This is a genomic window from Vibrio sp. 10N.261.46.A3 (assembly GCF_041472995.1).
In the GTDB taxonomy this organism is placed as follows: domain Bacteria; phylum Pseudomonadota; class Gammaproteobacteria; order Enterobacterales; family Vibrionaceae; genus Vibrio; species Vibrio coralliirubri.
Genome location: NZ_JBFRRH010000004.1, coordinates 57672 through 107564 on the forward strand (window position 1 = coordinate 57672; position 49893 = coordinate 107564).

General features: G+C 45.1%; 28 protein-coding genes and 1 pseudogene (1 of these 29 cut by a window edge). 7 read left to right on the forward strand and 22 right to left on the reverse strand.

Annotated features, from left to right (window positions below; translation table 11 throughout):
• From AB4484_RS01620 to AB4484_RS01650, 7 genes and pseudogenes are all read right to left on the reverse strand, one after another.
• A protein-coding gene (locus AB4484_RS01620; RefSeq protein ID WP_372076138.1) for an efflux RND transporter periplasmic adaptor subunit crosses the window boundary here: on the reverse strand, nt 1–1468 show its 5' portion. Its footprint begins 242 nt before the window's first position; the window shows 1468 of its 1710 coding nt (coding positions 1–1468); the start codon lies at nt 1466–1468; its stop codon lies beyond the left edge, outside the window.
• A gap of 10 nt (nt 1469–1478) precedes the next feature.
• The gene (locus AB4484_RS01625) at nt 1479–2906 is read right to left on the reverse strand and encodes a TolC family protein (RefSeq protein WP_372076178.1); all 1428 of its coding nucleotides are present in this window, start codon (nt 2904–2906) and stop codon (nt 1479–1481) included.
• 99 nt (nt 2907–3005) lie between these two features.
• Nucleotides 3006–3575, reverse strand: a complete 570-nt coding sequence (locus AB4484_RS01630) for a hypothetical protein (protein WP_050651738.1) — start codon at nt 3573–3575, stop codon at nt 3006–3008.
• Nucleotides 3576–3858: 283 nt separating this feature from the next.
• Complete coding sequence (gene fadA, locus AB4484_RS01635; protein ID WP_372076140.1) at nt 3859–5019, reverse strand: acetyl-CoA C-acyltransferase FadA; 1161 nt, start codon at nt 5017–5019, stop codon at nt 3859–3861.
• A gap of 15 nt (nt 5020–5034) precedes the next feature.
• Nucleotides 5035–6582, reverse strand: a complete 1548-nt coding sequence (locus AB4484_RS01640) for a 3-hydroxyacyl-CoA dehydrogenase NAD-binding domain-containing protein (RefSeq protein ID WP_372076180.1) — start codon at nt 6580–6582, stop codon at nt 5035–5037.
• Nucleotides 6583–6630: 48 nt separating this feature from the next.
• A pseudogene (locus AB4484_RS01645) lies at nt 6631–7162 on the reverse strand (enoyl-CoA hydratase-related protein); the annotation flags it as partial.
• A 9-nt stretch (nt 7163–7171) separates the two neighbouring features.
• Entirely contained in the window at nt 7172–8479 is a 1308-nt protein-coding gene (locus tag AB4484_RS01650; RefSeq protein ID WP_050634292.1) for an acetyl-CoA hydrolase/transferase family protein, read from the reverse strand.
• 237 nt (nt 8480–8716) lie between these two features.
• Between AB4484_RS01650 and AB4484_RS01655 the strand changes: the two genes are divergently transcribed.
• From AB4484_RS01655 to AB4484_RS01665, 3 genes are all read left to right on the forward strand, one after another.
• Complete coding sequence (locus AB4484_RS01655; protein ID WP_372076142.1) at nt 8717–9745, forward strand: helix-turn-helix domain-containing protein; 1029 nt, start codon at nt 8717–8719, stop codon at nt 9743–9745.
• Nucleotides 9746–9898: 153 nt separating this feature from the next.
• On the forward strand, nt 9899–11920 hold the full coding sequence (locus AB4484_RS01660) for an FAD-dependent oxidoreductase (RefSeq protein ID WP_372076144.1): 2022 nt from the start codon (nt 9899–9901) through the stop codon (nt 11918–11920).
• A 280-nt stretch (nt 11921–12200) separates the two neighbouring features.
• Entirely contained in the window at nt 12201–22724 is a 10524-nt protein-coding gene (locus tag AB4484_RS01665; protein ID WP_372076146.1) for a VCBS domain-containing protein, read from the forward strand.
• 96 nt (nt 22725–22820) lie between these two features.
• Here the strand turns inward: AB4484_RS01665 and AB4484_RS01670 are convergent, their stop codons facing one another.
• The 6 genes from AB4484_RS01670 to AB4484_RS01695 form a co-directional block, all read right to left on the reverse strand.
• Nucleotides 22821–24134, reverse strand: coding sequence for an HlyD family type I secretion periplasmic adaptor subunit (locus AB4484_RS01670; RefSeq protein WP_048615391.1), 1314 nt, complete (start codon nt 24132–24134; stop codon nt 22821–22823).
• Complete coding sequence (locus AB4484_RS01675; protein WP_372076148.1) at nt 24127–26292, reverse strand: peptidase domain-containing ABC transporter; 2166 nt, start codon at nt 26290–26292, stop codon at nt 24127–24129. Before AB4484_RS01675 ends, AB4484_RS01670 begins: the two co-directional genes overlap by 8 nt.
• Nucleotides 26289–27935 carry an ABC transporter transmembrane domain-containing protein gene (locus tag AB4484_RS01680; RefSeq protein ID WP_372076150.1) on the reverse strand — a complete coding sequence of 549 codons (1647 nt, stop codon included), beginning with the start codon at nt 27933–27935 and terminating at the stop codon, nt 26289–26291. The genes AB4484_RS01675 and AB4484_RS01680 overlap by 4 nt, the downstream gene beginning before the upstream one ends.
• A 152-nt stretch (nt 27936–28087) precedes the next feature.
• The gene (locus AB4484_RS01685; RefSeq protein ID WP_050633019.1) at nt 28088–28723 is read right to left on the reverse strand and encodes a CatB-related O-acetyltransferase; all 636 of its coding nucleotides are present in this window, start codon (nt 28721–28723) and stop codon (nt 28088–28090) included.
• A 420-nt stretch (nt 28724–29143) separates the two neighbouring features.
• The gene (locus AB4484_RS01690; protein ID WP_372076152.1) at nt 29144–30256 is read right to left on the reverse strand and encodes an NADH:flavin oxidoreductase; all 1113 of its coding nucleotides are present in this window, start codon (nt 30254–30256) and stop codon (nt 29144–29146) included.
• A gap of 276 nt (nt 30257–30532) precedes the next feature.
• Nucleotides 30533–31168: an SDR family oxidoreductase gene (locus AB4484_RS01695; protein WP_372076154.1), complete on the reverse strand. Its 636-nt coding sequence runs from the start codon at nt 31166–31168 to the stop codon at nt 30533–30535.
• Nucleotides 31169–31399: 231 nt separating this feature from the next.
• On the opposite strand from AB4484_RS01695, the gene AB4484_RS01700 reads away from it, so the two are divergent.
• Nucleotides 31400–33217: a winged helix-turn-helix domain-containing protein gene (locus AB4484_RS01700; RefSeq protein ID WP_372076156.1), complete on the forward strand. Its 1818-nt coding sequence runs from the start codon at nt 31400–31402 to the stop codon at nt 33215–33217.
• Nucleotides 33218–33319: 102 nt separating this feature from the next.
• Here the strand turns inward: AB4484_RS01700 and AB4484_RS01705 are convergent, their stop codons facing one another.
• From AB4484_RS01705 to AB4484_RS01720, 4 genes are all read right to left on the reverse strand, one after another.
• On the reverse strand, nt 33320–34441 hold the full coding sequence (locus AB4484_RS01705) for a phospholipase A (protein WP_372076158.1): 1122 nt from the start codon (nt 34439–34441) through the stop codon (nt 33320–33322).
• 4 nt (nt 34442–34445) lie between these two features.
• Nucleotides 34446–35126, reverse strand: a complete 681-nt coding sequence (locus AB4484_RS01710) for a hypothetical protein (protein WP_372076160.1) — start codon at nt 35124–35126, stop codon at nt 34446–34448.
• Nucleotides 35127–35252: 126 nt separating this feature from the next.
• A complete protein-coding gene (locus tag AB4484_RS01715; RefSeq protein ID WP_086774801.1) occupies nt 35253–38300 on the reverse strand; it encodes an efflux RND transporter permease subunit in 3048 nt (1015 codons plus the stop codon).
• A gap of 9 nt (nt 38301–38309) precedes the next feature.
• Nucleotides 38310–39533 (reverse strand): efflux RND transporter periplasmic adaptor subunit, encoded by a 1224-nt coding sequence (locus tag AB4484_RS01720; protein WP_372076162.1) that lies wholly within the window; start codon nt 39531–39533, stop codon nt 38310–38312.
• A gap of 172 nt (nt 39534–39705) precedes the next feature.
• On the opposite strand from AB4484_RS01720, the gene AB4484_RS01725 reads away from it, so the two are divergent.
• The 3 genes from AB4484_RS01725 (at nt 39706) to AB4484_RS01735 (ending at nt 43577) form a co-directional block, all read left to right on the forward strand.
• Complete coding sequence (locus tag AB4484_RS01725; RefSeq protein WP_050645612.1) at nt 39706–39966, forward strand: hypothetical protein; 261 nt, start codon at nt 39706–39708, stop codon at nt 39964–39966.
• A 145-nt stretch (nt 39967–40111) separates the two neighbouring features.
• On the forward strand, nt 40112–41830 hold the full coding sequence (gene aspT / locus AB4484_RS01730) for an aspartate-alanine antiporter (RefSeq protein WP_372076164.1): 1719 nt from the start codon (nt 40112–40114) through the stop codon (nt 41828–41830).
• Nucleotides 41831–41978: 148 nt separating this feature from the next.
• Entirely contained in the window at nt 41979–43577 is a 1599-nt protein-coding gene (locus AB4484_RS01735) for a bifunctional aspartate transaminase/aspartate 4-decarboxylase (RefSeq protein ID WP_050633009.1), read from the forward strand.
• A 113-nt stretch (nt 43578–43690) separates the two neighbouring features.
• Here the strand turns inward: AB4484_RS01735 and AB4484_RS01740 are convergent, their stop codons facing one another.
• From AB4484_RS01740 to AB4484_RS01760, 5 genes are all read right to left on the reverse strand, one after another.
• Nucleotides 43691–44380: a hypothetical protein gene (locus AB4484_RS01740; RefSeq protein ID WP_050633008.1), complete on the reverse strand. Its 690-nt coding sequence runs from the start codon at nt 44378–44380 to the stop codon at nt 43691–43693.
• Nucleotides 44380–45576, reverse strand: a complete 1197-nt coding sequence (locus tag AB4484_RS01745; protein WP_050633007.1) for an OmpP1/FadL family transporter — start codon at nt 45574–45576, stop codon at nt 44380–44382. Before AB4484_RS01745 ends, AB4484_RS01740 begins: the two co-directional genes overlap by 1 nt.
• Before the next feature lie 93 nt (nt 45577–45669).
• Nucleotides 45670–46482 carry a crotonase/enoyl-CoA hydratase family protein gene (locus AB4484_RS01750; RefSeq protein WP_050633006.1) on the reverse strand — a complete coding sequence of 271 codons (813 nt, stop codon included), beginning with the start codon at nt 46480–46482 and terminating at the stop codon, nt 45670–45672.
• 221 nt (nt 46483–46703) lie between these two features.
• Nucleotides 46704–48698, reverse strand: coding sequence for a Fe(3+)-hydroxamate ABC transporter permease FhuB (gene fhuB, locus AB4484_RS01755; protein ID WP_061040142.1), 1995 nt, complete (start codon nt 48696–48698; stop codon nt 46704–46706).
• Complete coding sequence (locus tag AB4484_RS01760) at nt 48698–49651, reverse strand: iron-siderophore ABC transporter substrate-binding protein (protein WP_372076167.1); 954 nt, start codon at nt 49649–49651, stop codon at nt 48698–48700. The genes fhuB and AB4484_RS01760 overlap by 1 nt, the downstream gene beginning before the upstream one ends.
• Nucleotides 49652–49893 lie beyond the last annotated feature (242 nt).

Consider the following 49893-nt stretch of genomic DNA (forward strand, 5'->3'; position numbering starts at 1 on the left):
TCTTGTGTTTGTTGACCTTGTAATCCACAACCTCGTACTGCCCTGACTCTGTCTTTCTCATCTCAAAGTCAATTGCCTTACCACGTTGCACATCACTCATGTCCAAGCCTTCCGCAAAGGTGAAATTCATCACCATGCCCGGCCAATCCCATTCTGGAACAGGCTGATGGTTAATCGTCACCATACGGCTGCCTTGCATAACATCGGAAATTTCACCGTTCGCCCATACGGTTTCAGCTTCTTCTTCAACACCATTAATGCGTGACAGATCAGCTGATTGGCTCGATTCAGAATCCAACATGAAGTGCGCAGAAGTGACAATGTTCTCACCTTGCTCTAGCCCTTGAAGCACCTCTATTTTTTCGCCAGCTTCACGACCAACCTCAATACGAGCAGAGCGATACTTGCCAGAACCTTCTGACATCACCACTCGAGTCATACCACCGGAGTGAATCACCGAAGATCTTGGGATAGTAAGAACGGCTTCATCACTGATTGGTTTCAATGCAATATTGGCGAACATATTTGGCTTAAGCTCGCCATTTGGATTGGAGAACTTCAAACGAACGCGCAAGGTTCGAGTTTTTGGCTCAAGGATTGGGTAAACATAATCGACATTACCCAACCACTCTTTACCGGGAATGGCATCTAGCGTCATCACCGCATTGCTGCCTGACGAGATCCAATGCGCTTGGCGCTCAAACACCTCTGCATCAACCCATACTTCGCCTAATGGGCCAGCACTGATCACCGCTTGTGCAGGTGAAAGATAACCACCTTCTCGGATATTCAAACTTGCGATGACACCATCGGCTGGCGCTTTGACTTCAATGGTTTGTGAGGCTTTGCCTTTGCGCGTAATAGCGCGGATTTGCGTCTTATCAACACCCAAGGTAATTAAGCGTTCAGTCGAGCCTTTGATCAAACCTTTACGACCCGTTTTATAAGCACTGATCAACTCTTCTTGTGCTTTAACAAGCTCTGGAGAATAGAGTGTGAAAAGCACATCACCTTTGTTTACCTTCTCACCCACTGCGTTGATGTAGAGCTTCTCAACCCAACCAGCTGCTCTTACGTTGGTTTGCCACAATGTACTTTCATCGAACGCCACATAACCCACGGTTTCAATCCGAGGAGATAGCGTTTCGAACTTAACTTTCGCTGTTTTGACACCCAGATTATTTTCTACCGACGAATCAATGAACACGGTACCGGGCTCATCTTTAACACCACTTGAGTCATCCGCGTAAACAGGGATTAAATCCATCCCCATAGGTGACTGACCCGGCTTGTCTCGCTGATAATTTGGGTCCATCGGAGCCACCCAATACAAAGGTTCATCGCTGGCTTCTGTACTCGTTGCCATTGCTGACATGTCGTGTGCTGGATTAATCAGAAAATGGTTCACACCAAAACCCAATGCACCACCGACCAATAAAGCGATTGTTGCTACTTTTACTGAACTCATTATCTATCCCTTACTGATTCTCTGTGGTTACAAGCTGTGGTTGATTTACTTGGTATTCAAAGCCACTGACTAACGCCGCCAGTTTGCTGTTAACGATGTTGAGATCGGTGATCAAACGTTGTTGCTCTAACTTAAGCGCCAGCTCATCGGTCGTTGCTAAAATGACATCGTTAAACTGGGCGGTATTGTTTTGATAGCCCCTCTCAACCGCGCTGATTCGGGCTGCGGTTTGAGGAAGCAAGGACGTTTGATAGCGACCTAATCGCTGGATCAGATTTGATCTGTCCACCAGCAATGCATTCACTTGCGCGTTCATTTGGGAAAGTAAGGTGTCTTTTTGAGATTTAGCCGCACCAACTTGATACTGAGCAGCCGATAAGTTTTTATCTTGTCGGTTCCCTGTAAACAGCGGGATGTCGACTGTCAGATAAGCACTCACCAGATCAGAAGCAGGTTCACCTGCCATGTTATTGGCTTGACGGTGTGCATACATCACTTCCACCCCAAACTGCGGGGTATAAGCTTGCTCGGCTAACTCAACCTGAGTTTGATTGGAGGAAATACTGACATCGGAGATCTTAACCAAAGGATGGTCAGTCAGCAGCTGGTAGTGCTTGGTTGAATCGATATTGGTCGCTAATTTGCTTTCCAACAACGACCAATCGATTTGGTTAGTTGCATTCAGTGTGCCCTGAGAATCAAGAACCTGAGAGCCTAGCCAATCAGAACCCAACCATTCAGAAAGCTGAGAGATTAAACGGCGCTGAACTTGCTGGTTTGCCTGAAGTTTCTCATCAAGCTTGCTCACTTGAAGCTGAGCATTAAGCAGATCTTGCGCTTCACTTTTACCAATCGAGTAATTGGTTTGTACATAGTTTTCAAGCTCAACCAACAAGCGACGATTTTGACGAATCACCGACTCAGCTTTTTGTTGATAACCTAACTCAAGCCAAAGCTGCGTCATGCTATTCGCAACCGTCAATTCTCTTGCTTGCACCTGCAAAGCTAAAGCATCTGCCTGTTGGCCTGCCTTTTTCTGTTGGAGGTTAAGCGTATCGCCACGCTCAAACTGCTGCATCAACCCTACCGATATATTGGTCATCGGGTCTTCGTCGAATTGAAAGCTATCGACAGGCAAACCGCCAAATCCAACTTTTAATTTAGGATCCATTAAGGTCGAGCTGGCAATGCCCGTTTCTCGCATCGCTTGAGACTGAGCAAAGTACTGCTTGCGATTTCCATCTTCGCTTAACGCGATCTCAATCAGTGTATTGAGTTGCTGCGTCGAGCTTGCTTGGTCATGTGCTGAAATGTGTTGAGCATTTGAAGCTGACGCCGTGGTAGCCGCGAGCGTAGCACTTGAAAACAAGGCCATAGGCAAGGCAGCAGCAACCACTAAGCTCGTGTTCATGACAAACACAGAGGTTGTTGGTTTCATATTCACAATGAATGTCCATATCTAGCGCTAATTAGCGCATAAAAAAGAATGGCTTATCAGAATTATCTAACTGATATAGCTGTATTTTTAGATATAGATTTATGCGGAAGGTGGGCGTAGCAAAGATTGAGCGCGAGTCACTTTTTGACCGATAGTCACAGAGTGATGAAGTGCGAATGAAGAGGAAATTTGGTAGTTGGCTTGAAGCGCCTGAATTGTGTGTGATGCGGTAGAACAAACAGAATAGCAACAGATATGAGCAGAATCCGAACCGCCACAACAGTTGTTGCCCATCACATGCTCTCCGTGAGCATCCATTGATTCTTGATGTGAAGCCATCTTGTCATCAGCAGACAGCTCAACATAAATAGCGTGGTCATCATGGGCAGAGTGAGCTCCATGAACAGACTGGTCGCCATTCGGCGTGCTTGCGTGAACATGATCGCTCATGTCTGGATCGCTAACGGTCACATGGCAACCGGCAGCAAATTGATTTGCGGCATCAGGATCGCTCGGCGAATCGTTGTGCTGGCAGATAGACTTATTCGACATCATCTGCGTTGCCATGATATTAGCCATCATGGCTGAAGAGCTTGAGGCATAGCTAGACATCAACATCGCAATGATGCTGAAAACAATAATCCAAGTTTTTCGGAATGTGTTTGTCATAGCTTACCTTTGAATTTACACCGCAACTATAAACGTTACCCTTAGGGTAAGGTCAATGCCATTGTGCCGATATTTGCCTGACCGTTGAAAAAACATTCATTCATAACCATGGTTTGTCGATTATTTGAACTTAAGGCATGTGTGTCCTTCAATGATAGTTCTGAATAAACAAAAAGTGCAATTCACTAAAAAGCCTTCAACACAGGTTGAAGGCTTGAATCGTTACCCTAATTTATTGTCTTGGTCACCTAGATGACGAGCTCATCTCGAACCATTAAGTGACTCACTCCACTCTTTCGATAATCGTTGCAATACCTTGCCCCATACCAATACACATGGTTGCGAGTCCATATCGACCACCACGCTGTTCCATAATATTGATAAGGCTACCGACGATGCGAGCACCCGAACATCCTAAAGGATGACCCAGTGAAATCGCTCCACCATGCAGGTTCACTTTATCTTCACGCTGCTCCCATAAGCCTAAATCTTTTAAACACGGGATAGCTTGCGCTGCAAAGGCTTCATTCACTTCAGCAAAATCGATATCTGCGATCGTTAGATCAGTCTTGGCTAACGCTTTTTGGGTTGCCGGTACGGGCCCATAACCCATAAGCGCCGCTGGCACTCCCGCAGAGGCAGAAGAGATAACTTTAGCTCTTGGTTTAATGCCGAGCTCGATGGCTTTATCTTCACTCATCACCAGCAAACAAGATGCGCCGTCAGACAAGGCCGAAGACGTACCTGCCGTTACGGTTCCTCGCGGGTCAAACGCAGGGCGAAGCTTAGACAAAGATTCAGCGGTGGTTTCAGGACGAATCACCTCATCATGCTTAACCAAGATTGGCGCACCGCTTTCGTCATGACCCATGGTTGGGACAATCTCGTTATCAAAGCGACCTTCAAGTGTCGCTTCGTGCGCGAGTCGGTGCGAACGAGCGCCCAGTTCATCTTGCTCTTCACGCGACACGTTATGCAGTTGCCCAAGTGCTTCCGCCGTTAACCCCATCATCGCAGAAGCTTGTGCCATATTACGGTTGTATGGGTTTAGGTTGATGCCTTTTGTCATCGGGATATGACCCATATGCTCAACACCACCAACGAGGACAACATCAGCATCACCCGCTTTGATCGAGCGCGTTGCCATGTGCAAAGCATCCATCGACGATCCACACAAACGGTTCACCGTTGTTGCTGGTACTTCTTCAGACAGCCCAGCTTGCAGTGCTGCGACCTTCGCAAGGTTAACGCCCTGCTCTTCTGTTTGCTGCACACAGCCCCAGATCACATCATCAATCAGAGTGGATTCAACCTTTGGCTGACGCTTTAGCATCGCACTCATTAAGTGAGACGAAAGATCATCGGCTCGAACATGTCGAAATACACCATTTTTTGAACGCCCCATTGGAGTTCGAATCGCATCTACAATCACTACGTTTTTCATATTTCTTGCTCCAAGTTACGCGTAAAAATTACGGTTCAGTTCAACACGGTCACGAAGACCTTGAGGGATAGCATATAAAGAACCTAAGTCTTCATATTGTTGGGCAATCTCTAGCAACTTATCTAGACCCATGCTATCCATGTAGTAGAAGATTCCGCCACGGAATGCCGGGAATCCAGTGCCGTAGATAAACGCAATATCACCCTCGGCAGCTGAAGAAATAATGCCGTCATCTAAACAGCGAATCGCTTCATACATCATCGGTAACATCATTCTCATTGTGATGTCTTGAGGCTCCATTGAGATTGGTGCATCACAAAGGCTTTCAATAAGCGCAGTGGTTTCCAAATGGTTTTCTGGCTGTAAGCGACCTTTGCGATCCGCTTTGTACAGATAGAAACCTTCTTTTGTTTTTTGTCCTAAACGTCCTTTCGCCACAGATTCCGCGATCAGATTCGCTTCAGGCTTAGCTAAACGCGTTGGGAAGGCTTCGCTCATCACATCAATGCAGTGATCCGCGGTATCGAGTCCAATCACATCAAGCAGATGCGCTGGCCCCATTGGCCAACCAAACCCTTTGCTCATCACTTTGTCGATTTGAGCAATATCACCGCCCGCAACCAACAGTTGGTTGAAAGCCAAGAAGTAAGGCGTTAGGCAGCGATTGACCAAGAAGCCAGCACAGTCGTTCACCACGATAGGCGTCTTGTCAAGTGCCAGAACGTAGTTGACTGCGGTTGCAATGGTTTCCGCTGATGTTTGCTCACCTTTAATCACTTCAACCAACGGCATGCGGTGCACCGGGTTAAAAAAGTGAATGCCACAGAAATTCTCTGGGTTCTTTAATGAGTGTGCTAAGCCACTGATCATCAAAGTAGATGTGTTTGATGCAATCATTGCATTTGGCGCAACCTGTTCAAGCTCAGCTAGCACCTTTTCTTTTACGATTGGATTCTCAACGACCGCTTCTATCACCAAATCACAGCTGTCTAACGCTGCATTGTGCAAAGTCGGCACGATACGATTGAGCACTTCACCCATCGCCTCTGGGCTCTTACGACCGCGAGTCACTTGCTTTGAAAGCAGTTGATTGGCTTCATTTAGCCCTAACGCTAAGCCCTGTTTGTTGATGTCTTTGAGTACCACATCCAGCTTTTTATCCGCGGTAACATAAGCGATACCACCGCCCATAATACCCGCGCCGACCACACCCACTTCTTCGGTTTTCTTGCCGCCTTTAGCGTGTTTCTTTGCGGTCGCTTTTACTGCCATGTCGCTCAGGAAAACATTCACCAAAGCGTCTGCTACACCACTTGCGACACATTTGATGATTCCCGCTTGCTCAAGCTTTAAGGCTTCATCGCGAGAACAACGAGCGCTTTTAGAAATCGTGTTCAGAATAATGCCCGGTGCCGGATAATGCGGGCCAGCTGCTTTCGCAACCATGCCTTTAGCCACATTAATCGACATCGCCAGTTCCGCGTCATTCAGAGTCAGGGGCGCTTGTTTTTCTGCATAACGTTGCTGCCAATCAAAGTCACCAGAGATGCACGACTCAAGCATGGTTAACGCGCTTTCGATTGGGTTTGTCTTACTCGCATCGATCACACCATCAACAACGTGATGGTCTAGCGCTTGCTGCGCCTTAAAGGTTTTACCCGTTGTTAGCCATTGCAGTGCCGTATCGACACCTGTGATGCGCGGTAATCGAGTCACCCCACCCCATGCTGGCATAATGCCAAGCTTAACTTCAGGCAAGCTCATTTTTAGATCGGTCGTTGCAAGACGATAATCCGCAAGCAGCGACACCATTAACGATCGCAACTTTAGGAAGGTTGAGATCTTCAATTCGGTTATAAATGGAGTGCGCCCATGATAAGTAATCGGTAATGGCCGCATCACCGTCACTAAACAGAGAGCGAAAGGCTTTTACATCCGCACCCGCGCTAAATAACGCTTTGCCTGAACGGATGATCAGACCGGCAGCATCACTGTTTTCAAGTTGTTCGACACAGCTTTCAAGTTCAATTAATGCCGACTTAGTGAGTGTGTTAACCGAATCAGATTCTGCGTTGAAAACCAATTCAACGATACGATTAGAATCTTCGATAAATGCGAGTTGAAAAAATTGTCCTGTAAACATAATTACCTCCTACTTCACTAAGCCATGTTGTTTTGCTTCAGCCAGTAACGACTCACGAAAATCTGGGTGCGCGATATTCGCTAACGCATGAACGCGTTCAGAGACCGTCATACCACGCAGGTTTACTGAGCCGTATTCCGTCGCCACGATATGTACATCGTTACGAGGTGTGGTAATCGGCGTGCCCACTGGCAATGACAAACGAATATTCGACTCTAAGCCGTCTTTGCCTTCACGCGTTGCTGCCAAGGCTAAGATGCTGACGCCGTTTTTCGCCATGTTCGCTGCTCGTACAAAATCTAACTGACCACCAGAGCCTGAAATCTGGCTAAAACCCGCCCCTTCAGATGCCACTTGACCCACAAGGTCGATCATCAAACACGTATTAATGGAGACAAAATTATTGTTCTTAGCGACTTCATACGGGTTAACGACTTCGCTCATTGAGCCCATCTCTATGTCTGGGTTGTTGTGCAGAAAGTCCATGACCTCTTGCGGGCCTGCCGCGAATGCCGCGACGATCTTGTTTGGCATGTGATTCTTTTTAGTACCAGACACCGCACCGGCTTTACACATCTCCATGAGAGATTCCGTAAACATCTCTGTATGAACACCTAGATCTTTACGGTCTCGAAGCGCCATACCCATCGCATTTGAGATGGTTCCAATACCAATTTGCACCGTCATTCCATCTTTAATGTATGGGCTAACATGTTTTGCAATTTCGGTCTCTAGCTCTGAAGGCTGGCCAGCTTTAGGTGACGCGATACTATGATGGCCTTCGACTAATGCGTCCGCACAATCGACATGAACGATGTTGTCTTCATTACCGATAAAAGGTTGCTGTTCATTAACAACAAAAATTACTTTAGAGGCATGTTTCAGTGCCACCTTCGTTGCTACGCCGCCACACGCGCCTAAGCTCACAAAACCGTCTGCATTCGGTGGTGTCACTTCAACGACAACTGTATTCGGCTGCAGTTTTTCAAAAATATTTTCGAAATTAGAGAAATGAAAGTTCGTCACTTCTACGTTGCCTGTGCTTTGCAGCTTTCTTTCAATTGGCCCCATGAAGAGACTGATATGCTTGAAGTTATCTCGATATTGAGGCTTCAAAAATTCGAAGGGAGTCGTCATCAAACCTGTGTAGATTTCACAATCACTGAATAGGTCGAGGTGTTTATCCAACTCCTTTAGAAAAACAACTGGAATGGACAGTAAGCCACCTGCCCAGATTTTGTCACCTGATGCGAGTTTGCCTACCGCAGACTCTAACGAGAGTAGTTTTTCGCTATGGATCTCTTGCCAATTATTCATTATGTAGTTCTCATTATACTTTGCATAACAGGCTAAATTTTGAATATTACTTTTCCATTAAAACCAAAACTTGTATGTTATGCATGAACGTAGGGTACAGGTAAATATCCTTTTCACGGCATTCAGAATACAATTTCCCTAGGCTTTAACTTTGCAATTCAGGACAAGAAATTCACTATTCTGGACAATTAATCACTTTGTGTTTTTGATCACATCTCCGATTTATAAGGTTATAAAATGGCATTGGAACAGCGCTTTCATAACTCCCTTTCGGTTCACGCTGGCTGGCAAGCCTTGCTCGCTTTAACAGCAAAAGAGCATCAAGTGGAGAGCCAATTTTTTCCGCCAAAGCGTAAGAATTCAGATGGCCGATTGCATTTCCACGACCTTCGTGAAGAGTTAGTAAAACTGTGTGAATATACCGATGATGAGCTGATCCCCGTAAGAGCCGCGAAGCACGTTACTCCCTTAACCTTTGGCAGTTACTCCCTAGCACTATGGACTGCTCCAAACCTCGAGGCGATGCTAAAAACTGCGGCTGAATTCTCGTTCATTATTGCGTCACCTATCCGGCTTCAGTATCGAGAAAATAAACAAGGTAGCGCCGAGTTGTGGGTACTCAACAGCGAACCTTTTAGCCAAGAAAGCCACGTCACCTACCTTGGCGTAACGATGCTCATCGCCACACTCATTTACATCATCAAGCATGTGATCCTCAGCGAAGACATCGAAGTGAGCGTCAAACTGATTGAGCACAAATTCTCTCCAGAGCGCACCGAACAACTCAAGCAGTTAACTGGAGCAAAAATTACCGCCGGACACCCAATAAGAAAGATCGCTATCAACAAAAAGCATTTGCATAAGCCTTTAGATAATTACGATGAAGGGATCTATTTTTCGGCACTGAATCTATTGAGAAAAGACGCGGAGTCCCTAAAGAAAGGCGACCTGATTCTCCAGATCTACAATGCGCTCAATCAAGCGAATAACTTGGAGAATGTTTCGGGTGAGAGCCTTGCTCAGTCGCTCAACATGAACATCCGAACGTTGAATAGAAGACTTGCTGAACTCAACACAAACTATCGAGGCGTCGTCGAAAAATACAAGCTAGAAAAAGCACTGCACTTGTTAGAAGACCAACACATCAACATGACCGAGATTGCCTACCAACTCGGCTTTGCTGATTTGAGCACTTTCTCACGTGCTTTTAAGAGGTGGACAGGGCTAAGTCCAATAAAATTAAGGCGAAGTCAGAATATCACCTAGGTAAAGACTGATCTAAATCAACGTTACTTTCGATGGCATATTCGGCAAAACTTTTGTCCTAAAATGCAAAGTTAGCACGTTCGTCCCTTGCTTTAATATCACCAGTACTTGCTTGGTTAACACCCAATGCATTCAATTATTGGAGATTAGATTATGTTAAAACAAGAGCATAACGTGCTTTTTGAACCGATGAAGATCGGCTCTCTAAAGCTAAAGAATCGTTACTCTATGGCCCCGATGGGCACCTTAGGTTGTGTCGATGGTGATGGCGCGTATAACAGCCGTGGCGTTGAGTATTACGTTGCTCGAGCACGTGGTGGTGTTGGCCTGATCATTACCGGTGTGCAAATGGTAGAAAATGAACTTGAACAGTTCCCTATGCCTTCCCTTCCATGCCCAACCAACCATCCAACCGCTTATATCCGCAGCGCAAAAGAGATGACCGAACGTGTTCATACCTACGGTACTAAAATATTCGCACAGCTTACTGCTGGTTGGGGACGCTCTTGCATTCCGGGCTTTACTCCTGAAGACAAATCCATTGCGCCTTCTGAAGCGCCGAACCGCTTCGACCCTTCAATCACACACCGTGAACTGACCACTGAAGAAGTAAAATACTTCATCTCTAAGTTTGTTGAGTCGGCTGCTATTGCTCAAAAATCAGGTTTTGATGGTGTAGAAATACACGCGGTTCATGAAGGCTACTTGCTTGACCAATTCACAATGGAATTTTTCAACCAACGTACAGACCAATACGGTGGCAGCTTCGAAAATCGTTATCGCTTTGCGGTAGAGATTGTTGAAGGTATCAAAGCTGTTTGTGGCAAAGACTTCCCAGTATCACTGCGCTACTCCGTTAAAGGCAACATGAAAGGTTTCGGCCAAGGTATCCTTCCGGGCGAGCGCGCTGAAGAAGTGGGTCGAGATATGGAAGAAGGCCTCAAAGCGGCTGAATACCTGCAAAGCGCAGGGTTCGATGCCTTGAACGTTGATGCCGGCACCTATGACTCATGGTACTGGAATCACCCGCCAAACTACTTCCAACCGGGCATGTACAAGCCATACTGCAAAGCCGTTTCAGAAGTGGTCGATATTCCCGTATTAATGGCTGGCCGTATGGAGAACCCAGATCTCGCTTCGCATGCTGTTCAAAATGGCATTTGTGATGGCGTGTCACTGGGTAGACCCCTGCTCGCCGATCCAGACACGGTCAATAAGATCCGCCGAGGTCGCTTTGAAGAAGTTCGTCCTTGCTTGTCTTGTCACCTTGGTTGTCTAGGTCGTATGGCTGAAGTGGGTAACCTATCTTGCGCGGTTAACCCAAGCTGTGGACGAGAAGAAGAGTTCAGATTACTACCAACGCACAAAACCAAAAAGGTCGTCGTTGTCGGTGGTGGTGTCGCGGGAATGGAAGCCGCTAGAATTGCTTCTGAGCGCGGACATGACGTTGTACTTTTCGAAAAAGGCGGCCAACTGGGTGGCAATGTCATCCCTGGTAGCCAACCTCCATTCAAGCATGATGATAAAGCCTTGATTGCGTGGTTCAGCGGTGAAATGACTCGACACAAGGTAGACATAAAACTCAACACAGCGGCAGACAAAGCATCGATTGAAAGCGAAAAGCCAGACAGTGTTATTTTCGCTACCGGCTCTCGTCCAACTCAACCTAACTGGTTGGAAGGAAAAGATAAGCCTCACGTTTTAGTCGCTGAAAATATGTTGATGAACCCTGAGCTCATTACAGGTGACAAAGTCTGCGTGATTGGTGCCGGTTTAGTGGGCGCAGAAGCCGCTCTATGGATGGCTCAACAAGGCAAAGCGGTCACATTAGTTGAGGCATCAGACGATATCATTGGCGGCCCTCACGGTACCTGTTTTGCTAATTACCAGATGTTGAAAGAGCTTCTAGCCAAAGAACAAGTGAACGTTCTTACTTCAACACGATTAGAGCGAATCACCGATACGGGCGTTTGTCTAAACATTGAAAACAGCAGTGTTGAAATGCTTTCCGACCACGTTGTGCTAGCGCTTGGCTATAAAGCTGAAGATCACTTGCATGAAGAACTGGCGAATCAACTGGACGTTGATGAAGTATTCAATATCGGTGACAGCCAAAAAGCGAGAACGATCATGGCCGCTATCTGGGATGGCTTTGAAGTGGGTCGTACACTTTAAGACAATCTTACGCTTTAAGTTAGCTGTACGCTTTTAGTTAGTTGTACTTGGTAATTTAGTCCCGTTCAGTTAAAACACCGAAACCAAACATGGACGTTTGGTTCCTGCCTCTCACTGTATCTTTCCTTAAGTGCCCTCCCCACTTTCGTCTCGTTACATCAAAACGAGATAATTCTTCGACTTTACAGTTTTTTCTTTAAAAATTATCCAATTAGCTAGCGAAACCTCTATCTGTGTATTTTACTTAAAATAGTTCAACCACGATTCACGGATGAGAAAAATGGCTAACAAAAAAAACGTCGAAGCAAACAAGAAAAATACAGAAATCAAAAATAAGAAAAGTAACGAGCTAGCACAAAAGAAACCAACAAAAAAAAAGAAGCTCAGACTGCATTCACACCTAAAAGTTAATATCCCGCTTTTTCAATCACTCATGATGATACTGCCATCATTGGCTAAACACGCGGCTGCCGAGGATATAGACAGCTCCGGTGATACCGCAGATCAACTAGCCGCAAATAGCGTGACAGAAAAAGATGTCAGCGACGACCATGGAAGAACGGACTCATCAGCTGTTACTCATCAAGAGGCTCAAACGAGCGACAGCGACGTAAACTCGACCTTAAGTGCAAGTCATGCCGCCCATGGTTCGAGCTCTCACTTGGTTCCTTCTCATCATTTATCGACGCTTTCTCACCCGCAAGTCCATTACATTCCTTCGGTATCGATGCCGACTATCTCCTCAGGAAGTAACGGTCAGCCAACTCATTCGAATGCGCCTACGACGCCCGCTTTACCCGTCACCTTTATGCCAGAAGTCATAAAAGGTACGTACGGAGAGCTTCATGTTGATGCAAATGGTCAATACACGTTTGTATTGAATCCAAATTCTCCTCAATACATACTGTTAAATCAGCACCAACCAGGTACTGACCATTTTGCGTTACATCTATCTAATGGCTCGAGCATCATTGTCCAGATACCAGTAACAGGTAAGCAAGACACGCCAAATATTTCTGGAGACCTAACAGGTGTCGTAACAGAAGATCACAATATTGATTCACAAGGCTTGTTACATGCGAACGGTAAAATTGATGTCATAGACCCTGATCAAAATGAAAGTTCGGTTACGCCGGAAGTTATCTCAGGTAAATATGGTTCATTAACCATCGACGCTGATGGACATTGGCAGTATCAAGTTGATAACTCGCTCTCTAATGTTCAAGCTTTAACCGCAGCCACTTCATTGCACGAAAGCTTCACTATTCACACCAAAGACGGCACACCGCAAACCATCGATATGACGATTGGTGGGAACGACGACAACGCCGTTATCACAGGAGTGGATGCTGGCACGTTAACTGAAGATTTAACGACACAAGTTCAAGGGCAGCTTTCGGTAACGGACTCTGATCTTGGAGAGGAGCACTTTCAAGCCTCACAAGTGACTAGTAATTTCGGTACGCTAAGCATCACCAAAGACGGTGCGTGGACATACAGTTTAGACAACAATAACCCAGTAGTTCAAAGGCTTGGCCAAGGTTCAACTGCGACAGACATCGTCACTGTTCACTCAGCTGATGGTACAGCGCATCAAGTTATGGTTACGATCAATGGCACCAACGACCATGCAGTAATCACGAGTAGTACAGCAAATTCACCAAGTTCGTTTTTCGCTATCGGGACAAGTAATGGCTCAAGCCAAGTTACTGAAGATAAAGAACTAACGGTTTCAGGCCAACTCAACATCACCGATATCGACTCAAAAGAGGCGCATTTTTCTAATTCCGACCTCAAGGGGACACTGGGTACTTTACACCTAAAAGACAATGGCGATTGGACCTACGATCTAGATAATAAAAATCCACAAGTTCAGGCTCTTGGTCAAGGCTCTACGACAACAGACATCATAACCATCCACTCCGCCGACGGCACTCTTCATCAAATTGCAATTACCGTTAACGGCACCAATGATAAAGCCGTGATAAGCGGAACCAGTGCCGGCGCGGTAACCGAAGAGTCCCAACTTCAGACCTCGGGCACACTTGCGGTAACGGATGTAGATACTGGCGAGGCACACTTCTCCAACACCGATATCGTAGGCTCGTTTGGTACGCTTCATCTGACTGATACTGGTTCTTGGACGTACGATCTTGATAATTCAAATCCTAACGTTCAAGCGTTGGGCAAAGGAGCAACCGCTACCGACACCATTACTATTCATTCTGCTGACGGTACACCGCACCAAGTGACTATCACAGTAAATGGCACTAATGATGCTGCTTTAATCGGTGGGACAAACTCAGGTGCGGTGACTGAAGAAACTCAATTACAAACATCCGGTACGTTGACTGTCACTGATATCGATACTGGCGAGGCACATTTCTCCAACACAGATATAGTAGGCAACTTGGGGACTCTACATCTGACCGACTCAGGTGCTTGGACTTACGACCTCGATAACACAAATCCTATCGTTCAAGCGTTAGGCGTGAATAAAACAGCCACTGATACTATTACTGTCCATTCTGCTGACGGCACGCCGCATCAAGTTACGATTACGGTAAATGGCACCAATGATACTGCTGTGATTGGTGGCACCAACTCAGGTGCGGTAACCGAAGAATCTCAATTGCAAACATCCGGTACGTTGACTGTCACTGATGTAGATACTGGCGAAGCACACTTCTCAAACACAGATGTTGCAGGCAGCTTAGGGACTCTACATCTGACCGATTCTGGTGCTTGGACTTACGACCTCGATAACACAAATCCTACAGTTCAAGCGTTAGGAAAAGGAGCAACCGCCACCGATACTATTACCGTTCATTCTGCTGATGGGACGTCACATCAAGTAACGATCACAGTGAATGGCACCAATGATACTGCGGTGATAATGGGGACATCGACAGGCGATGTCCATGAAGGACACACTTTTACCGCGCCAGACGGCAGTATGACTGGCGGTTATGTTGATGACCGTTCACCTGATCATCAGCACGGAAACATAGGGAAATTGTGGAACGATGAAATCCATACCGATGGCCACCTATCGGTAGTGGATGCTGATGCCGGTGAAAGCTATGCCCAAACAGGAACTTATTACGGCACTCATGGTCGTGTCATACTTCAAACTAACGGGGACTGGACCTACTATGCTTCCATCGGCCAAGATGCAACCGGCAGAGCTATTGATCATCTGGGTAAAGGTGAATCACTAACCGATACTGTCACCGTTAGATCTGCAGATGGCACCACACACGATATCGTTGTCACCATTCATGGCGATAACGACCGCCCATACTGTTCTTCAGAAGTGCAGCTCAACAGCGGAAAAGAAGATCTTGCCCAAACCCTCACTGCAACTGAGCTATTGGCAAACACCATAGATGTAGATACCAATGACCTAGGCAAACTGACGATTACGAATCTTCATGCCGATCATGGATCTATTCTAGATAATCAAGACGGTACCTTCACTTTCACACCAACCAAAGACTACAACGGCCAAGTGCACTTCACTTATGACGTGACAGATGCGCATGGTGGTATCACTGCAACAGGCGCGAATTTACACTTACAAGCAACTGGCGATGCTGCGACTATTACTGGAATTGATCAAGGGAATGTGACAGAAGATCGTGGTTATATTGATACACAATATAATCTTCATTTTGATGGAAAATTAGATATTGTTGACCCCGACCAAGGTGAAGCTCAGTTTGATATTCAAAGAGGCCACACCTATCACGGAATTGGCTATGATACAAAAATGGGTGGGTGGGTACTTTTACAACAAGATGGTACTTATACTTATACAATTGATAATCGTAAACCAGAAATTCAAAATCTTGGGTCAACAGAGACTCTTGTCGATAAGGTGACAATCCACAGTGTCGATGGAACAAGTCATGAAATTCAGATCACAATCCACGGTACAAATGATGACCCTAAGGTTTCTTCGGTAACAACTCTTCCTGCAGGAACTGAAGATACAGATGTCGTTCTACACGCTTCTGATTTACTCGCCAACGCTACAGACATCGACCACAATGATGCAGGGCAACTCTCAGTGGCCAACCTCACCGCCGACCATGGTAAAATCACCGATAATCATGACGGTACTTTTACCTTTCATCCTGCCCGAGATTATAATGGCAAAGTCTCTTTTACCTATGATGTAAAAGATGCACATGCTGGCAGTACAGCGACTTCAGCGAGTATGACGTTAGCACCAACCAGTGATGCGGCGGTTATTACAGGCTCAGGTTCTGGGGTTAAAGAGGATATCAATGTGGATATCTCAGGAGGGTATCTCCTTGGAGCTTCTGGTGTATTCCATGTTGTTGACCCTGATGGTCCTGCACAGTCGCAATTCCCAGATGTGCTCTATGGTGGTATTTATCAAGGGTCTCATGGGGGAGATCTTCAGGTGAATAGTAATGGTAACTATTACTACCATATAAGTAATTATTTAGTACAACATCTCTCAGAGGGTGAAACACTCAAAGAGGAGTATACCATTCACAGCGTTGATGGAACTCAACACAAAGTGGAGTTTACCGTTGAGGGGACCAATGATAAACCAGTCCTCTCTGCCCAATCACAATCGGTAACTGAAGGTGGAACTCTTTTATCTGGTCAGATGCATGCCACGGATGTGGATACAAAAGACACGCATACCTTCACTATCAATAAACCTGTAGATGGCTTAACCTTTAACAATGATGGTAGTTACACTTTTGACCCCTCCCATGCCAGTTATCAAAACTTGGGAGCAAACAATGACCAAGTTATACATGTTCAGGTAAAAGTGGATGACCATAATGGTGGTACGGATACGAAGACTCTAACGTTAGTTGTACACGGAACCAATGACGGTGCAACAATTGGCGGACAAGACACCTTTACTGTTCAAGAGGATCATAACCTTACCCTAATCTCCGGTAATACGATCATATACAACGGCCAATTGACCATTACTGACGCCGATGCTGGAGAAGATCATTTTGATGGGAATCTTCATCAAAACCAACAAACAGGCACATGGAATACCGGATATACGACACAGGAAGGTGGAAAACTCATTCTTCAATCCAATGGTTCATATCGCTATGAGATTGATAATAGCCTCGCAAAGATTCAATCTCTCGGTAGTAATGAAACGTTAATTGATACTGTTACTGTGCGTTCTGCTGATGGTACACCTCATCAAATTCAAGTCACTATCCAAGGTGACAATGATGCTCCCGTTGTTAGCTCCGCAATTACACTTGCGGCTGGTACTGAAGATACGGATGTTGTACTACACGCGTCTGATTTGTTAGCCAATGCGACAGATATTGATCATAATGATGCAGGGCAACTCTCTGTGGCCAATCTCACCGCCGACCATGGCAATATCACCGATAACCATGACGGAACCTTCAGCTTTCATCCTACACAAGATTACAACGGCAAAGTCTCCTTTACCTATGACGTGCAGGATACACATGGTGGAAGTGTCGCTACATCAGCCTCAATAACTCTCACTCCCACCCGTGATTCTGCTGTGATTTCTGGCAATGATGCAGGAACGATTATTGAAGATCATAATGTCGGGCACAGCTCAGCTCAAAAGATTGCAATATCAGGCTCTTTGTCTGTAACTGATCCTGACACAGGCGAAGATCACTTCCGGTTTAACCAATTTGGTGAGAAAGCGATACATGACCCCTTTGGTGGAGATCTAAGAATAACTCCAGCTGGAAGTTGGGGGTATGAGGTTTCAAACAGTCGCTTGCAATCATTAGCTGAAGGTGAAGTAGAAAAGGTTGTATATCGTGTTTATTCTGCAGACCACACTGCCCACGATATAACAATAACGGTGACAGGCACCAATGATCAGCCGACCATCATTGCGACAACACTTGCACATGGCACTGAAGACACGCACTACCAAATGCAAGCCAGCCAATTTGGATTCAATGATATCGACTCCGGCGATACGCTACATTCCATAGCAATCACAGATCTTCCGCCAGCAACACAAGGTAAGTTTTTACTTGATGGACACGATGTTACAGCGGGACAACAGATCCCTACAGCTGACATCAGTAAACTTCAGTTCGTCCCTGCGCAAGATTTCAATGGCGATGTTCAGTTTAAATATACTGTTAACGATGGGCATACCGACTCTCAAGAGGCTACTAACACACTTCATATTGATGCGGTGGGAGATAAAGCCGTTATATCAGGTGTGGATACTGGCGATGTTTATGAAAACAGAAACCCTGATATGTCGCCAGACTTTGCCCAGCCAGGTATGGCACATTTAACTAATAGTATGATTCATGTTGAGGGGCAACTAACAATCATCGATCCAGATACCGGCGAGAATAGTTTTGATTCTAAAGGTATTGGTTATACCTATCATGGAAAATATGGCCATTTGATTCTTAATACAGATGGTAAATGGTTTTATGGTGTTGCAACCGGCACTGCTGATGTAAATGGTGGATTAACAACAAATGTAGGATCGACGATTGATCAACTTGGTGCAAATGAGACACTCACTGATACGATAACGATACAAAGTAAAGACGGTACTACTCATGATATTGTTATCACCATTCATGGCGACAACGACCGTCCATACTGCTCTTCAGAAGTGCAGCTCAACAGCGGTAAAGAAGACCTCGCGCAAACCATCACGGCCACCGAACTCTTAGCAAACACTATAGACGTGGATAGCAACGACCTAGGCAAACTCACCGTTGCGAATCTGTTAGTCGATCACGGCTCTGTAGTCGATAACAAAGACGGCACCTACACTTTTACTCCAACCAAAGACTATAATGGCCGAGTTCATTTTAGCTATGACGTCACAGATGCGCATGGCGGAACGACTCATACAGGAGCAAACACGTCTCTTGCTGCTGTTAATGATGTCGCAACATTTACTGGTGATTCAGGCAGCATAAGAGAAGATACAAACATTCACCACAACTTGCATACCACCGGGTCAGCAACCATTCCAGATGCCCTTTTTTGTCATGGGCACCTGATTGTTTCTGACGCTGATGGTCATGGCGAAGCTGCATTAGATCTTAAGGGGCAACAGAAAATATCTCTTGATGGAACCTATGGTCATTTCGACATCACTAGCAGTGGGAGATGGGTTTATAAAGCAGACAACAATAGTGTGCCTATTCAAGACTTAGACAATGGACAAACACTCACAGATAGCATTGAAGTCACATCAAAAGACGGTACCAAGCATTCAATAACCGTCACGATTAATGGGACCACCGATGATCCTGTTCTTCACAGCCTCAGTGATTCTGGTGTTCAACATAATGGTCCAGTTGAAGGGAATCTACTTACTGGCTCTGGGACGGATCAAGGATTAAGTGGTGCAGCAACAGACACCGATTCCAACGCACATCTGGTGTTGCAAGATATTCAAATAAAAGATCCCGTGTCAGGTTATGTCGCGGTAAGGCCGGGGCAACCACATACTATGGCCGGTATCGGTACACTCGCGATCGAAGCGAATGGTCATTATACTTTCACCCCGGAAGTTGGCTTTACAGGTAAAGTGCCAAGTATGGTTTATCGTGTCGGCGATGATGGTGGTAACCCAATAGGAGACTCTTCTCAAAACTCTCTCTCTATTGAAGTCACCCCTCCTCTACAACATACGCCAACGGTGACAGGGCAAACTGTTTCTACAAATGAAGACATCACCAGAACCATTACGACTAGTGAATTTGGTTACAGTGATCAAGATGGCGATACGTTACAGTTCGTGACTATTAGCAGCATACCGAGTCATGGATTATTACTTCTAAACGGTAACGCCGTAACCGCCAACCAGCAAATCAGCAAGGCTGACTTAGACGCAGGCCATTTAACTTTCACGCCGATCAATAATGAAAACGGCGCCAACTATGCGCAATTTACATTTACTGCGAATGATGGCCATAAAAATTCGGCAAGCGCCACGATGGTAGTGGATGTCAATGCAGTTAATGATGCACCTATCGTTGGATCGAGTTTTATTAGTTCTTTAGAAGATAAGCCTCATGCGTTCACCACCGCAGACTTTAAATATTCTGATATTGATGGAGATGCGTTAAACCACATCACGATTACCAATGTCGCCCATGGCGTGTTATCGCTGAATGGCGCCACAGTGAATGTTGGTGATGACGTCAGCGCCTCCGACGTTTCATCACTCATCTTCACCCCAACTCACAACTACTTTAGTTCTGGTGTCAGCGGATTAGGAGGGGTGCAATTTACCGCAAACGATGGTCATCTTGATTCAAAAGAAGGGTCAATACTCATTAATATAGCGAGTGTCGCTGACCCTGCAACATTCAGTGGAGACTCCACAGGAGTGGCAAAAGAAGACATAACACTTCAAGCTTCAGGTACGTTGACGGCGAGTGATCCTGATGGAACAGCTGGGTTTACCGCGGTACAGGGTGGAGCTGGAATAGCCGGAAGCAAAGGCTATGGGCACGCTCATATCGATGTAAATGGTCACTGGACTTACGACCTTGACAACAACCATCCTATAGTTCAACAGCTTGGCGAAGGTCAGACAGACACTGAAACCATCACGGTCCAATCTGCAGATGGCACGCACCATGATATCGTGGTTACCATTACCGGAACCAATGACGCACCGATTCTCGGCGTTAACCAAACATCATCAACAACAGGTACATTAACAGAGACTGATGTAGATGTTACTGACTCTCATACCTTCTCTGTCGTTAGTTCTGCGGGTCAATTCGGTTCACTGTCCGTCGATCCAAATACTGGTGACTACGTCTACACACCAAATACGTCTATCACAGGAATGAGTTATAACTCTGCCACCAACTCCTATCATGGTGTCGATGTATTCGAAGTAAAAGTCAGTGACGGCCATACGGATGATTCGAAATTCATCACCTTTGATGCCTCGGGGCATGTCACCATGTCACCAACGGGTGGCCTAGTCATATCAACCACAGTGCCTCAACAACCTACGGTTACAACGACACTACCAACTGTGCAAATGGTCACCAACGTAGCGACAACAAACTCGGTGACATTGGATTTGGCATCAACGAGTGACTCGGGTTCGTCGAACACTGACAACCTTACCAACGACACTACGCCAACGATTACCGGACACACTGATATTCCATTCTCGAAAGTCACGATTTACGATGGTTCCACACCCGTTGGACACGTGGTATCTGATGCCTCTGGCCAATATAGTGTTTCAGTAAGCAGCTTGTCGAATGGCGATCATAATCTATCCGCCAAAGCATTGGCTCCTTCATCAGTGATGCCTGCAACTTCTTCGCTTCTGTCTGTCCATATAGATACGCAAGTACACGTCGGTATTCAATCAGACCCGATTACCGCCGACAATGTGATTAATGCTCAAGAATCCAACAGCTCCATTGACATCACCGGATCCGTTTCTGGCGATTTTAATACAGGCGACATTGTGACTTTAGATGTAAATGGGACACAGCATACTGGCGTGGTCGATGCAAAAGGACACTATTCAATTGCCGTACCTGGCAGTGAACTCATCGCTGATGCTGACCAAAAAATAGAGGCATCAGTAGCGGTAACAGATACCGCAGGTAATAGCGCTCATGCCACTGCAGATGTTACTTACCAAGTCGATACACAGGTTAGCGTTCCTACGATTACTTTTGAAAACGCAGGGGCAGACAACTTATACAGTAAAGCTGAAATCGCCCGAGGACAGGCAAACACGATCACAGCAACCGTTACGCCTCCCGGTGATGCAAAAATCGGTGAGCATCTTGTCGTTAACGGTCAGGATCATGTATTAGATGCTCATACTCTTCAGCATGGAATACAAATTGAAGTTCATCCCGGTTCTAATGTACAAGCAACAATGACTGACGAACACGGTAATACCGCAGGTAGCCAAGGTTTCGCTGCAAGCGCTATTCCTGAACCTATCATTGTCAGACCACCATCCGGAAGCCACCAAGTATCTGGCACGCTTGGGGTTCCACCACTATTACCTTCATTAACTCCGGTACCAACAGCACAAAGCGGTTGGCGAATCCATTTACCTAACGGACAGTACGTCACTAGCCATCATGGCCAATACGGTACATTAACCATTGACCCTCAGACTGGTCATTTACATTATCAAGAGCAAGCCCAAGTTCACACGGGCCCTCATGGCAGCGCTTCTGGTATAGGTCAACATGAAGATAAATTTGAAGTAGCATTGCAAGGGACAAATCAAGATGAAGTTGTCGCCCATGTGAATATCCAGATACTCAGTCATGGACCTGGACATAGTGGAAAGCTGACAGTTGGAACTGAAGTGGTTGATATGACAATCACACCTTTGGTCCATACATCACACCCAGCTCCCCCACCACCGCCTCCTGTACAACATGACGAGCCAGACATGGCTTCGCAAGCCGACTTTACGGTCACACTAAGCGATGATAGTAATCTAGATTTAACCCAGCAGATCCATCAAGAACCCGATCAGAAAACCAGTCACCATGGTGCAGCCGCTTATCTGGATGCATTGGGCATTAAACCCGATGCGACATCGACAACGGTTCATGATCAACCTGCGGATATGGATATCGTACTTGCACAAGTCGACCAACCAGATGCAGTAACACATGACCAAGCGCACTTGGATATGTCAGACGCGCTGGAACACCATGATGCAAACATCAACCATAACCAAGATGATGAGCACCATCATCACAACGACGTAGACGGGCTACCAGACATTGATCCAAATAGTTAACCGATAACGAGACTAAACAGAAGGGAGCACATAATGTGCTCCCTTTTTATTATTTGCTGTTGTTATTCGTTTACTCTCAGCGACTCTATATAACGATCACCTTTCACCAAATGCGACACTCACATTGGTGTAGATCGGTTTCCATAAATACTGGAACACAGATTTTTCACCGGTTGTGATGTCTACCTCACCCGTCATACCTGGCAAAATAGAAAAGCTCTCTGGGTTATCGCGGAAGTATGGCGTATCAACCGACACTACGACTTCATAATAGATCTCGCCACGCTCGCTTTGACTGGTGGTCGGTGAAATACTCTCAACCGCCCCTTTTAGTGCACCAAAGCGGCTGTAATCAAACGCATCAATCTTGATACGAGTCGGCTGCCCTACACTCACAAAACCAATATCTCTTGGCGACAAACGAGCTTTAAAGTCGGCTTTCCCGCCAACAGGAACGATTTCGACCACAGTGCCACCCGGCTGAATAACACCACCGTTTTGCGTGCTTGGCAGGCTTTGCACCAAGCCTTGTAGCGGTGACACTAACATAGTGTTCGTCAATTTAGCTTGGCTTGAACGAACTCTGGCATTCAGTGCTGATAAGTCAGATACGGCTTTAGAACGATCGTCACTGACCTTCGCCTTTGCCTCTGCTAAAAGCTGTTCAATTTTTTGCTCTGTGCTGTCTGCTTGCTTGATTAACACAGCTTTCTTACCACGAGCTTCTTCGATTTTCTGTTCGATACTGGCCAGTTTTTGTCGCATTTCAAGCACACGTAAACGTGAAATGTTACCCGCTTTATAACCCTTCTCCAGTATGTTCAACTCTTGCTTGGTCGCATTCAGCTCTTTCTCGTAGCTAGGCAATGACTTGTCTACACTGCGAAGCTGCTCTGCAATCTGCTCGCTCTCTTTCTCAAGTACCACACGCTTTTGAAAATAGAGGGCTTTTTGTGCGTTCAGCTGCGCTTTTTGTTGGCTAACGATCTCTGGGTAATCGACCTCGAACTCAGCAAGGTTTGGCTCACGCTGTTCTAGCAGCGCATTCATACGTTCAACACTAGCTAGAAGCGTCACTTGTTGAGATTTCAATTCTTCAAGAGCGGTACGTTGGAAGGTCGCATCAAACTCAACAAGTGGCTGACCTTTCTCGACAAGCTGTCCTTCTTTAACGAGAATTTGCTTTAACTTACCGCCAATCGCGCTTTGAAGTACCTGCTTCTCGCCTTCTGGAATAACTGCGCCTTTGGCTTTAGCAATTTCATCAACTTGGGTGACGACAGACCAAGTGGCAAAAGCGATAACACACAAAGCAACTGACCACGTCGCCAATGCCAATGTACGAGCCGTATTTTGTGATTCAACAAGTTCACCGTAGCGCTTGCCCTTCTCGATAGATTGTTTAGCCATTAGCGACTCCTTGCTTAGACTCTGATTTTTCTTGGGAAGCTTGAGGCTCTGAAGGCTGTTCCTGCTTCGAAGACTGCTCCGGCTCTAATGGACCGGCATAAACCACTGATCCTTCATTTAATACCACCACTTTATCGGCAAGCTTGATTAAATCCGGATCGTGGGACGTGTAGATCACCGTTGCTTTTCCTTTTTTCGACTGCACAAACTCACCAAATATACGTTTAGCATTTGGGTGAGCATCAGGCACAGGATTATCCATTAAGAACATTGGGTAGTCATAAACCAGCGCTTTTGCATCAATGAGGATCTGCGCGACGCTGCCAGACAACATGTCAAAAAGGCTGTCCGGCTGAATACTGCTGATGGAAGTATCGAGCCCACCTGATAATGTCTCGAACCAACGCTTTCCGCCGACCATTTCAATTGCAGAGATCATTTTCTGATCTTCGACTTTGTGACCGTCGTTTAGCCACTCTCGAATACTCAGCGTAAGCAAATCAGGATATGCGGCTCGAATGAAACACCAGTGGCGATAAAGCTGCGGATCGTATTGAACGAGGTTAACGCCTTCAAGCTCGACCATCCCGTTTTGGATAGGCTGCAAGCCAGACAGCACTTCAATTAATGTTGATTTACCGCTCCCAGAAGGGCCGGTAATCGCGACAATTTCACCGGCTTCAATATCAAAACTCACACCATTCAAGGCAGGGCGACTCTGTTTGGGATAGCGCAGTGTCACTTGGTCTAATTTCAAGTTAGGCGCTACCACAGGTAACGGGTGATGCTGGTAACTGAATTCACGCTCAGACGGCTGAGACAAAATACGGTTGACTTGCAGCTTGGATTGATTAAAGCTATTAAAACGCATCGCACTGTTTGCCAACACCTGAGCAGGACCCGTTACTTTAGATATCAACATCATTGAAGCAATCAAACCACCAGGGGTCATCACTTGTTCAAAAATAAGTCCTATTCCTAACCCCATCACGGCGAGTGTCGAACCCACACCAATGAAATAGTAAATCGAGGTGTAACGGCTCTGGAGAACCGATTGATTAAAGGTCACTGTTGAAGCAAGAAGATTGGCCTTTTTGAAACGTTGAATCCAGTGCTCTGAGAATCCAGCACTGCGAATAAAGGCAAGCTTGGATGACAGCTCATTAGTCATGTTTTGACGATTCGTACCTGCCACTGTCGATTGCATAGAGCGCTTGCTGCTAGAGCGTATCGAGCGTTTTGCTAGCAAGTAATAAAGGATTAAAGAGACGACTGGAACCAGTACCAACCATCCGCCTAAAACACCTATCGCAAGTACAAAAATAAGAATGAATGGTAAGTCAAATAACGCATTTCCTAATGGCCCCGATAGCACACCTGAAATACGCTCTGACAACATCACTTGGTTTTGCTGACTAGAAGAGGCTGTTTGCTGATTTTGAGCATAGCTATTTCGAAGCAGACGCTGCACGAGGGATTGAGAAATCTCACGACTGACTCGGTTGGAAACTGAAGCAAACACTCGGCTACGTAATGTTCTCAACCAACCCATCATTACAAACAACAACGCCGCGCCAATGGCGATACCTTGCAACTCATGCCCTGCATCACCACCAATCACATGGTCATAAATCGACATCGTGATGAAGGGAACAGCAAGCGCAAATAAGTTAGTGATAAAGCTGACCAATAACAATTTAGGAATGATGGGACGAAACGCATGTAACCTTTCGCCAACCCAATCAGGAGAGGCCTTCTCTAATGGTGGCCCTTCGATAACAATACAAAACTGAGGGATATCGGTGATGTCGTCATTGGCATTAAAGGCAACAAATTGCTTGGATTCTAAATGACCAGAGACCAGCTCATGTTCACCAAGTACCAGTAAGACCAATTTATGTTCACCAACTTCATCTAGGTTGGCAACCAAGCGATAAGGCAGTGCAAGCCTGTCGAACAAGGCAAACATATCGTCGATTGATTCAATGCCATTTTCATCGACCCATTGATGTGCGAACAACTGGATATTCGCATTCACTTCCAACTGTTTAAGGACAGAAAGGCTCTCGGTTTCTAAATGGTTCATCACCTCTTGTCGACCATTCGTATCTGTACGGTTGTTCGTATCTGAAGGGTTACCAGTATCTAAACGATTCATACGACGGCCTCCTGGTTGTTCTCGCTGTCGACAGCAATAGTTCGACTTTCCACTGTAATGATTCGATTAGCCAATTCGCGAAGTTTAGAATGGTAGCTCACCATCAGTATCGTGCGTCCTGCCGTCACTTCCTCTTCCAGAACCTTAGCTAGGTTTCCGAGGGCATCTAAATCAAGCGAGGAATCTGGCCTTTCTAACATGATAATGGGCTTATCACTTGCCAGTTGAGTTGCGATATTGAGCATTTTCACGTTGCCCATACTCAGCAGAGACGCACTCGTATGGCCAATTTGTGTTTCTAGTCCATCAGGTAATCGAGTGATTTCCTTGGTTAAACCCAAACGCTTAGCATAGTCACTGGCGCTATGTGTTCTCTCAGGATCAAACCCGCACAAGTTGTCGAGAATAGTACCCGACACCAACTGCCCTTTAACACCGCAGTAGGCCGCAATGTTGGTTACGGATGCGATTGAAACGGCAGCTCCGTTAATGAAGCACTCACCCGCTTTTAGATCATCAATACCTGCAATCGACGACAATAAATGACTGTTGGTGTGGCGATCCTCACTCTCTAACAATACCAACTCACCTTTATTCAGTGTGACATCTGCATGAGAGAGTTCACCGTATCTTTCAACGGTCGCTTGCTTGATTTCCAACGTCTCAAAGTCAGATAAGTGGTTCTCAGCTTGCTCAGAATCTGAAGAGTCCGATAGTGATAAGTCATTCAATTTTTCTATTGCCTGATTGGCACTGTGTATTGAATTAAGCTTGATTCTAACCCCAACCAGAGCACTCAAAGGCGCAACCGCTCTGCCCGATAAGATAGAACATGCCGCCAATCCACCTGTGGTTAACTGGCCATCCAACACCCATAAGCTGCCAGTAATCACGAGTAAAACTGACGTCGCTAATGCTGCAAGCTGAATACACTCTTGAGCGAAGGCATTCTGTTCCTCTTCTCTCGCTTTAGACTGAGAACGAACATTATTGAGGGATTTAAATTGATTGAAGATTCGAGACTCAACAGCCTGACGTTTGATTCCTTGAATGGTTTGGCTTAGCAAAATTAAAAACGCTTTTCGCTCCTGCTCATCTTGGGAAGCTTCTTCACTTAGGCTTTTAACGCGAATAGAAGATAACCAAACAATTCCGAGAGTAATCAGCCAAACTGCCAAAGGTATCGCCACCAGCTCACCGCCGATGTAAGCCACCAAGCCCAAGAAGATCAAGGCGAAAGGCAAATCAATAAAGCCTGCAATCACACCACCGGAATACCAATCTTTGACTTTGGATACAGAGCCGAGTCCTTCTTCTACACCGCCAACACCTAAATGACGAAGATGGCTTGATGAAGCATTAGTCACCCTTTCAACCATGGTTTGATAGGTCGCTTTCTCGGTATTACTGGCCGCAGCAGACAAAAGCCAAGTTCGCACAAACCGAATTAGCGCTTCCATAGCGACAGCCAACGTCGCACCCGCTAATAACAGAGTGGCAGTCCCATAACTCTGGTTAGGTAAGATACGATCGTAAATTTGTAAAACCGTTAGCGGAACGGCGAGAGAAAGAAGATTTATGAGCAAAGAAGGCAGTAGGACTTTCCCCACCACCCCTTTGTTTTTCATTGAACTTGCGGGCATACACAATCCTTATCCATGCTTATGAAATAAGATTGGTACACCATATTGGGTATTGCAAGGTAACGAACTGATTTAACGTGTTTTTCAAGATAAATATGACACAGGTCTTTTTAGACAAATCTGTGACGATATCTGTACCTTATAAACGCTCCTTACAAACAATTGTCGTAATCCGTTATTGCCTGCTTTAACTTTGAAAAGTCTGAGTTACACAAATATGGTTTCAGTGCTTCAAACTTCTCTTCTGGCCACTCGTATATTTTGAATGAAATGAGCTCATCAATAACGGACTCATCAAAGCGGTATTTGACGACTTTAGCTGGGGAACCACCGACAATGCTGTAGGGAGCGACGTCTTTAGTCACCACACTATTCGCTGCAACTACGGCGCCTTCGCCAATCGTCACGCCGGGCATCACCATCGCTCGCATGCCTAACCACACCCCATCTTCAATGTGAGTATCGCCTTTGCCGATGTAGGCGTCGTCGATGACATCCATAAATGGATACAGTGAAAACCAATCGACTCTGTGTGTATGGTTGCCGCCCATTAAAATCACAACCTCTGCGCCAATACAGACATAATCACCGATATAGAGTTCGTCAATTTCCCATCTAGGCTCCCACTGGCGGCTGACTTCGTCGCCGTGTAAATAGCGAACTACCGATTGTTCAAAGCCGTTATCCCAGCAATCGCTGTAATAACTGTGTTGACCTTTTACGTGAATATTGGGGTTGGTTACGACTTCATGCAGCAACTCGAATTTGGACCAATGCTTCTTTTGCATTTTTACCTCTGAATGATCTATTTAGTTTTATTCGTTTCAATATCAAAGTGTTCGACGATGCAAATCCAAGGTGCGCGAACTAACGCCCTATCAACACAGGGTTCACTGGGATGAATAGTGAGTATCACGCTTAAATCATAGCAAAGTCGCTAAAACTAAAGAGTCGTCAGTGGATTCGAGGTTGCTTAAGAAGAGGAAGTAATTTCACAGTTTGCTCAGTTTGTTATCGATAACTTGGTTGGATAATTTACAGGCATAGTGTATCTGTTTAATCGCGCCAATTTGACAGGAAGATGTGATTAATAAGGTTTCAAATTTCGTTTCATAGAATACGGAATGAATAGAGCCTGCGCGATTACACAGGCTCAAACTTAGACTCGGCTATAAACTTCGGCTCTCGCTTGAAGCTGGGTTCAGCGACTACATGCGAGCAAGCTGTACTTTTCTGTCTTTATTCACCACGCAGAAGTTACCGCGCTTAGTGCGACACTTAGAGCATCGTTCGCATTCAACAGGGCTTCTATCCCCTTCCTTCCAACGCTTAACTAAATGCGGTTCAGAAAGCAGCGGTCTTGAAAGCGCGAAGTATTCAATGCCAGTGTTGTTTGCAATCGCTTCGATAGCATCAAAATCTGTCAGGCCACCAACCGTGATCACAGGGATATTAACGTCTTGGCTGATCGCGTGACCATACTCATGGAAGTAGCCTTCAGCTTGAATGGTAAAACCATCGTGTGACTCGCCAATCATAGTGTCTGCTTTGCCATGAATATTACCTGACACTACAATTCCATCCACGCCCACTTGTTCAAGCTTTTTACACACAATACGTGTTTCGTCGAAGGTCACACCGCCTTCAAAAAACTCCGAAGCTGTAAGCTTAACTAAGATAGGGAAATCATCTCCAACCAACTTACGCGTCGCGATATAGATCTCTAACAAGAATCTCATGCGGTTTTCTAAGCTACCGCCGTACTCATCTTCACGTTGGTTGTAATAAGGGCTTAAGAACTGGTTAATCAGATAAGTGTGAGCGGCATGAATTTCAACGCCATCAAAACCTGACTTCTGAGCTCTCAAAGACGCTTGAGCAAACGCATCAACAATGTAGTCGATCTCGTCTTTGGTCATCGCTTTGCCTAGTGTTTGAGTTCCTTTTTCTGGAACCTCACTTGGTGCGTAGATCACTCGTTCGCCAAGATCATGCGTGGTTTTTGTGCCACCATAAGCCAATTGCATGACGATTTTAGAGTCGTTGTCATGAACAAGTTGAGTCAGCTTTTGATACTCTTCAATGAATGAGTCGTTATACATCCCCATCATGCCCGCATTCGGCTTTTCTTCTTCAACGATGTTCGCGTAACCCGTCACGATCAGGCCAACTTCACCTTGAGCCAACTCTTCATAGATAGCGTACAGTTTATCTGTCATATGCCCATCTTCGGTGGCCATATTTTCCCACGTTGCACTTCTCATGAAGCGGTTCTTTAGTGTCATCTTGCCAATGTGGGTTTCTGTAAACAAAGTGCTCAAGTGTCTTCCTCTCAAAATCGTATTACGCGAGTTACCCATTAAGCATGGGCACTGATTCAGGCGGATACTACAGAGAATAAGACAGGGAAAACTTAATCTAGATTAAGAGAGCGGCACTCTCATATGGAAAAAGGCAGAAAGAGACAGCAAAAGATGAGAAAAGAGAAATTAGAGGAAACAAAGGAAGTAAACAGAAGCCACTTAGTTTCACTAAACGGCTTCACAAATTTATAGGCTTATAGCTTGAAGACTTTATTAAAATCAGACTTAACAGCGTTATCCATATTTAACCGTAGGATCAACACACTGATAGATCTGCCCAATGCTCGCTTCATTGGTAAAGAAGGCTTCGATAAGGCGCGCCACTTCTTGTCTGTAAATCACACCATGAACTTCGACCTGTTGGGACAGCTCACCATTGCCAGTTACCTCGCCGTCTATCAAGCCACCCGGACGTAAGATGGTGTAATCCAGAGAGCTCGAGGCTAACCAAGCTTCAGCCAACGACTTTTCACGAACTGCTGCGCCAAACCCTTTTCTAGATCGCTCCGACAAATACTGCCAAGAGTCACCACAACCCAACGACGTTACCAGTATAAATCGAGCGATGCCATTGGCTTCAAGCGCATCTGTTAGATGTCTGTGTCCAATGTAATCAACAGGAATGTCAGCTCTGAAGCTGCCCATGCTAGAAACGACAAGTGCAGATTTAGGTAACTGAGCGACCACAGATTCAACTTGTTCTTTATCGGTAGCATCACAGCGTAGTGTGGTGATACCAAGTTCAGCTAAACGCGTGTTCTTCTCTGGGTTTCTCGCAACGGCTATCACTTGATAATCTTGTTTGTGAAAATGCTCAACGATTGCAGCGCCTAGCCCACTTCCTGCTCCCCATACAACGACCGTACTCATAAAAAACCTCATAATATTCATGTTGTAGTGATACTAACCAGACAATCTAAACCGTTCCTTTATCGAGATCAATAAATGAGAATAAGTCTCAATATTATTTTTAAGTTTTTGCTGGTTCTCACTAATCTACTCAAAAGCACGACCATGTATCATAATTAGACATTGGTTAATTGAATTGCCCCAACATGTCTACTAAAGTAATTTTAATACAATGACTTAGTCTCGGTGGTTATGAAAAAAGAACGCATTCAATATTCTTTCGACGTGTGGTTGTTTATTCCTGATGAAGACAAACTCATCATGAACGAAGAAGACGTGATTATCGACAATCGCTTGTCTAAGCTACTCAACTTTTTCTGCCAAAATCCTAAGATCGTATTCTCACGAGATGAGCTCATTAATGAAGTCTGGAATGGCTCAATCTTGACGGATCAGGTGATCACGCAAGCCATTTTTGAACTGCGAAAAATACTCAAAGCGGCTGAACGACACTCCATGGGACACATCATCACCGTGCCCAAACGCGGTTATAAATTGGATGTTGATGTCCACAAAACCATCTTGGTGCCTGCTAGCGTCACGACAAATACCGTGTCCGTTGCAGATGTAGAGCCCTCTCCTTCAATTCAGTCAGAAGCACCAGATACGTCGCCAGTTTTGGATGAGGATAAAAACCAACAAATCGAACCCAAAGAGAGTTCAGTCGAACCCACCTCAGAACAACCTGCTTCGCAAGAACCTACTAAGCCTGTTGATTCAAAACCTAGCAATTCGAGCCATGTCCATTCAAGCCATACCGATTCGAGTACAGTTCTGCCCATTCAACAATCCCCTGTAAATAAAACGGCTAACGACAAACAAGCGCCTATTGCAGCAAATCAACCTAAAAAAAGACCGTCGCGTACAGTGATGCTCGGGGGCGTTTTAGTTATCGCGCTTGGACTTATTTGGTGGATGTTAAAACCGACCAGCTCTACATCAAACGACTCGAATTTAAGTGGTTTAAATACCGCAGCTAATGAATCAAACCAACCACTCGCTGACTCAAATCAGTTAACGAAACAAAGTCGCTCTAACCAGACGACAAGCAGTCAAAATGTAGATGCCCATAAAGCACACGAATCTGTTCACTACTTGTCTTTAGAACCTAGATATATCTACGTAAGTATCGATGACAACTTGAAGACGGATGCCTTTAAGCGTGGGATTATCCATAAATTAATGAGCTACTTGACCACCTATCGCGATTTTCGTGTCGTAGTCGATGAAACCTTGGTGCCGAATTCAGCCAATGTGATCAGTTTCAAGAGTGAAATCGATGGTGACAGAGAATACCTTGATATCACCTACTTCAACCGAATTTCTAACTTCAGACACCTAGGTCGAGATTACCTGATTGACCCAGCTTCACTCCACACGACCATGCGTTCAATGCTCGATGACCTATTGGATTCATTTAATATGGATATTCAAAAATCGATATTGAAGCAGCAAATATCCGAGTTACCCAAACAAGAAGAAGCCTTAAAACTTACCCTTGAAGCGCTCGGGCTCACCTTCATGACGTTAGACAGAACCGACACCTTATCTAAGATAGCCCAAGCCAATGAGCTAGAACCCGACAACCATTTTGTTATGTCGAGTCGCTACATGTATGAGCTTGCTGATATTTTTATATTGAGATCGAAACATAAGAATAAGCAGGTTGAAGCGCTCAATAAGAAATTTAAAAAGCAGTTATTAAATGCTCAGAACAATGCTAACTCCTACCGAGTCTATGACGCGTTAGCAGCCTACTTCCTCACTGAAGATGATCCAGACCAAGCCGATTACTACCTGAACTTGATACCGAGAAATGAATACAGTGTTATGTCCATGATTATATTGGCAAAAATTGAAGAGTCTCAAGGCAACCCTTCAATGGCAGAAGAATACTACTATGAAGCGATATTGGAATCTGGTCACTCTGTGGTTTTGAAAGTCGCCCAAACCATGTTTTTCAAAAGTAACGTCACCGAGATTGAATCCAAATTGGGTATCAACCAATGATTAATAAGGCAAACACACCGCTTACTCAGGCGGTGTGTTTTTCTGTTATCCCTGAAATAAGTAATCGTTAATCGCTAAATCTTTGATAAAAAGCGATAACCGCTACAACGCATTGGTTAGCAGAATACCCACACCAATTCTTTCACTGTTGTAGTCATAATCAATCAAGCTTTCTCCATAGCCTTTGTAGTACTGGACATACCCTTGAAGCCGGCCATAAAGAGGAAAGCTGAGTGATGTCTGTATTCCGCCATAACCGGTTTGAAAGTTATAACGACCCAATGCTGAAACCTCGAAACCATCCCATTTGTAGGCGCCAGACAATTCGTAGTGACCGAGATAATCTTGAATATCAGGGTTGTCATCGCTACTGCTCGATTCTGGGATTCGGTACCAAGGCTGGAAGTAAATCGCAAAATCATCTTCGGTATACCCTAGCCCAACATAAGCGCGGTTCCAGCTGCGACTAAGCTCTGCCGTTCGTCCATTAGATTCATGCTCTAAACCTAAGCGCGAGAACCAAACACCATCAGCTGACTCGATATTCAAAGGTGTTTCATAGAAGAGTTCTGGGCGATAGTTGGTCTCTCTAAACGGTGCCGAGATATCAGAAGAGTACGCCTGCCAAAATGATTTGAGCGTAAAACCAAAATAGATTTTGTCTGCTTGATTAAACACGCCATCATCGACCACCGGAATTTTTAAACTTAACTGCAGTTTGATCTCTTCATCACTGAGGTCATCCGCTTTACCTCCGAATCGTTCATCCCCATAGGGCTGTGTATTCACGTTAGTCATGTGAGTCACTGGCAAAATGTAGTTCAAACGATAAGGCGTTATAACAAACGGGTTATCTTCGGTTGTGTACTCCATCTTCAATCGCGGGACTTTAGACTCAAGTGCACTTTCGCTGATTGAGTCTAAACCGTCTTCGCTGGTTTCACCCGAAAACTTATTCTCGGGTGTTTTGTTTGATATAATAGCTTCTTGGGATGCGCATTGCTGCTTTAACCACTCAATACTTTGTTGATTGGTCGCTTTGGTCAATGAAGACAAGATACATTGCTCATAGCCCGCTCGTTCATCAGCACCGCTAGTATTAGCATACGCTGAAGCATTCACAACGAGGCCGATAGCCAGTAGAGCAAGCGTGTTTTTGTGTCTAGCTAGACTTTCACCAATCCCGATGCGTTTACTAGCGCTGTTCTGTTTACGAGCTTGCATCACACTACCCTTGTTTTTTATCGAGATAAGTCACTTCAAAAGCAAAGTCGACTGCTTGTTGGGTAATTTGCTCAAGGTTTTTATCGAGCATATCTATGGTGATTTCTGATTTGTCGTTCTCAAGTACGCCATTATCGTTAACAACGAAAATACGGCGACCAATGAGCTGCGATGAATCATGATCTTTCAAATCCACACTCGCCAATATACGAATCGAACGGTCACGAGTACCTGCCGCATATTTAATGGCGCCGATAACAGAGCCCACAGGGATAAACTCAGTCACACGCATGTCTTCTGGAATATCATTGATGTCATAGAGCATCACGCTTATATCGAGTTCCTTATTGTCCAACAATACGTTCTTGTAGCCCTGTAATTTAGTCGCGAGCTTCTCGTCCATTTTCTTGTGGAGCTGTGTTTTGAATTGAGACTGAACCAGCTTTGATACTCGCTTGTCAATCCCCGAACTTTTTATGCCAACGGTCGTAAATTCAAACTCATTGAAGTGAAGTGAACGGCTGTCTTTGGCTATCCACGATACCCCTTTCATGTCGTCATCAAACTGACTATCAATGAAGTAGTGGTTTGAGTCGACGCTCTGTATTTCTTCTTTATCTGGCATGTTGCTTGAACAGCCAGCAGTGAATAAAACGATCAATGGGAATAAGTAATGTAGTTTCATGTGAACCTCTAATTTTCTAAATTTTGAGTGCACGAATCCCTAAGCGATAAGGCTCATAAATTGGGATTCGTGTTGATTAAGCTTCTATGTGTATCGGCCGACCAAAATAACCAGCCAGATAACGGACTAAACTTCTTGCTCTTGCCCGCGGTGATCCGCAGCCAAGTAGGTGTATATCGTTGGTACAACGAACAGGGTGAATAATGTACCCACCGACATACCCACCGTGATGACTAAACCAATCGAGAAACGGCTTTGAGCACCGGCTCCGCTTGCAATCAGGAGCGGTACAACACCGACAACCATGGCTGCTGTGGTCATCAATACTGGTCTCATTCGAACAGTCGCAGAACGAATAGCTGCTTCACGTCGGCTGCATTTCAATTCCTGTTGCATTTGGTTGGCAAACTCCACAATCAAAATACCGTGCTTACTGATCAAGCCTATCAAGGTCACCAGCCCCACTTCGGTGTATATGTTGAGCGTATCAATACCCAAATACAGTGGCATTAAGGCACCAAAGATAGACAGTGGCACACTGGTTAATACCACTAGTGGATCTCGTAAGCTTTCGAACTGCGCTGCCAATACCAAGTAGATGATCACAAGCGCTAGGAAGAACGTCGTAACCAGTGAAGAGCCTTCTTGTAGGAACTGTCTCAATTGGCCTGAAGTATCCGTCGTATAAGACTTAGGCAATATCTTCGCCGCCCCTTCTTCCATCACTTTATAGGCTTCCCCGATACTGATTCCCGGCATCATTTTCGCTTCAATCATGGCGCTGTTAAGCTGTTGAAATTGATCCACTTTCGATGGCTGCACTGATTGGCTAATTTCAATCAATGACGCCAGCGGTACCATCTCATTGGTGTTAGAGCGTACGTGGTAGTTCTTCAAATCATCCCAAGAGTTACGGTTCTCGTTAGGTACCTGAGTGATAACTTGGTAGCTGCGCTGATCCATCGAGAAGTAATTCACGAAGCCTTCACTGATAAAGCGAGACAACACGGTACCGATGTCTTGAGCGTTCACGTTCATCTGAGCGGCTTTATCGCGGTCGATGCGAATCTCTACCTGTGGTTTATTAAAATTCAGGTCGTTTTGTACATAGATGAATTTGCCACTCTTTTGCGCGTACTCTTTCAGTTTTTCAGCGTACTGATAGAGATCCTGATAAGAACCCGTTGGCGTTTTCAGAACCATCTGGAATGGCAGACCTTGCGGCGTACCTGGTAAATCTGGTGGAGAGAAGGTATACACCTGCAAACCCGGTAATACAGAACTCTCTTTTTCGAAACGTTGCATTACCTCTTTTGCCGTTGCTTCACGCGAATCCCAATCTTTCAAAACACCCAAGCCAAAGAACGCATTGTTGTTCATGTAACCGTTATCTAGCATGGTCATTTCGACTTCATCGTTCTTGCTGATAGAGTCAATCAGAGCCGGAGTAAAGTGGCGAATGTAATCGGTATTCGCTTGTGCAGGACCTTGTCCCATCACAATCATCACGCCTTGATCTTCTTCAGGTGCCAGTTCAGATGAAGTATTCATAAACATGAACACCAAACTGATCAGCAGCGTTCCTACCACAGGCCAAATATAAACACGGTTGTTCAACACATGTTCGAGCACTTTACGATAGCGCTCTGTTACGCCTTCAATTACCGCATCGATTTTCTTAACCAGCTTTCCATCGAGAACCGACTTATTAAGCAGTTTTGAACACATCATCGGCGTTAGCGTTAAGGCGATGAAACCCGAAATTAATACTGAACCCGCCAAAGTGAATGCGAACTCAGTAAACAGCTTACCGGTGAGTCCTCCCATGAAACCAATAGGCGCATACACTGCGGCCAATGTAATGGTCATCGCAATAACCGAGCCTGCAATTTCACGTGCACTGTCTATTGCGGCCTTAATTGGGCTGGTGCCATCTTCTAGGTGACGAAATGTGTTTTCTACAACAACGATGGCATCATCAACCACCAGCGATATCGCTAATACCATAGCAAGCAGCGTCAACAGGTTAATACTGAAACCCATGCTCAACATGAAGAACATAGAGCCAATCAATGACAAAGGAATCGTTACAAGTGGTATCAACATCGCTCGCATTGAGCCCAAAAAGGCGAAGATAACGATGACAACGATCAGCGCAGCTTCCATTAAGGTTTTCGCTACTTCATCAATTGAGGTTTCGATAAACTTAGTTGAGTCATAGATTACGTCCGCTTTAATACCGTCAGGTAGGCCTGCTTGGATCTGCGGAAGCAATTCGTAAATGCCTTCAACAACGGTTAACGGGTTCGACGTTGCCGTATTGCTGATCGCCGTTGATACGGTAGTCACACCATTAAACTCAACGTCTGAGTCATAGTTTGCTGCGCCTAGTTCAACCGTCGCCACATCTTTCAAGTGCACCAGTTGCCCGTCGTGCGCTTTCAAAGACATGTTCTTGAAATCGTCTACTGAACTTGAATCGGTATGAGCGTTAATATCAACTTCGATATAAGGGTTTTGCAACTTGCCCGCCGCACTCACAATGTTATTTGCACGAAGCGCGTTTTGAACATCTTCAGCCGTCAAACCATATGAAGCCAGTCTTTGAGGGTTCAGCCAAATTCGCATTGCAAAATCTTCTTGCCCCAACATGTCGACCTTTGACACCCCCTCAACAGTAGAAAAAGTCGGCTTAACCACACGGCTCACATAGTCCGAGACTTGCTCCGTCTTCAATGTGTCACTCGAAAATGAAACATATAAGATCGGAGATTGAGACGTCGATTTAAGAATACTTGGATCCAATACGCCCGATGGCAGCTTATATTTTACTTGCTGCACGAGGGACAAAATCTCAGTCAAAGCACTATCCGATGGATACCCGAGCTTCAAATAAACCGTAATAACCGACTTACCCAGAGCACTATCCGATGTCATGTAATCAATGCCCGCTGTTTGGGCAATTTCTGCCTGCAGTGGCTGCGTCACGTACCCTTGAACGCTGGATGCACTGGCACCTGGATAACTCGTTGTAATGGTAATAACGCCCGTTTCAATTTCTGGATATTGACGCACTTGCAGTGATGTAAAGGCTTTAAGACCTAGCACCAACAGTACAAGGCTTAATACCGTAGCCAAAACTGGACGTTTGATAAATACATCAGTAAATGTCATGGGAGTTTCCTAGTTACTTTGCTTAGTGCTTTTGTCAGTGATCAGCGGATGTTGGTTGTTAACCAGAACCCATCCACCATTCTTAAGTTGGTGTTGGTTTGAAGTCACAACCACATCTCCTGCTTTCAAGCCCGAAACCACACCAACATAGCCACCTTGTTTAGGGCCGACTTCGACAGTGCGTTGCACAACCTTGTATTCATAGAAGGGTGATGCATCTTTGCTTGTGTGTTCGCTGGCCTTTTTGGTCGACGTATCCAACACAAACACGGTATTCCCGTATAAGGTGTAACTGATCGCAACAGAAGGCACCGCCACGATGGTGTCCGATTCCGATGTGATTAACGTAGCGTCGACATACATACTCGCTTCTAACGGCACAGCTTGGTTAGCCATGGCTCTCAATTCGATATTGTGCGTGTTGCTGTCTGAGCTCGGTTCAATAGCAGAAATAGTGCCGTGAAAGACTTCGTCGTTGGTTGCTTCTGAATAAAACTGTAAATCCTGCCCTACCTTCACATCGTGTAAATAAAGTTCTGGAATAGAGAAATCGACATATTGCTTTGATTTGTCTTCCAGCTCGACAATCGCTGTGCTTGAATTAATAAAATCACCCACATCGATATTGCGAATCCCAACACTGCCAGAAAATGGCGCTTTCACTTTCATGTAGTCAATTTGCGTAGCAATATATTCGAGCTTTGCACCTTCAGCATTAAATTGAGCTTGTAGCTTATCAACCGAATTTTTTGAAACGCTGTTATTTCTAAGGAGCAATTTATTTCTCATCAATTCAACTCTTGCCAATTCAACTTTGGATTGCTGGCTCTTATAGTTGGACTTCAATAACGCATCATCCAATTTAACAAGAACATCCCCCTTGTTTACTTGCTGACCTGAAGTGAAGAGAATTTCTTTTACTTGGCCTGACATTTGGCTCGTCACATCAATAGATTGATTAGAGTGAATGTTACCAATGACTTTCAAGCTTTTATCCCAAGTATCTTGATTTACTTTTTCCGTTGTTACAGATATAGCTGGCAATTTAAAATTAGCGACCTTCTCTTTGATCATTTCACCTTTTACATAATGAAAGCCAAATACAAAAGACAGTAATATAAAAAGAGCTGACCCAACAATAACGCCTTTATACTTACTCATGTGTTCACCTTGTTTTTTAAGTCTGGTCATTCTATCTATCGACACTGCCAATAAATCAAAATCATATAACATCCACCACATCTTATATAAAATAAAAATAAAACCATCTAAATCAACAACTTACATAAAAACCACCAATCGACACTCAATTTTTGTTTTATTGCTATTTTATTTGAAAATGATTTATCTATTTTCTCGATCGATATAATTCTCATCGTTCCTTAAACAATTAAACGAGTTAACTATGTCGAATCAAATTAATCACACTAAAGTCGCTATTAAAGAAAAAATGAAACGTATATATGGAGAAGATGTTGTCCATAAGCACAATAAAGACCATTTAGAATATAGAGAGCATCAACCCTCTCATTCTGGTCAACATGGTGGCGACCCAGAAGGTCATAAGCATTTAGTCAACCACCATTCTGATGGTCATCATAATAAGCATCACAAAGATAAAATGCATGACCACAAAAAGTCATCACGACTGCATCATAAAAAGTAGAAACCTGGCTTAATTCCAGATCATTAAAAATAAGCATTAGATCAATTCATCAACCAAATATGGATTAATGCTTAATCAAACGTTAAACCAAATTAAAAAATGAAATAGCGAGTCAATGGCGATGCTATTTCATTCAAGGATTACTATGTCATTTATTATTGAACAACTTAGAGACTATCCATTTATAGCGCTCTTTTTATCACTCGGTCTCGGTTACTTAATCGGTAAAATTAAAATCGGTAAGTTTGAATTAGGTGGAATCGCAGGTTCACTGCTTGTTGCTGTAGCACTTGGTCAGATCGGTGGTATCGCGATTTCAAATGAAGTGAAAAGCATCTTCTTTGCTTTATTTATTTTTATGGTGGGTTACAACGGTGGACCACAATTCTTCTCGTCATTCCGCCTCTCTTCACTCACACGCTTATTCGCTTCGTTTGTGATGACGCTTGTAGGATTAATCACAGTTGTGTTGCTCTCTAAATGGGCAGGACTAGATAAAGGTTTAGCGGCGGGCCTTGCGGCTGGTGGCTTAACACAATCGGCAATCATAGGTACTGCAGGTAATGCTATCGATCAGCTGAACCTAGCACCCGATGTCACCTCAACACTTAAAACAAATGTTGCTGTGGGTTATTCAATCACCTACATCTTCGGCTCTCTTGGTCCGATTCTAATGATGTCACTCATTCCAATGGTAATGGGTTGGAACATAACCAAAGAAGCGAAGAAGCTTGCGGAAAAAATGGGCGCAGGCAGCAAGCAGCTGAACGAGGGTGAATTCTCTGCATTGAATCGCGTATCTTCTCGTGCTTATCAAGTGACCGCGAACTCTATGTTTGTTGGAAAAAGTGTTGTCGAGTTAGAAGAAGCATTCGATGCCGACCTCACTATTGAAGCGATCTACCGCTCACAGAAAGACACAGAATCAACGTTAGATTTGGCGAAGAACCCTATTTTAGCGGCGGATGACAAAGTTTACCTAACTGGTCTGACTCAAGCATTTCCTAAAGTGACCTCGCTGGGTATCGAACTCGGTGAATTTAGTGAAGAAAGCAATGTTGTCCAAACACAACAGAAGGTCGTACTCACGAATAAGAAACTAGCGGGTATTACGCTACGTAAGCTTCACGATGAAACGAACGCACGTATTCGTCGTGGTGTTTATATCACTCAGCTATCACGCATGGGTCATGATATTTCGACATTGCCAGAAACTGAACTTCACATTGGTGACGAAATCACCTTAGTTGGACAAAAAGAAGACATAGCTAAAGTCATCAAAAAAATTGGCTACAACAGCCCACTGCCTAGTGTTACTGACTTCGTAACAATGTCTTTCGGCATGGTGCTTGGCTATCTGATTGGCGAGATTGGTTTCACTATCGGTGGTTCTCATATCGCTCTAGGTTCAGGTTTAGGTTGTCTGGTTTCCGGCCTACTTGTGGGCTACCTAAGAATGCGTACACCTCGTTTAGGCAGTGTTAACCACGGCGCAGCCAACTTTATGCAGACATTCGGCCTTGCAGTATTTGTTGCGGTTGTTGGTATTAATGCAGGCGCTCCAGCGCTGACGGCAATCAAAGAGAATGGCGTAACGCTTTTACTGCTAGGTGTGTTGGTCACTCTAATTCCTCAAGTACTGACGTTCCTATTCAACTACTACGTACTCAAAATCAAAAACCCAGTAGAAGCGCTAGCGGTTATCGCGGGTAGCCGCAGTGCAAACCCTGCATTCGCATCGCTACTAGAAAAAACACAAAACAGCACACCAGTACCGAGTTTCACGATGACTTATGCGGTTGCCAATATCTTCCTCACCTTATGGGGTCCGATCATCATCAACCTAATTACCAAAATCTCGTAATCAACACCGAATCAGCCAATTGATGATTCAACTTATTCATTAACGATTTAACACAGTAGCTAGCCAAGCAGGCTAGCTGCTCAAAGAAATTAACTTACTTATATATCCAACAAACTTGGATCTTAAACAAATTTAAAGAGAAACGACTATGAAACGCACAGATGAAAAACGCCTAGAAACACTAAGCCCATTCGAAGTAAAAAACACACTGATCGACCTTGCTCAGCATTCACATGAGAAAACCATGATCAACGCTGGTCGTGGTAACCCAAACTGGGTCGCGACAGCGCCACGTGAAGCCTTTTTCCAATTAGGTATGTTTGCACTAGAAGAATCAAAATCGAATTTCTCAGGGTATGAAGGCTTTGGTGGAATGGGAGTTCAACAAGATATTAGCCTGCGCTTTCTTCAGTTTTGTGAAAAATACGAAGACCAAGAAGGTGTGCAATTCCTCATTGAAGCCTTCCAGTTTATTACGGATCAATATCAGGTAGACGGTGATGCGCTTATTTATGAATGGGTTGAGGGGATTCTAGGTAACAACTACCCAGTGCCTGATCGCATGCTCAAATATTCGGAACTCATTGCTCGTAAATACATTGAGCAAGAAATGGCGGGGTCGCAGCCATTACCTGCTGGGAAGTTTGACCTATTTGCTGTTGAGGGTGGCACAGCGGCCATGGTTTACATCTTTAACACGCTAAAGAGCAATCGACTATTGAACCCTGGTGACACCATCGCGATTGGTGCGCCGATTTTTACTCCGTACATTGAAATGCCTGAGTTAGAAGATTACGCGCTCAACAAAGTAGAAATCATGGCGGATGAAGCGTCTGCATGGCAAATTCCGGATTCTGAGTTAGAAAAGCTGAACGATCCAAGTGTTAAAGCTTTCTTTCTCGTTAACCCAAGCAACCCAGCTTCGGTTCGATTAAGCGATGAGACACTCTATAAGATTGCCGAGGTTGCTAACCGTCGTCCTGATCTCATCCTTCTTACAGATGATGTTTATGGCACTTTCGCTGATAACTTCACATCACTGGCAATGCTGGCTCCGAAGAACACTATTTTGGTGTATTCGTACTCTAAGTACTTTGGTGCTACAGGCTGGCGTTTAGGAGTGATTGGCGTACACGAAGACAATAATTTCGACCGCATGATTCGAGATCTTCCAGAAGACACTCGAAGCACGTTAACCCAGCGATACCAAGGCATTGCACTTGAGCCAAGTAAGATTAAGTTCATTGATCGTTTGGTGGCAGACAGCCGTGCAGTGGCATTGAACCATACTGCCGGTCTTTCAACACCTCAGCAGATCCAAATGACCATGTTCTCGCTGCTGTCTTTGATGAAGGATGGCGAAGAGTACAAACGACTCGCAAAACAAATTGTGCGTCGTCGCTACCACACTCTGATGCAGAAGAACTTAGCCGCGCCAATCGTTGCTGAAGGCGATCAAACCGGTGCATTCTATTACGTGGAGATTGATCTAAAAGAGATTGCTCAAACGATTCACAGCAACGATTTCTTCGCATGGTTAGAAGAAACGTATGAGCCGCTGGATTTCTTGGTTCGCCTTGCAGAAGAACATGGCGTGATTGTGATGCCGGGTGCGGGTTTTGATGCGCCAACGTGGTCTCTGCGTGTGTCTCTCGCGAACCTAGAAGAAGCTCAATACGCAAATATCACTAAAGCGATGAACGCGGTAATGCAGAGCTATGTTGAACGTTACGAAGCGGCTTGCTAACACGACCTCAACACTAGAAAGCTCATAGAAAAGCGATAAATTCTGAGTGTAGATTCACTAAATTAGTGAGCCTACACTCAGTTCTTTTTATCTAGGACGATATATGAGAATAACTATTTGAATTCATAGGTGTAAGACGCACCAACACTGTTATTTTCACCGAAATCGTCCTCAGCAAAAATAGTGAAGAAGTTGAATGATTGAGCATCACTCAACTTGTAGCTAGCACCGACGCCAGCCCAATACCCTGAATAATCATCAGAGCCCATTGAACCACCACCGAACCCCATAATAGACCATTCATCCGTAATCGTTTTTAAGCCAAACGCGCCAATGTAACCACCGTGGGTTGCACTCGGCATCAATACATAATCAGAGCCAACGTTATCATCATCGAAAACCGCTACTTCGCCATCATTATAACTGTAGCCAGCCATAGGGAAAATTTGCCAACCGAACGGCTCAATGTCGAAATAACTCAGTGGGATAAACGTACCAATACTGTAGTTGTTCTTATAAGCATCGTTGTCATACTCAGAGCGGCTAAAGTTGAAGTTCACGATACCCATAGGCAACAGCCATGAACCGCCTAATCGCCACTCTTCGCCGTCTGCATTGACACGAGCATTGATCATTCGCGCTTCATCTAAACCAATAGACCCAGAGAACTGCAAATCTTCGTTATAAGCAACGCCAGCTTTGGTTACGATTTTAGTCGGATCATCAGGGTGCTTCTCTTCAGCAAAAGCACCCATCGAACCAAGCATTGCCACTGCAACAAGTAATAGATTACGTAATGTCATTAGAAGGTCGCGCTAACGCCAACAAAGTGGATACGACCATCGAAAGAACCGTTTAGCAAATTGATATCGCTACCAGCAAGATTACGGTCCATATCAACAGAACCTAAATCTGCGTATTCGTAGAACACGTCGATTAAAATATCATCCCAATACGTTGAAGCGCCTACCGAGTAGCGGTACTGCTCGCCAACCGGAAGGTCAACCCACTGCATTGATGGATCATCTTGTGGTGAGGTCTCATAAGAGAAACCGGCTTTTAAACGCCAGTCTGAGTTAAGTTGGTAGTCAGCACCAACAGCAAACTTCCAAACATCATCCCAGTCACGCTTGATCGGAATTCCGCCTACAGGGTCACCATCAACTGATGCTCCAAAGTCTAGTACTGTCTCGTCCCACGCACTCCAACGATGGAACTGAATACTAGCGAGTAGGTCAAGTTGAGAGTTCAAAGCATAGCTCGCACTGACATCGATGATTTCAGGTAAAGCAATATCAGTTGATAATGAATTCAATACGCCTTGGTTAATAACGCCATTTACATCATTGTTAAACTCATGCTCTAACTTAGAGCGGTAACTTGCGCCCAACTTAAGTTTGTCTGTCGGTGTGTACATTACGCCAAGGTTATAACCGTATGCCCAGTCAGTATCTTGTTTAGCAGTAAGCATTGATGTCGTTTGTTGAAATGCAGCCCAACTGAATTGAACACCAGCACCTACTGACCATTGGTCATTCAGCTTATAACTGAGTGATGGGTTCACTTGCATTGCGGTGAGCGTGATATCTTCTAGAAGTGCAGCACCCGCCCAATCACTGCCGTAATCAAGGCTAGAGCCCCCGACTGCGCCAAGCGCGATACCAAGGTGTAATTTGTCTGTGACTTGATGTGCGTGGAAGGCACCAAATGAAGGCATGACTGAATGAGCTTTACCATCTTGCTTGTCGCCGTTGTCTTGATATTGCATCTCAAGATCAAACGCCATGGTATTGATAGTCGTTTTGCTTTCGCCCATATGAGACATAGTGGCAGGGTTAGTCCACATCGCCGCAGCCGAACGAGTATAAACACCGTCACCGGCACCAGTAGTACCGGCATTGGCGACAACAGCTTCTTGTAAAAACAAACCACTTGCGAAAGCATTTAAGCTTGTAAAAATTGCGGTGGCAGCTAGCGAGTAAGTAAAAGTTTTGTTCATCAGATTGCTCATTTAGCCTTAGACATTAAATTGCTCTAAGGTTACCGCAAAGCCCCATAAACAAATGGAATATCCGTTATTCCTGTACAAACGCTATTTGAACTTTCTGGCTACGTATGGACGTGGCTTGTCTCGATGAATTTCACGTTGAGCAGCAATTGCTCTGTTCTTACCTAACCCTACCTTTATCTGATACCAGGTCTCGTAGAACACTGCCATGCCAGGGCTTGACCACCAAGTCTTGTTGTAGAGTTTCTTATTAGCAGCGACGACATCTGGCGACCGATTCGCACACTCAAGTGCCAACGCATAAGCTTCAGCGTAAGGATCTTCGGCAATCTTGGTTACCAGCCCATAGTCTTTCGCTGTTTCACAGTCGATCTCTTTAGCGGTCATCGCCATTTCTAAGGTGTGGTCTTTACGCATTAACTCTCGAAATGCGATGGCGCCTCCCATGTCAGGAATCAAACCCCATTTGGCTTCCAATATCGAGAAAGTCGCGTCTGGACTGGCAATTCTAAAATCACCACCGCTGACCAATTGCAGACCGCCTCCCCAACAACGACCATGAATCGCAAAAATGACTGGGCATGGAATATCTCGCCAACCCAATGAAAAGCGTTGTGCAGCGTTAGGCAATATCGGCAACCATTTAAATAAAAGCTTCATCGCCCCAGATTTACTGGTCAAAAGAGACTTAACATCAAGCCCTGAACAAAAATCAGATCCCTCGCCCTTCACTATTACGGCACGAATCTCGGTGTTCTTTTTCAGCTGAGTCACCATGTTATTCACGCCTTGGAACATTGCCATATCAATAGCATTGAGCTTATCGGGTCGATTCAACACAACCGTCGCAATTTGGTTTTCATCGATAGAACAAGTAATACGATCGAGGTTTGGCATGGTGGCTACCTTATAAGTGGTCAGACCTTTAGATTATACATTTTATTAACATATGCCAAACTTGCACATTAAGAAGCGAGACCTGTGTTGCTTAACACCGCTCCCTTACACAAACGACATCAATAAAAAAGCAGTGATGGATCGCTCCACTCACTGCTTTTCATTCGTATCTTTTATTGCCAGTAGCTTTGATAATCAAGGACTCTCAGTTTTGGGAGAACCTATGTTCTTCGAGATTTCAATAACAAGAAGATGAAGTAGCTACCACCAATAATGGAAACTAACGTCCCTGCCGCAAGCTGCGCCGGAAACACCACCACTTGCCCTAACCAGTCTGCAAATAGCATGAGTGCAGCACCAATTAAAAACGACAAGATGATCTGTTCTTTAACCAAACGCGCACCCACCATTGCGGCGATATGCGGAGCCAACAAGCCGACAAACGCGACAGGCCCCATGGTAGTTGTCACGACCGAACACAAGATCGCAACAATACACAACAATGCCACGTAGGCGATATTGATATTCAACCCTCTGGCACTCGCGAACTGACGTCCCGTCGCAATTAAGGTCACCCAACGACTCAACAGCAAAGCAGCCCCGATAGAAGCCGTTATCACCATGGTCATAATTACTGCCGACTCAGGTTCAACACGATAGGTAGATCCTGCCAACCAAGCCAATAAGGTGTATTTTCCCTCTCCCACTCGCGTTAAAGAGAATTGCACCAAAGCTTCCAAGACTGCGGTCAGCGAAATACCGGTAAGGATCAAAATCGATGGCGCAAACTGATGCTTCTTGCCAAGTAACAGCAATAAACAAAGCGCAATCGCACTACCTAAGAAAGCAATCCAAGGGCTCAATGAGTGAATCGAATAACCCATGAATAAGCTACTGAAAATCAACGCCAGAACCGCACCGGCTGACACACCAAGAATGTCTGGGCTGGCGAGCGGGTTATAGACCAATCTTTGTAAAATCACACCCGCAACTGCTAGGCCGCCACCAGCGAATATCGCGGTTAACATTCTCGGCCAGCGAATCGACCATTCAAATGCATCTGGGATAACAAAATAGCCCATATCAGAAGATGGCTGTGACAACGTACTCAACGCCAGCAACCCGAAAATCATTGTGCCCAATAAGAAGTAAGCCACAGGTGAAATAAACTTTGGCCCTTTAGGCATCGAGAAAAACAACTGATCTTGAGCCGATAATTGCTTTCTCGCAATAATAATCAATGCAGGAGCACCAATAACTGCGGTTGCTGTCCCTGTTGGAATCATATCCAAAGACCATTGTGCCAAGAAGATCGCCAAGCTGTCAGTGACACAAAGTAATAGCGCACCTAATACACAACTCGCGATGAGTTCAGATTTCGCCTTTAGAAAACCCAATTGCCTAGCGATGTTCGGAGCAATCAAGCCGATAAAGCTGATCACGCCCACTGAGGTAATCGATACTGAAACTAACCAAACTCCAATAGCCATTAACACAAAGAAGGTTGCCCCGATGTTAAGGCCACGTGCTGCTGCCCCTTCAGTACCAATCGAAAGCAAAGTCAGAACTCGCGGAGCCAGTAAGAATATGGCAAAAATCGGCAACAGCTTAGGCTTCAGCCACAGCACTTGTTCCCAGCCATTTTGCCCTAGGTCGCCCGCTCCCCACACAAACAGATTTTGTGCGTACTGATCGTTGAGCAGAATAATCGCCGTTGCAAATGCCCCTAGCAACAAGTTGACCGCCATACCCGCCAATACAATTGGTAAGCCGCTCATGTTTTTGATGCCAACAATCGAAACAATCAGCCCCATCGCAAGCAACGCACCAACTAGGGCAAACCAAACTGAATACTGAGCGACCAACATCGGCGCAACCACATTCAGAATAACCAGACCAAGCCAAGCGCCTGATGATGTGCCTAAAGTTAACGGAGACATCATGCGATTCTGCGTCAATTGTTGAAACAAGCTGCCGATGGTGCCAAGTGTTCCGCCAACCAAGATTGCCATCACCAAGCGAGGTAAATTGACATAAGCTAACGCCATCAGCTCGAATGAATCATCGACCATTGAGTTGAATGTAGCGATGTCACTGATCTGTGAGGCTTGCTGAAGCAACTCACCAATAGGGCCAAATTCCGACTGCCCTAACCATAAATGAACAAGGGCAGCACAAAGTAGCGCAGCCCCCATCATAAAACCACTGGATTTCATTACTGCTCCGCTAGCGTCAACAACGATTGCGCCATGGCTTCTGCGTTATACAAAATCGACATAGCACCGCCGTAACTCCAACTTGCTACGACTGGGCTAAATTGACCATTGCGAACAAAGGGCATGCTCTTCCAAACCGGAGAACGGTCTAGCTTGTCTTGATACGGGAAAGGTTCAAAGTAAAGCGCAATCCCCTTTTTCACGTTCTTAAGCTCGGTCATACGCTTTTGACTGATACCCCACTGACTTGCAGGCAGATCCATCGCATTATCAAAGCCTAGTTGCTCAAGTGCATATTGTGGAATCGAGTTATCGCCGTAAATGTATACCGAAGTGGTGCTCGCAAAACGGAAGGAGGTCACTTTCGGCTTGTCGCCTGGGTACGCCTTATCTAATTCAGCTTTAAGAGCTGCGATACGCTCATCCATTGCGGCCAGCTTTTGGTTCGCTTGTTCTTCTTTGCCAAGCAGCTGGCCGATCTTCTTGAAGTTCTCGATAGCAGCCGCTGCATTGCTGTGTTGTTCGCTGTATGTTTGGTAGTAAAGCACGGGCGCAATTTCAGAAAGTCGTTCCTGAAGATCTTTCTGAGGAGAAGCGATAAGAATCACATCAGGGTTTAGCTTCTTCAAAGCAGAGAAATTAGGCTCAGTTCGAGTGCCAATGTCCGCCACGCCTTCTGGAATCGCAGGCTGAACAACCCAATCGGTATAACCTGCAATATCAGGTACCGCTACTGGTGTGACACCGAGTTCAATCACTTGTTCGGCTATGTCCCAGTTCAACGCAGCCACTCTAACAGGCTGAGCTTCAAGGGTTTTAACGCCCTCGCTGTCTTCAACTTGAAAATCCGCCATCGCATTAAACGATAAAGCGCTCGCTAATACGGTTACCACCAGCTTTGCATTCAAGCTCTTTACTTTAGAAAAATGGGAAGCTATTCGTTGTAAATTCATACTGTTGCCTACTCAATCTAAATTCTATATTTCTTCAAACGACAAAAGCAGCCCAGTGAAGGCTGCTTTAAAATTGATCATCCTAACCTAGTTAGAATTCATAGTTTACGCTTAGCTCTACAGACTGCTCAGCACCGAACCAGCAGTTCGATTGGTCGTAACACGCGTAATATTCTTCGTTGAAAATATTGTTCACCGCTAGATTCGCTGTTGCGCCAGATAGCGTATCGCTTGCTGCACCC

Bases quoted from the DNA above. Each gene is read 5' to 3' on its own strand.
- AB4484_RS01625 (WP_372076178.1), bottom strand. From the start codon at position 2,906: ATGAAACCAACAACCTCTGTGTTTGTCATGAACACGAGCTTAGTGGTT.
- AB4484_RS01630 (WP_050651738.1), bottom strand. From the start codon at position 3,575: ATGACAAACACATTCCGAAAAACTTGGATTATTGTTTTCAGCATCATT.
- fadA (WP_372076140.1), bottom strand. From the start codon at position 5,019: ATGAAAAACGTAGTGATTGTAGATGCGATTCGAACTCCAATGGGGCGT.
- AB4484_RS01640 (WP_372076180.1), bottom strand. From the start codon at position 6,582: ATGCTTGAGTCGTGCATCTCTGGTGACTTTGATTGGCAGCAACGTTAT.
- AB4484_RS01650 (WP_050634292.1), bottom strand. From the start codon at position 8,479: ATGAATAATTGGCAAGAGATCCATAGCGAAAAACTACTCTCGTTAGAG.
- AB4484_RS01655 (WP_372076142.1), top strand. From the start codon at position 8,717: ATGGCATTGGAACAGCGCTTTCATAACTCCCTTTCGGTTCACGCTGGC.
- AB4484_RS01660 (WP_372076144.1), top strand. From the start codon at position 9,899: ATGTTAAAACAAGAGCATAACGTGCTTTTTGAACCGATGAAGATCGGC.
- AB4484_RS01665 (WP_372076146.1), top strand. From the start codon at position 12,201: ATGGCTAACAAAAAAAACGTCGAAGCAAACAAGAAAAATACAGAAATC.
- AB4484_RS01670 (WP_048615391.1), bottom strand. From the start codon at position 24,134: ATGGCTAAACAATCTATCGAGAAGGGCAAGCGCTACGGTGAACTTGTT.
- AB4484_RS01675 (WP_372076148.1), bottom strand. From the start codon at position 26,292: ATGAATCGTTTAGATACTGGTAACCCTTCAGATACGAACAACCGTACA.
- AB4484_RS01680 (WP_372076150.1), bottom strand. From the start codon at position 27,935: ATGCCCGCAAGTTCAATGAAAAACAAAGGGGTGGTGGGGAAAGTCCTA.
- AB4484_RS01685 (WP_050633019.1), bottom strand. From the start codon at position 28,723: ATGCAAAAGAAGCATTGGTCCAAATTCGAGTTGCTGCATGAAGTCGTA.
- AB4484_RS01695 (WP_372076154.1), bottom strand. From the start codon at position 31,168: ATGAGTACGGTCGTTGTATGGGGAGCAGGAAGTGGGCTAGGCGCTGCA.
- AB4484_RS01700 (WP_372076156.1), top strand. From the start codon at position 31,400: ATGAAAAAAGAACGCATTCAATATTCTTTCGACGTGTGGTTGTTTATT.
- AB4484_RS01705 (WP_372076158.1), bottom strand. From the start codon at position 34,441: ATGCAAGCTCGTAAACAGAACAGCGCTAGTAAACGCATCGGGATTGGT.
- AB4484_RS01710 (WP_372076160.1), bottom strand. From the start codon at position 35,126: ATGAAACTACATTACTTATTCCCATTGATCGTTTTATTCACTGCTGGC.
- AB4484_RS01715 (WP_086774801.1), bottom strand. From the start codon at position 38,300: ATGACATTTACTGATGTATTTATCAAACGTCCAGTTTTGGCTACGGTA.
- AB4484_RS01720 (WP_372076162.1), bottom strand. From the start codon at position 39,533: ATGTTATATGATTTTGATTTATTGGCAGTGTCGATAGATAGAATGACC.
- AB4484_RS01725 (WP_050645612.1), top strand. From the start codon at position 39,706: ATGTCGAATCAAATTAATCACACTAAAGTCGCTATTAAAGAAAAAATG.
- aspT (WP_372076164.1), top strand. From the start codon at position 40,112: ATGTCATTTATTATTGAACAACTTAGAGACTATCCATTTATAGCGCTC.
- AB4484_RS01735 (WP_050633009.1), top strand. From the start codon at position 41,979: ATGAAACGCACAGATGAAAAACGCCTAGAAACACTAAGCCCATTCGAA.
- AB4484_RS01740 (WP_050633008.1), bottom strand. From the start codon at position 44,380: ATGACATTACGTAATCTATTACTTGTTGCAGTGGCAATGCTTGGTTCG.
- AB4484_RS01745 (WP_050633007.1), bottom strand. From the start codon at position 45,576: ATGAACAAAACTTTTACTTACTCGCTAGCTGCCACCGCAATTTTTACA.
- AB4484_RS01750 (WP_050633006.1), bottom strand. From the start codon at position 46,482: ATGCCAAACCTCGATCGTATTACTTGTTCTATCGATGAAAACCAAATT.
- fhuB (WP_061040142.1), bottom strand. From the start codon at position 48,698: ATGAAATCCAGTGGTTTTATGATGGGGGCTGCGCTACTTTGTGCTGCC.
- AB4484_RS01760 (WP_372076167.1), bottom strand. From the start codon at position 49,651: ATGAATTTACAACGAATAGCTTCCCATTTTTCTAAAGTAAAGAGCTTG.